Source organism: Ruegeria sp. YKSD163 (assembly GCF_059612905.1).
The window spans coordinates 54,783-111,125 of sequence record NZ_JBXWRM010000013.1; the positions used below are offsets into that span (position 1 = coordinate 54,783).

Genomic DNA, 56,343 nt, shown 5'->3' on the forward strand with positions numbered 1-56,343 from the left:
AACGTCCGCCACGAAAAGGGCCAAAGATCAGGTTTCCCTGAACGCCTTGGTGAAATAATCCGCCAGCGGCTTGACCAGATAGTAGATCGGCGATTGATCCGCAGTGCGGATAAAGGCCTCAACCGGCATGCCGGGGATCAGCACGGCCCCCTCGGGCAGCTTGTCGGCCTCACCTTCGTTAAGCTGGATCTCGGTGCGATAGTAAGAGGCCTGGCTGGCCTCGTCGACAAAGGCGTCTGCCGAAACCTGCGTCACGGTCCCGATCAGTTCGGGTGTCAGGCGCTGATCCAGCGCAGAAAACCGCAAGGTCACCGGCTGGCCCAGATGGATCTGGTCGATATGGATGGTTTCGACCCGTGCCGCGATGACCAGAGGTCGGTCCTGCGGCACCAGAAACAGAACCGGATCGGCAGGGCGGATGACCGAGCGCGGCGTATGCACCTGCAAGCCATAGACGATGCCCGAGACCGGGGCCTTGATATCCAGCCGCGACAGCTGTTCCCGCATCGAGCGGCGCTGCTCGGCCACTTCCAGCTCGCGATATTGCAAATCGCGTAGCTGTGTGATCGCCTCCTCGCGCTGGGTCGTGCCCAGCTTCAGAATCTCGATGTCGATCTCGGTGATGCGCCCCTCTTGCTGCGCCTGCGAGGCAATCAACTCGCCCAGCTCCCCTTCAAGCTCGGCCTTGGTCCGTTCGAGACTCAGAACCCTCCCTGCCTGTGCCAGCCCCTTGTCCAGCAGCGATTGCTGGCTGATCAACTCCTGCTCGATCAGTTCCAGCTGCGACCGGCGCGAGCGTTGTTGCGCCACGATCCCCTCGATCTGATTGCCGATCTGGCCGCGCCGCTTTTCAAGCTGTTCGGTTTCCTTGGTGACCGATTCCTGCCGCGCCCGGAACAGACGTTCCTGACCATCGATCAGTTCGGCCACTTCGGCGCGACCGCGCGCCGCCTCCAGCAGTTCCTCGTCGAACACGATCTGTGTGTTGCCATCGCGCTCGGCCTCGAGCCGGCCACGCCGGGCCATCAGTTCGAACAGCTGGCCCTCGGTGATCAGCAATTGCGAGGTCAGCAGATTGGCGTCGAGCCGAATCAGCGTTTGCCCCTCGGCGACGGTGTCGCCCTCGTCCACAAGAATCTCGGCCACCACACCACCATCGAGATGCTGCACTACCTGTCGGTTACGATCCACTTCGATACGGCCACTTGCAACCACCGCGCCCGCGATCTGGCTGAGCACCGCCCAAGTACCAAACCCGCCAACCAACACCAGAAGTCCGATCAGGCCCAGAATGATGGGTTTGCGGGCCGAGAAGTCTTGCGCGCTCATCGGACGCCCCCCATGGTCTTGTTCTGCTGAATAACCTGATGGTTGGTCACCATCTCACGCAGCACCTTGTCCTTCGGACCAAAGGCCACGCGCGTCCCATGATCGAGAACCAAAAGCATGTCGCATTCCGCAATAGCGGCGGGACGGTGGGCCATGATCAGCACGGACTTGCCAGCCTCCTTGAGAGATTTGATCGCCTTGTTCAGCGCAACCGAACCTTCGTTGTCGAGGTTCGAATTCGGCTCGTCCAGTATGACGATCACCGGATCATCATAGAGCGCACGAGCCAGGCCGACCCGTTGCATCTGGCCGCCCGACAGACGCCCGCCTCCGGCGGTGATATGCGTGTCATAGCCATTCGGCAGTTGCAGGATCATTTCATGCACGGCAGCTTTGGTCGCGGCGGCGACCACCTTTTCGGGGTCCGGCGTGCCACTGAGCCGCGCTATGTTCTCGGCGATCGTTCCCTCGAACAGTTGCACCCGTTGCGGCAGATATCCGATATGCTGGCCCAGAACATCGGCGTCGTACTGGTCGAGCGCGGCACCATCGAGCCGCACCGTACCACCCGCGGGCCGCCAAACGCCGGTCAGCGCACGCGCAAGCGTCGACTTGCCCGAGCCCGATGGGCCGATCACCCCGACCGCCTGTCCCGGCTGTACCGTGAAACTGACCGTCTTCAACTGCGCCCGCGTGTCCCCCGGCGGCACCACGGTCAGCGACTGCACGTCCAGTTTCGCCTTGGGCTTCGGCAGGTCCATGCGCTTGTTCTCTGGCGGAACCTTCTCAAGCAACTCGCTCAGGCCCGACCAACCCTTGAGCGCGCGCTGAACCACCTGCCACTGGTTCACCATCATCTCGACCGGTGCCAGCGCTCGCCCCATCAGGATCGAGGCGGCGATCATCGCACCCGGTGTCACCTCTCCCTGCAACACGAGATAGGCCCCAAGACCCAGCATCGCGGATTGCAGAAACAGGCGCAGCGTCTTGGTCAGGGTCGAAAACCGCCCCATGACATCGCCAGCAGTGAGCCCGTCGTTCAGCGATGCCAAGCGGGCCTTGCGCCACCTGCCAAACGCCGCACCGCGCATGCCCATGGATTGGATCGTCTCGGCCTCGGTGCGAATCTCGTCGCCCATCTTGCTGGCACGGTTGCTCGCAATGGCGGCGTGCAGGGCAGGTTTGCGCGAGAACAGCTGGTTGAATCCCGTAATCGCGATCAGCAACGCTCCGCCGACGACGGCCAACAGGCCAAGCCAGGGATGAAAAATCGCGATCGCGAACAAAAAGATCGGTGTCCATGGCATGTCGAATATCGCCATCGCGACCGGCGAGGCGATGAAGCGCTGCACCGATTCGAGATCGGCCAGTCCGGTTTGCGCCACCGGATCCTGTGCCACCGCTGACCGCCGCACCATGGCATCGAACACGCGCTGGTCCAGCGCCTCCTGAAACCGGGCGCCGGCGCGCGACATCACCCGGCCCCGCGTGTAATCCAGTATGCCCATGACGCCATAGAGAAATACCACCAGCAGCGACAGCGCCACCAGTGTCTGTTCCGACCGACTGCCCAGCACGCGGTCGTAGACCTGCAACATGTAGAGCGGCCCAGTCAGCATCAGAAGGTTGGCAAAGAAGCTGAACAAGGCAACGAACCAATAGAGTCCTCGGCTTTGCCGGCGCGCGGCGCGCAGCTCCTCGGCACCGTGCAGATATGATTTTGGTTTCATGTCACCCTGGTTCCAACTTTGCGCATCCTAGACTGGGACACATTTACGATATCCACAGGGCGGGATAGAACCGACCCTGTTTCAAATCCCGGGAAGATAAACTATGTGTCTCCAATGCATCCGTAGAAACACATCCTAGCCACGCTCATTTCAAGCCCGAATCGAATATCAGCTCGCAGGTTACGCACTGAGACCGCCATGCCCAAACTCTCAATCTCCATCTTTCGGTTCAGCCTTGTCCCTTTGCTTGCGGTCCTGACTGCCTGTGCCGGGCCGGCCCCGGATTCGAACGGCGGCGGGCGGGTCCATGACCCTTATGAAAACACAAACCGAGCGATACACAACTTCAACCGGGGGGTCGACAAGGCGTTTTTCCGCCCAGCGGCCAAAGGCTATGTGACGGTAGTGCCCCGTCCGATGGTGAATTCATTCAACATGTTCGCGGAAAACCTGTCGCTGCCCGGACAGGCGGTGGACTATCTGTTGCAGGGAAAGCCCAAGGAAATGGGCACCACGCTGTTCCGCTTCGCGGTGAACTCGACGGTCGGCTTTGCCGGACTGGCCGATCCGGCCAGCGATTTCGAGATCCCGCGCGCCGATACCGATTTCGGCGAAACCCTGCATGCCTGGGGCTTTGCCGAAGGCCCCTATCTGGAACTGCCGCTCTATGGCCCGTCCACCACACGCGATGCAGTCGGCGTTTTTGTCAATCTGTTCACCAATCCCGTGGACTTTGCCCCGACACGCCCGATCAACAACCTTGGTCTTTATGCGGAAATCGTCCGGCGGCTGGGTGATCGCGGTCTCTACTCCGATACAGTCGATTCGATTCTCTATGGCAGCTCCGACAGTTACGCCCAGCTTCGTTTGATCTATCTGCAAAACCGCCGATTTGAACTGGCAGGCGATGACGAGGATGCCTATCTGGGTCTCTACACCGACCCCTATGCGGATCCCGGCTCTACCGAAGTGACCGACCCCTACGAGGACCCTTATGCCGAGTAAGCTCTTTTCCCGCCGCTCTTTCGTTTCCACCGTCTGTGTCGGCCTTACCACGCTGGCGCTGCCGCTGCCGGCCTTGGCCCTTACCGAGGCACGCGCGGCCTCGCTGGTCAACGAAGTGGTGAAAGAGATCAACCGTGTCATCGCCTCGGGAAAGTCCGAAAGCGCGATGATCCGCGATTTCGAGAAACTGTTTGTGCGCTACGGCGATGTGCCGATCATGGCGCGCTATGCGTTGGGGCCAGACGCACGCACCGCCTCTCCTGCGCAGCTGCGGTCCTTTACCCAAGCGTTTCAGGGTTACATCTCGCGCAAATATGGCAAACGGTTCCGCGAGTTCATCGGCGGTGAGGTGACCGTCAAGACCGCGCGCAAGATCAAGGCAGGTTACGAGGTCAAGACCTCGGTCAAGCTGCAAGGTCAGGCCCCGTTTGACGTGACCTTTCTGGTTTCGGACAAATCCGGCAAGGACAAGTTCTTCAACATGTTCATCGAAGGGGTGAACCTGTTGTTGACCGAGCGCACCGAGATCGGCTCGATGCTGGATCGACGCAAGGGCGACCTGAACGCGCTGATCCGCGATCTGGCCAGCGCGGGGTAACCCCGCGCCCGGCCCGGACCGGTCAGTTCCCGAACAGATCCCGCAGCAACTGATCAACCGCTTGGCCGAACCCACCCTTGGGTTCTTGTGGTTTGGATTGGGCAATCGGTTTGGGCTGGCGTGGCGCCTGCAACGGCAACGGATTCACAGGGGTGCCCTCGTGTACACGGATCATGGTCTCGTGCCAGATCTCGGCGGGCAATCCGCCACCGGTCACCCCCTTGAGCGGCGTGTTGTCGTCGTATCCCATCCAAACACCAGCCACATAGTCGGCAGTGAAACCGATGAACCAGGCGTCGCGCGCAGCCTGAGTGGTGCCGGTCTTGCCCGCTGCGGGGCGCCCCGGCAACGCGGCGCGACGGCCCGAGCCTTCGGAGATCACCTTTTCCATCATCCAGATCAGCTGCGCGGCGGCGTCCTTGTTGATCACCCGTTCGCCGATGCCGGTTCCCGTCGCCATCAACACCTCGTTCTCGCCCTGCAGCCGCAGTTCGGTCAGACCGTAAGGTTCGACCGAAGAACCGCCGTTCAGGATACCGGCATAGGCGCCGGTCATCTCGATCAGCGAGCTTTCCGAGGCGCCCAGTGCCAGCGCCGGACCCGCAGCCAGATCGCTTTCTATACCGAAATCGCTGGCCACCTTGCGCACATTGTCCAGCCCCATCGCCTCGGCCACCTTGACCGCGGGCACGTTCAGCGAGTCCTTCAGCGCATCGACCAGCGTGACTCGGCCATAATGCTTGTTGGTATAGTTCTTGGGGCACCATTGCCCCGATCCCGGAATGTTGATGCAATAGGGTTCGTCCACAACGGTATCGAGCGGTGAATGCCCAAGTTCCAGCGCCGTCGCATAGACGAACGGCTTGAACGAAGAACCGGTCTGCCGTGCAGCCTGGGTGGCGCGGTTGAACGCACCCGTTACCCTGGTATCGCGCCCACCGACCATGGCACGCACAGCACCATCGGCGGACATCACCACGATTGCAGCCTGCGCCTTGGACCCATCGCGCACCTTTTCCTGAAACACGAAGCGCATCGCCTCTTCGGCCGAGGTCTGGATGCGCTGGTCAAGCGTGGTGCGGATGATCACGTCTTCGGTTGTTTTGCCGCCGAAATAGTCGGGCAGCTCGCTCATCACCCAGTCGGCGAAATAGCCCCCCGCCTGGGCAGCGGCGGCCTCGGACAATCGAGCGGGGTTGTTGCGGGCGTCATCGGCCTGAGCCGCGGTCAGGTATCCCTGCTCTTCCATCAGCGCCACCACGACGCGCGCGCGCTCCTGCGAACGCGTCAGGCTGTTGGTGGGCGCATAGCGGGTCGGCGCCACAAGAAGCCCGGCCAGCATCGCCGCTTCGGCCGGGTCCACCTGCGCTGAGGACTTGCCAAAATAGCGCTGGCTGGCGGCCTCAAAACCACGCGCACCAGCACCCAGGAAGGCACGGTTCAGATAGATGTTGAGGATCTCGTCCTTGCTGTACTTGGCCTCCATCGCGAGGGCATAGACCGCCTCCTTGGCCTTGCGCCACAGCGAACCGCGACGGCAGTCGGATTCGTACTCCGCTTCGGATTTCCATTCGTCGGGATCAAACGGTACCCCCAGGCACAGAAGTTTCGCGGTCTGCTGGGTGATGGTCGAGCCGCCGTGGCCTGACAGCGGTCCGCGCCCCTCGCGCAGGTTGATGCGCACGGCGCTGGCCACCCCGCGGGGGCTGATGCCGACGTGGTAGTAGAACCGCTTGTCCTCGGTCGCGACGACCGCGTTCTTGAGATGTGGCGAAACGGTATCAGTGGTGATCACCCCGCCGAACTGATCGCCGCGCCAGGCAAAGACATCTCCCTCGCGGTCGAGAAGTGTGACCGACCCGCGCGCGCGCCCGTCCAGCAATGCGGTCACGTCAGGCAGGGTCGAATAAACCAGCGCCACGGCCAGACCGATCAGCAGCATCACGATCATCCCGATCCGCCAGGCAAAACCCCAGATCAGGCCGAAGATCCAGCCAAAGAACCGCCCGATCCAGCCCAGCGGGCCGCTGCGACCGGGGCGTTTAGGAGGTGGCGCCTTGCGCTTGGGCGCGGGCTTTCTCTTGGGCCCGGTCTTGGCGGCCGGTTTGCCCTTGGTCTGGTATCGCTTGTCCGCGACAAGCTGCGATTTGCGACGCTTGGAATCCGTCATGCCCATTCTGCCCGGTCTTTGCCTGTGCCGCACCATAGCGCGGGCGAGCATGGCTGTTGAGGTGTGTTTTTCCCGATCTTCCCCTTTAATCACCGATGATTTTTTGTGCATTCGCGCGCTGATGTGCAAAAAATGTGCAACTTTCCACGATTCCGACCCCAATTTCGCCGAGATTTCGTTCCGAAAACACTTCTGACGCTGTCTTTCTGCAAGTGCAAACACGCCGGATGCGCCGGCTGAACGAAGGGGAAAGACGTGAAACTGATCATTGCAACGATCAAACCGTTCAAGCTGGACGAGGTGCGCGAAGCGCTGACCGAGGCCGGCATACGCGGCATGATGGTCACCGAGATCAAGGGCTTCGGCACCCAGTCGGGCCATACCGAGATTTATCGCGGCGCGGAATACACCGTGAACTTCGTGCCCAAGATCAAGCTGGAACTGGTCGTCGCCGACCAGATGGCCGAGCAGATCGCCGAAACCATCGCCCGCACCGCCCGCACCGGCAAGATCGGTGACGGCAAGATTTTCGTCCTCGACGTCGAGCAGGCCCTGCGCGTGCGCACCGGGGAAACCGACGACGACGCGCTGTAAGCCGACCGTCAGAACCATCCAGGGGAACCAAAGCCATGACGCTTTTCAAGACACTACTTCCGGCGGCAGCGGTGATCGCGCTGCCCACGCTGGGCCTGGCCCAGGAGGCCGCGGCGGACACGACACCGCCGAACGAGGAAATCGGTTATATCTTCACCACTTTCATGTTCCTGGTCTCGGGCTTTCTGGTCATGTGGATGGCCGCGGGCTTTACCATGCTCGAGGCCGGGCTGGTCCGGCAAAAGAACGTGACCATGCAGCTGACCAAGAATATCGCGCTGTTTTCGCTGGCGGCGCTGATGTATTACCTGATCGGCTATAACCTGATGTATCCGGGCGACGGCTGGTCGATCGACGGTGTTCTGGGCGCCTTCTCGCCCGCCGCGATGGAACCGGTGGGCCTGGCCGATACCGAGACCGACCTGACCTATGCCTCGGTCGGTTCCGATTTCTACTTTCAGCTGATGTTCTGTGCCACCACCGCCTCGATCGTGTCCGGCACGCTGGCCGAGCGGATCAAGCTGTGGCCCTTCCTGGTCTTCGTGCTGGTTCTGACCGGGCTGATCTATCCGATCCAGGCTTCGTGGAAATGGGGCGGCGGTTTCCTTGACGGTGCGGGCTTTCTCGACTTTGCCGGCTCGACCGTGGTGCATTCGGTCGGTGGCTGGGCGGCGCTTGCCGGTGCTCTGATCCTGGGTCCGCGTCTGGGCAAGTACAAGGACGGTCGCGTGATCCCCTTCATGGGTTCGAACCTGCCGCTGGCCACGCTGGGCACGTTCATCCTGTGGCTCGGCTGGTTCGGCTTCAACGGCGGCTCGCAGCTGTACATGGATACCGCCGGGAACGTCGCCGATATCAGCCGCATCTTTGCCAACACCAACACCGCCGCTGCCGGTGGGGCCATTGCGGCGCTGCTGCTGACGCAACTGCTCTACAAGAAGGTCGACCTGACCATGGTGCTGAACGGCGCACTTGCCGGTCTGGTGTCGATCACCGCCGAACCGCTGACCCCAGGACTGGGCTCGGCCACGCTGATCGGTGCCGTGGGTGGCGTGATCGTGGTCTTTGCCGTGCCCTTCCTTGACCGGCTCAAAATCGACGATGTGGTCGGCGCCATTCCGGTGCACCTGATGGCCGGTATCTGGGGCACGCTCGCGGTCTGCCTGACCAATGGCGACGCAAGCCTGGGCACCCAGCTTTATGCCATCATCGTGGTCGGTGTGTTCACCTTTGTCGTATCGGGTGTGGTCTGGTTCATCCTCAAAGCGGTCATGGGCATCCGTGTCAGCGAAGAGGAAGAGATCAACGGGCTCGACATGGCGGAACTGGGCATGGAGGCCTATCCCGAATTCTCGAAAAGCTGACCTTCCTTCCTCACCATTGGTGAGACCTTGCCCGGGCCATCGTGCCCGGGTCTTTTTTGCCCGTCACTTGACGAATCAATTGCGGATATTCTTTATCCGTATTTATGAAACACACCGAAGGACTGGAATGGGCGGCGCATGCCTGTAGCCTGCTGGCCGCCCTGCCCCCCGATACATCCCTGCCCGCGCGGTTGCTGGCCGAATTCTTTGACCTGCCCGAGCCGTATCTGGCCAAGCAGATGCAGAAACTGTCGGCGGCGGGCATTGTCGAAACCCGCCGCGGGCCGCGCGGCGGTTATGCCTTGGCCCGCGCCCCGGCCGAGATCACGCTGTTGCAGATGGTGCAGGCCATCGACGGCGAGACGCGGCATTTCACCTGTACAGAACTGCGCCGCTGCGGGCCCAGCGGGGTCGACGATTCGCAATACCTGCGCCCCTGCGGCATCGCCCGCTCGATGTGGCGGGCCGAGGCGGCGTGGCGGCGCGAACTGGCCGGTGTGACGCTGGCCGATATCCTGAAGATGGGGATGCAGGACACCCCACCGGAACAGGCCGCCAAGGCGCTGGCCTGGTTCCAAGACAAACTTTCGCAAGACAATCCCGCCAAGGAGTAGGCGCCATGATCGCCCGCAAGATTCACCGCTGGAACGGGGCGCTTTTCGCCGCTTTCCTGCTGCTGCATTTCATCACCCACCTGTCGGGGCTATGGGGGGTGGACGCCTACAATGCCACCCAGGACGCGCTGCGCCTGATCTATCGCAACCCGGTGGTCGAGCCGCTGGTTCTGGCCTCGGCGCTGGTGCAGATGGGTCTGGGCTTGAAACTGCTGATCGCCCGTGTCCGGCGCGGGTTACGCGAGCCTTGGGCACGGGCACAGGTCATTTCGGGTGGAATGGTGTTCTATTTCATGACCGAGCACCTGATCGCGCTGGTATTGGCGCGCTGGGTCGATGGGCTGGACACCAATTTCTACTGGCCCGCCTCGGTGATGAGCGGCGCGCCCTTCACCTGGTATTTCATCCCCTATTACAGCCTGGGCGTGATTGCCCTGTTCGTGCATCTGGGCTGCGCCTTGCGGCTGACCCTGCTGCGCCGGGGCGCGCGGGGACAGGCCCGCGCGGCGTTCTGGGGCATCGTGCTGGCAGGGATCACCATCGCCTGGCTGATCGTGGCGATGCTGCTGGGGGCGTTCTACGACATCACGCTGCCGCCCGAATGGCTGGCCTATCTTCGCCAGTTCGTGCCCGGCTTTACCCCCTGAAACGACAAAAGGCCGCCCGTCGGGGCGGCCTTTGCCATTGGGCGCTGGTGCTCAGATCCCGGCGTCGATGATCGCCTTGGCCAGGATCGGTACCGTCTTGGCGTTCAGCCCGGCGATGTTCATCCGGCTGTCGCCCACCATGTAGATACCGAATTCGGTCCGCAGCTTCTCGACCAACTCGGGCGCCGCGCCAATACGCGAGAACATGCCGCGATGCTGCGCGATAAAACCGAACCGGTCCGAGCCGGACAGCCGCTGCAACTCGTCGGCCAATTGCTGGCGCAAGCCCAGCATCGACAGGCGGATTTCCTCAAGCTCGGCCATCCAGTCGGCGCGCAGCGCGTCATCGTTCAGGATGGTGGTCACCACCCGCGCGCCGTGATCGGGCGGGAAGGAGTAGTTCTGACGGTTCAGAAACGCCAGGGTCGCCTGGTTCAGCGCGGTCTGGCCGCTGTCCTGGCTCACCGCCATCAACAGGCCGGTGCGCTCGCGGTAGACACCGAAGTTCTTCGAGCACGACGCCGCGATCAGGCATTCCTTGACCGACGAGGCCACCAACCGGGTACCTTGCGCATCTTCCTCCAGCCCGTCGCCAAAGCCCTGATAAGCAATGTCGATCATCGCCACGAGACCCTTGGCGTTGATCAGCTTCACCACCTCTTGCCACTGGCTCAAGTTCAGGTTGGCGCCGGTCGGGTTGTGGCAGCAGCCATGCAGCAACACCACGTCGCCCGCGCGCGCCTGACCCAGATCGGCCAGCATACCCTCGAAATCGACCCCACGGCTTTCGGCATCGAAATAGCGATAGGGCACCATGGTCATGCCCAGATAATTCAGGATCGAGATATGGTTGGGCCAGGTCGGGTCAGACACGAAAACCCGCGCCTCGGGGCTGGCCATCTTGATCAGCTCGAACGCCTGCCGACAGGCACCGGTGCCACCCGGCGTGGCCGCAGCGCCGACATTGGCGCGCGGCACGGCGTCGCCCAGGATCAGCTTGATCATCGCATCCGAATAGGCCGGATCGCCGATCAGCCCGGTATAGGATTTGCTCTCCTGTTGTTCCCACACGATCTTTTCGGCGGCCTTGACGGCGCGCATCACCGGGGTCACGCCCTCGGCGTTCTTGTAGACGCCAACGCCCAGGTCGATCTTGTCGGTGCGCGGATCGTCCTTGTACATCTGCATCAATGCAAGGATCTTGTCCGCAGGCTGCGCCTTGAGGTTTTCGAACATCAGTTCTCTCCAGTTGCGACGGGCAGGGTCGGGAAGGCACCCCATTCAGCCCAGGAGCCGTCATAAAGCGAGTGATCGGTCTTGCCCATGCGCTGAAGCGCCAGGCTGAGAATCGCCGCCGTCACGCCCGAGCCGCAGGTGGTGATCACCGGCTTGGACAGATCGACACCCGCGGCCTCGAACACGACGCGGCAGTCGGCGGGCGATTTCATCGTACCGTTCTTGGTCAAGAGCGTGGCAAAGGGCACGTTCTTCGACCCCGGGATATGGCCGCCGCGCAGACCCGGGCGCGGTTCGGGATCGGTTCCGGCAAAGCGCCCGGCCGAGCGGGCATCGACGATCTCGTGATCATTGAGCTTGGCCGCCGCCGACACTTGCGTGACATCCCGCAACAGGTGGTTCTGGACGCGAACAGTCATGTGCCGGTCACGGATCACCGGTGGCAGGTCCTCGATCGGATGCCCCTCGGCCTGCCATTTCGGCAAGCCACCATCGAGCACGGCGATATTGTCCTGCCCCATCAGCTTGAACAGCCACCAGACGCGCGCCGCCGATTGCAGACCCAGCGAGTCGTAAACCACCACCTGGTGGCCATCGCCAACGCCCATCGCCCGCAGTCGCGACATGAATTTCTCGACCGGCGGCACCATATGCGGCAGGTCCGAGCGGTGGTCCGAGATATCGTCGATGTCAAAAAACCGCGCGCCGGGGATATGGGCGGCATCATATTCGGCCTTGGCGTCACGTCCCAGATGCGGCAGGTGCCAGGACCCGTCGAGAATCCGCAAGTCGGGATCCTTCAGATGGGCGGCGAGCCAGTCGGTGGAAACCAGTGTTTTCGGATCGTCCTGCATAAATGCCTCCCGATTGCGCGCATTCTGTCCCTACCGAACCCGAGACACGGGTTCAAGCGGGGATGGCGGGCCTGCGATGCGCTGTCACTGGCCCTTCGCCCTGCGCGATGATACGCGCGATTGCCGCGGCGGTCGGCTCATAAGCAACCGCCATGTCATTGGCATTGGCGTGCAGGATGCGTTCGGCATCCGCGACCAGCGCCACGTGACCGCTCCAGAACAGCAGATCGCCGCGCCCGGGTTGGGTGCCGGGCGGCATCAGGGTGCCCACAGCGCGTGATTGCGGACCACTGTCACCCGGGCAGGGATGGCCGCAGGCCAGCAGCGCCGCCTGCACCAGCCCCGAACAGTCGATACCCCAGCGGCTGTCGCCACCCCAAAGATAGGGTGTGCCCAGAAACAGCTCGGCCACTGCCACAGGGTCGGTCATCCTCTCTCCAACCGGCATCAGGTGCTGCACCGGGATATGGCCATGCGCCGTTTCAGCGAACCGGCCCGACACCGCGTGCACCGCAACCCGCGACCCGAAGCTGAGCGCCATCAGGTCTGGGCTTTTCAGATCGGCGCGGGCATAGGCGTTGGTCGAGGGCGCGCTGACCCAATGGGTGGGCGCCACATCCGCGCCCAGCGCATCGGCGGGCAGCCAACCCTCGTAGCCGTCCTTGTCGGCGCGGATTCGGGCCCAGATTTCCTGCCGCTCCAGAAGCTCGACCCGCGCGCCCAGCAGAACCTGACGGTCGCGCGGCCCCTCCGGGCTGCGCAACAGGTCAACGACCGGGCGCAGGATGGCATGCGCGCTCACAGGTCCAGCATCCTAGGCAGCGCCGCCAGCAGGGCGCGCGGACCCTGGCCCACGCCGCCCTTGGGACGGCCTGGCGCCTTGGTTGGTTGCCAGCCATAGATGTCGAAATGCATGTAGCGCGCGTCGACAAAGCGGCGCAGGAACAGCGCGGCGGTGATCGACCCGGCGAAACCGCCGCCGGGTGCGTTGTCCAGATCTGCGATGCCCGGCTCGATCATCTCTTCATACGGGGGGTGGAACGGCATTCGCCAGACCGGATCCGCCGCGCCCAGCGCTGCCTCGGCCAAGGCCTGCGCGGCGTTGTCGTCATCGCTGTAGAAGGGCGCCAGATCGGGGCCGACCGCGACCCGCGCGGCACCGGTCAGCGTTGCCATCGAAATAACCAGATCGGGCGCGCCCTCGTCCGCCAGTGCAAGCGCGTCAGCCAGCACCAGCCGCCCCTCGGCATCGGTATTGTTGATCTCGACCGTCAGCCCCTTGCGCGAGGTCAGAATATCGCCGGGTCGCAACGCATTGCCCGACACCGCGTTTTCCACCGCAGGGATCAGCACCCTGAGTTGCACGGAGAGATCAAGCGCCATGATCATCCGCGCCAGGCCCAGCACGTTGGCCGCCCCGCCCATGTCCTTTTTCATAAGGGCCATGCTGTTGCCCGGCTTGAGGTTCAGACCACCGGTATCGAAACAGACCCCCTTGCCCACCAGCGTCAGCTTCGGACCGCTCTCGCCCCGGCGAAGCTCGATCAATCGCGGCGCGCGGGCGGCGGCACGTCCGACCGCATGGATCATCGGGAAATCGTGGCTGAGCAGGTCGTCGCCGACGATCGCGGTGCAGGTCGCGCCAAATTCATCCGCAAGCGCCTCGACCGCCGCTTGCAACCCGTCCGGACCCATATCCTGGGCCGGAGTGTTGATCAGGTCGCGGGTCAGCACCTCGGCAGCAGCCATCGCCTCAATGCGGGCGGCGTCGACCCCGGCGGGGGCCACCAGACGGGCCTTGGCCGGCGACTGACCCTTGTAGCGGTCAAACGCATATCCGGTCATCAGCCAGCCGAAACATTCAGCCTCGGCCTGCGCCTCGGGCAAACCCGACGCGATGCACCAGATGCCTTCTGGCAGCTTCTCGGCCGCAGCTGCCAGAACAAAGCGTTTGCGGGCGCGGGTCTGGGCACTGCCATAGCCTGCTAGCGCCATGACGGGCGCACCGGCCTCGCCCGGAATCGGTAGCGCCTGGCCGATGGCGCCGGTAAACCCGCTCGCCTTGACCCAGGCCGCGACGGGCGCCGGTTGATCTTGCAGCCAGCCCTCCAGAGCAGCCTGTTCGATGACATGAAGCGGCAGCGCATCCGCATCGGCGGGGGCGAAACTGAGGGGCATCTGCGACCTTTCCAACATGGTGACAGGTCCAGACTATCGGGCCTGCAGCGACCTGCAAGCCCTCAGATCACAGGGCTAGATCGACAGGTCCTGCTGGTCCCAGACCTCGGTCAGGGATTTCTCGCCCACGCGGATCAGCCGGTAGAGCACAGCGCTGGTGGCGACATAGTCGCCATTGTCAATCGCATCGGTGACCTGACGCGCGACACGAGCGAGCGCCACCATGCCGATCTGTTCGGAAATCGCGATCAGCGACCGGGCGCATTTGCGCAACGCTATCCAATCGTGGTCCCGCCACAGCCTTTCGCAATTGGTCAACCTCACGGCCAATTCCTCGATCGCACGACACACGACATCCTCGGCACCGGCATCTCCCAATTGCCGATACAGCCCGCCCAGCCGATCCGGGTCCAGCCGCACGGATTCGCTTTGCACAAGCGTGATTACTTCAACCACCACATCTCACCCCAAAGTCTTGTGCCCCCACGACACGTTCGACATCCTGTTCCCCGAGAGGTTTTCAAAAGGTTTCTGCTGCGACGGGAAATACCTCGAATTTTCTTTCAAACTGGCCTAAAGGAGGCTGTCACGACAGGTCAGCGACAGGAAAGACAAGAATGAAACTCGCCCGCCCTCTGCCCAACTATCTGGTCCAGCGCTACCACGGCTGGAAGGCGACAACCTATGCCGAGAACCAGGTTTGGTACCGACGCCTCGCGACCGAGGGCCAGCGGCCGCGTGCCATGGTGATCTCATGCTGTGACAGCCGGGTGCATGTGACGTCGATCTTCGGGGCCGATCAGGGAGAGTTCTTTATCCACCGCAATGTCGCCAATCTGGTGCCGCCCTATCTGCCCGATGGCGACCATCACGGCACCAGTGCCGCAGTCGAATATGCCGTAACGGTGCTGAAGGTCGCGCACCTGATCGTGCTGGGCCATTCGCAATGCGGTGGCGTGCGCGGGTGCCTCGACATGTGCAAGGGCCACGCCCCGCAACTGGAAGCAAAAGAGAGCTTTGTCGGGCGCTGGATGGATATCCTCAAGCCAAAATACGATCATGTGGCCAAGATCGAGGACGAGGACGAGCAGGTCCGGCAACTGGAAAAACACGCCGTTGTCGCCTCGTTGGAAAACCTGATGACCTTCCCCTTCATCGCCTCGGCGGTCGACGAAGGCAGCCTGAGTCTGCACGGGCTCTGGACCGATATCGGCGAAGGTGGCTTGCAATGCTACGAACCGGCAGAGGAACGTTTCGTACCCGTCTGAGGCGGCCCGCACACAACTGTTTCGAATGAGCAACCAGTCGCCAACTGGGCCTTTCCGCTCGACACTTTGAAAAGAAAAGGCGCCCGACGGGCGCCTTTTGCTTGTCCATCCGAATTTGGTCTCAGGCGGCGATCCGCTCCTCCTCGACCCGGGACCGCACCGAACTGAAGATCGGTTTGGCCATTTGCCGCGCGCGGTGCGCAAACAGATTGATCACCTCGCTCTCCGTCTCGGCGCCCTGACGGGTCAAGCGCAGATGTTGCAGCGCTGCGATACGGTTCTGGCGGGCTTTCTGGGCAAGATTGGGGGTCATTTCTGTCACTCCTGAAGAATTTGTTGAAAGGTCGGGGTCAGGCGGCGTCGCCGGAGCTGCCCCAGGGGCTCGAAACGAAGAAAACGCCGTTTGCGGTGCGCAGCGCCCGGCCCCGTGCCCGCCAGTCGGCAAGTGACAAGACGTTGTCGGCGTTAGGTTCGACGCCCAAAGCGGGGGTTTGGATGTCGCGACGCGGGAAGGTGATGATGGTTGCCATTTTCGTTTTCCTCTTTGTCCAGAGGCGATACCGCCTTGTTATGTTCGATCCGTTGGGTGGCACCGCGGCAGGGCGGCGCTTCGGACTCTTTACGCTTGGCACAGCTTCGACGGCTCAGGGTGCGGGACACAACCCATCCGGTATCTAACCGATGATGACCAGGTGATGGCGCTTGCCGTGTCCGCCGAAGGTTCGACTTCCTTATGACTTAATGTTTGGCCGCGATTCGGTCGGGAATCGCGCAAGATTGTGTCAAAAAAGTGATAAATCACATTAAAAACAAAAGTTTGTCCGCGATCCGGCCAAAATTGGCCATGAATTAGACAGATTTTGGAGAATTCGGAAACAGGCCATTCCCGGTGCGAAAACGCGCGGTGAAACCACCTTGGGTTGTTTCAATTAACAGAGCAATAAAAAGCACCCCCGCCCGGTCGTGCGAGGGTGCCAGAAATTGGTCGCCTTGCGCGTTGTCAGCCCTTCTTCAGGACCTCGCGGCCCAGCAATTCGGCGATCTGAACCGCGTTCAGCGCCGCGCCCTTGCGCAGGTTATCCGAGACGCACCACAGGTTGAGACCGTTTTCGACGGTCGAGTCCTGCCGGATACGACTGATGAAAGTGGCGAAATCGCCGACGCATTCCTTGGGCGTGACGTAGCCACCGGGCTCGCGCTTGTCGATCACCATGATGCCGGGCGCCTCGCGCAGGATGTCGCGGGCCTCATCCTCGTCCAGGAATTCCTCGAACTCGATATTGATCGCCTCGGAATGGCCGACGAAGACCGGCACCCGAACGCAGGTCGCGGTGACCTTGATCGACGGATCGACGATCTTCTTGGTCTCGGCGACCATCTTCCACTCTTCCTTGGTCGAGCCGTCTTCCATGAAGACATCGATATGGGGAATGACGTTGAAGGCGATTTCCTTCTGGAACTTCTTCGGCGGCACGTCCGAGGTCGGGTTATAGACCGCCTTGGTCTGTTCCCAGAGCTCGTCCATGCCATCCTTGCCCGCGCCCGACACCGACTGATAGGTCGAGACAACAACGCGCTTGATCTTGGCGCGGTCGTGCAGCGGCTTCAGCGCCACCACCATCTGCGCGGTCGAGCAGTTGGGGTTGGCGATGATGTTCTTCTTGGCATAGCCGTGGATGGTATGCGGGTTCACCTCGGGCACGATCAGCGGAATGTCGGGGTCGTAGCGGTAGAGCGAGCTGTTGTCGATCACCACGCAACCGGCAGCCGCCGCCTTGGGCGCATAGACCTTGGTCGCGTCCGAGCCGATGGCGAACAGCGCCATGTCCCAGCCGGTGAAATCAAAGGTATCCAGATCCTGGGTCTTGATCGTCTTGTCGCCAAAGCTGACTTCGGTGCCCAGGGATTTACGGCTTGCCAGTGCGGCAATCTCATCCACGGGGAACTGGCGCTCGGCCAGGATGTTCAGCATTTCGCGGCCCACATTGCCCGTGGCGCCAGCGACGACGACGCGATAACCCATTTTCTTGTTTCTCCAGATATACCCGGTCGCCTTGACCGGCGGCGGTTCCATACAGGGAAAGTGGCGGCGAGGAAAGGCCTCTGTCAGGCCAGACTGTCGCGGCTGAACAGATAGATCACCAGACCAACCGCCATCGAGACCGCGAAAAAGGTCACGATCGCCGCATAGGGCGCGGCCGGGCCGGCGGCGGCATAGCTTTCGTGCAGGCGCCCGGTGACGAATTGCATCAACCCGACACCGCCGATGCCAAAGAGGTTGAGAAGCGTCACACCCCGCCCAACCAGATGTGCGGGGATAAAGGCGCGGCCATGCGCCATGATCACCGGGAACGAGGCGCCAAGAAAGCCGATTGCCGCCATCAGCGCGACCGAGGACCAGACCCCAAGGTCGATCCATAGAACCAGCAGAACCAGCGCCAGCGCGCCGCCCAGATTGCCTCCGAACACCACCCATTTCCGAGAGCCGAGAACCCGATCGAGCGGACCATAGGCAAAGGTACCGGCAATCATCGCCGCACCCATGATCAACGTCGCCTGCCCGATCTGGCCGGTGTCCAGGTCAAACACGTCGCGCAGGTAGGGTCCTGCCCAAAGCCCGCGCAGCGCCGCCGAGGGCGCATAGGCCACAAGCATCAGCGGCAGGATGGTCCACAAGAGCGGCTGTTTGAGCAGATCGAGCAGCGAGCCTTTGGTGTCGTGCTGCACGATCTCGGGGTCGCGCACCGAGACCCAGATGCCCACTGCCACCGCGGCCGAAATCGCCGCCAGCCCGGCCAGCGTCGCGCGCCAGCCCATCAACTCGACCGCCAGCGCGGTTGGGTAAGACGCCACCAGATTGCCCACCGACCCGACACCCAGCATCACGGCAGCCAGTGTGGCAAAGCGCGCGGGCGGGTATTCGCGCGCAAAGATGAAATACGAGGCCATCAGAACCGGTGAACAGCCCACACCAATCAGGACCATCGCCGCGCTGATATGTAGGGGAGCCGTGGCCAGGGCAAACAATGCAGCGCCACCACCGCCACCCACCATCAGCAGCGCAGCTGCCGTTCGGCGCGGGCCGATCCGGTCCAGCGCCCAGCCCACCGGGATCTGCATCGCGGCGAAGGTCAGAAACCACAGGCCCGAGGCAAAGGCCAGATCGTCGGGCTGCGCGCCAATATCACGGGCCAGATCGGCGGTCAGCACCGCCAGAAAGGCACGAAAGAACTGGCTGAGCACATAGGCCAGACACAGAATGATCAGACCGGCCTGCATGTGCTTTCCTCCGACATGAACGTGTTGGAGATGGTTGCCATGTTATCGGACCGCGCACAAGCGCGCCCAACATGCCGCAAGGCTCTGGATTTCGCCGCCAAGCTGCTATGTAGAATGGTATTGTTATGAGGGTCACATGGTTGACGATCCGGATTCGTTTTATGCTTCCCTACGCCCGGTGATGGATTTCCCCGAGCTTTCCGAGCCTTCACGGTTCACGCCCCTTCCCGATGATTGGTTTCTTGGTACCGCCGATATAGTCGACAGCACCGGAGAGATCGCGCGCGGGCGCTACAAGACCGTGAACATGGTGGGCGCGGCGGTGATCTCGGCCATGATCAACGCAATGGGCGACCTGCGCTTTCCCTATGTGTTTGGCGGCGACGGCGCCGGTTTCGCGGTGCCAGGTGACAAGGCCGAGCAAGTGCGCGCGGTACTGGCTGATCTGCGCCGCTGGGCGGAAGAGGAGTTCGGTATCGCCTTGCGGGCTGCCCTGATTCCGGTGGCCGAGATTCGCATGGCCCGACGCGATGTGCGAGTAGCACGCTACGCAGCCTCGCCGGGGGTCGATTACGCCATGTTCTCGGGCCGCGGGCTGGCCTGGGCCGAGGCGAGAATGAAAGCCGGGGAGTTCGCTGTCGATCCGGCCCCACCCGGCGCACAGCCTGATCTGACCGGCCTTTCCTGTCGCTGGTCCAATATGCGCGCCCAGAACGGACAGATCGTCTCTCTTGTGGTACATCCGACCGACAGGGCAAGCGAGCGCGACTTTGCCGATCTGGCCCGGCGTGTCGTCATCACCGCCGATGGGCTGGAGAGAGGTGGCCACCCGGTCCCTCCGGGTGGTCCGGGCGTGACCTGGCCGCCGCCGGGCCTGTCGCTCGATGCACATGTTTCGCGCGAGGGCCGCAATCTGGGCCTGCACAAGCTGAAGCTCCTGGGCCAGAACCTGCTGATCTGGCTGTTGTTCCGTACTGGTCTGCGGCTGGGCGACTTCCAGCCCGATCACTATGCGCGCATGGTCAGCCGCAACGCCGATTTCCGCAAGTTCGATGACGGGCTGAAGATGACCCTCGACTGCGACAACGAGACCCGCGCGCGGATAGAGACGATCCTGGAAGAGGCCCGCCAACGCGGCAAGATCCGCTATGGTGTGTTTGCCCAGGACGAGGCGATGATGACCTGTTTCGTGCCCTCGGCCATGCGCGACGACCATGTGCATTTCATCGACGGGGCGGCGGGCGGATATGCCGCCGCCGCCGAGCGCATCCGCCGCGCCTAACTGCGCCGCAGCCGGCCCACCACTCCAGTGGGAAAGAAATAGACGCTGAGGATGAACAGGACGCCCAGCCACAAGAGCCAACGGTCGGCATCCAAGAGCTGCGGCAGGACCGGAACCCCTTCGACCAGAGACCCGGCAACGCCCATCAGGTTTTGCAGATAGTTCTGCGCCAAGACCAGCAGCGTTGCCCCGATCACCGCGCCATACATGGTGCCCATGCCACCGATCACCACCATCAGCAGGATGTCGATCATGATCTCCATGCTCAGCGTGGTATCCGGCCCCACATAGCGCAGCCAGATCGCATAGAGGCTGCCCGCCAGCGCCGCCACCGCCGCCGAAAGGCAGGTCGCCGCGACCCGGTAATAGACCACGCGATAGCCGATCGCCTCGGCGCGAAAATCATTCTCGCGGATGGCCTGCAACACCCGCCCAAAGGGTGAGTTCACCACCCGCAGCATCAGCAGGAACAGGATCAGACTGCCAATGAACACGACGTAATAGGACAACAGCTTGCCGTTCAGCTTCACCCCGAACAGTTCGTCCCCGAACTTGAAGGCAGGACCCAGCGCGCGCGGCGTCTTGAAAGTCAGCCCATCCTCGCCCCCGGTCAGGCCCGACAGCTGGCTGACCAGCACCGCCACCGCCGAGGCCACCGCCAGCGTGATCATGGCAAAGAAGATTGCCCGCACCCGCAGGCTGAAGAGACCAATAACAAAGGCAAGCGCCGCCGCGAGCAATGCACCCGCGCCCGCGCCGACAAGGATCGCATCGAAGCCCCGCCCCATATGGGTCAGGGCCAGCGCGACCCCATAGGCACCGATGCCAAAGAACATGGTATGGGCGAAACTGACGATGCCGCCATAGCCCAAGAGCAGATCGTAGCTGGCCACCAGCACGATGAACACGCAGATCCGCGCCGCCGTATCGACGGTGCGCACGCCGGGAAACAGGAACGGCGCCAGCGCCAGACAAACGAGAATCAACCCCAGAATCAGGGCCAGCACCGATGAGCGGGGCATGTCGCCCGAAAGAACCGCTTTGATCATTTTGCCTTCACCACCGGGATCATGCCCATCGGGCGCCACATCAGGATCGCAACCATCAGGCCGATATTGGAAATCAGCGCCACCTTGGGTTCCAGGAACGCGACATAGTTCTGCATCAGCCCCACCAGCAGGGCACCGATGAAACAGCCCTCGACACTGCCCAGCCCGCCGATGATGACGACGATAAAGATCAGGATCATCGCCTGATTGCCCATATGTGCACTCACGACCTCCTGATAGAGGCCCCACATGACGCCCCCCAGCCCGGCCAGCGCGGATCCGGCAATGAAGACGCCGACAAAGACCAGCCGCAGCCGATAGCCCAGCGCCTGCACCATCTCGCCATTCTCGACGCCCGCGCGCACGATCAGCCCGATCTTGGTGCGCCTCAGCGTCCAGCGCATGGCAGCAAAGACCACAAGGCCCAGACCCACCGCCACCAACCGGTATTTTTCCAGCGCGGCGCCGGCAAACGTGATCGCGCCTTTCAGCGCCTCGGGGCGCGAGATGTAAATCTCCTCGGGCCCCCACAGAACGATGATCAGCTGCTCGACCACGATCAGCCCGCCCATTGTGACCAGGATCTGCTTCAGGTGATGACCATAGACCGGCTCGACGATGACCTTTTCAAAGGCCCAGCCCATGGCGCCTGTGGCCAGCATCGCGCCGATCACCGCCAGCCCCATGGCTGCAAGGTTCAGCGTCAGAGAGGGCGCGCCGGTCATGCCGCCCAAGAGCAAGAGGACTGATACACCGACAAAGGCGCCCACCGAGACAAAGGCGCCATGGCCGAAGTTGATAACGTCCATCAGGCCAAACACCAGTGTCAGACCCGAGGCCATGAGAAAGATCATCATCCCCATAGCCAACCCCGACACCGTCAGCGTCAGCCAGGACGAAGTGTTCGGGATCGCCAGCAAACCGGCCACGACCAGCAGCGGCACCAGCAGCACCGGCATCCAGGGCGCCAGCCGCTGCGCCAGCGATAGCCGCGCCATTGTTGGCGCGTGTTCGGGGGCCATGCTCATGACGGAGCTCCTGCTTCTTTCTGGTCAAAAATACTCATCTCCAACCTCTTCCCGCGCATCTCAATGGGCTTCCATGCTCAGACCCATCAACCGCTCTTGCAGGGCGGCATCGGTGGCCAGTTCGCGCATTTCGCCAGACCAGATGATGCGCCCGTCATCCATCACGCAGGCGCTGTCGCCAAGCGCCCGCGCGACCGAGAAATTCTGTTCCACCAGCAGGATCGAGGCGCCCTGCGCCTTTAGCTCACGCAGCGCGCGGGCCATGGTCGACACGATGGCGGGCGCCAACCCCTTGGTGGGCTCGTCGATCAGGTAGAGCCTGCGCTCCTCGACCATCGCGCGCGCGATCGACAGCATCTGTTTCTGCCCACCCGACAGGTTGCCCGCCTCGGACCTCCAGAAGGTTTTCAGCGGCGGAAAGGCCTGGAACACCCAGTCGAGCCGCGCGCTGTCGATGGGGCCGGACACGGCGGCCAGCACCATGTTTTCCTCGACCGTGAGATTGGCAAAGATACCCATATCCTCGGGCACAAACCCGACACCGGCCCGCGCGATGGCGGGTGTCGGCATCCGGGTGATATCCTGCCCGTCCAGCAAGATCCGGCCCTGATGCGCGCGCCAGTGGCCGATGATGGATCGCAGCGTGGTAGTCTTGCCCACCCCGTTGCGCCCCAGGAGCATGGTCACCGCGCCACGCGGCACCTCAAGGTCAACACCTTGCAGGATATGATACTGGGCAATGTTGGTATAGACGCCCTCCAGCCGCAGGATCGGATCAGACATCTTCCAGCTCCCGGCCCATATAGGCCTCTTGCACCACGTCCGAGGCCATCACCGTGGCCGGGTCGCCATCTGCGGCCAGCGCGCCGTTGTGCAACACGATGATGCGATCAGCCAGCGTGCGGATCACGTCCATCTTGTGTTCGACCAGCAGGATGGTCCGGTCGCGCTGCTCTTTCAACTCGGCAATCAGGTCCAGCACCACGGGCGCCTCGTCGACGCTCATGCCCGCCGTGGGTTCGTCGAACATGTAGACGGCGGGGTCGAGCGCGATCAGCAGCGCGACCTCCAGTTTGCGCTGGTTGCCGTGGCTCAGCTCCGAAACCACCTGATCGCGGTTCGCGATCAGCCGCACCCGCGTAAGGATCGCCTCGGCAGCCTCGGTCAGCTCCGCGTGTCGGCTGGCCATTGACCACAGGTTCATGCCTTGCCCCGCCTTGGACTGGACCACCAGGCGCACGTTTTCCAGCACGCTGAGATTTGGAAACAGGTTGGTCAGCTGAAACGCGCGCCCGATCCCGGCGCGGGTGCGTTGGGACACCGACTGCCCCGAGATATCGCGCCCGCGCAGCAGGACGCGGCCCGCGCTGGCAGGGATCTGGCCCGAGATCAGGTTGAAATAAGTGGTCTTGCCGGCACCGTTCGGACCCACGATCGCGGTGAGCTCCCCGGTGTGAAAGGCGCAGGAAACCGCGTCCACGGCCACATGGCCGCCGAACCGCACGGTCAGCCCCTCGGTCGCAAGGATGGGGGATGTCATGGCTTTGTCTTCCGCTTGCAAAAAGGCCGGTCCCGGCGCGTCATGCGCCACGGGACCGGCCAGGTCGGGGAGTTAGTTGTTGCGGATCGGGATCGGCAGATCGTCGATCGTCAGTTCACGCACCAGTTCCGGGATGGCCCATTCGACATTCGGGTCCACCTTGATCTTGAAGTGATACATGGATTGCAGCGCCTGGTGATCCTCGGGGCGGAACATCATCTTGCCCTTGGGTGTCTCCCATTCCATGCCTTCCATGGCCGAGATCAGCGCCTCGGTATCGGTGCCACCGGCCTTCTTGATGGCCTCGACCACGGCGATACCTGCCGCCATGCCGCCCGCGGTGAAGAAGTCAGGCGGGGTGCCGAAACGGTCCTGATGGGTCTTGACCAGCCAGTCGTTCACAGGGTTCTGCGGTATCTCGTAGTAGTAATAGGTCGCGCCCTGCATGCCCGGGAAATCCTTGTAGGCCGCCATTGCCGCCAGGATGTTGCCGCCGGTCGCGATCTCGATGCCGAAACGGCTGGGGTCCATCGCCTGGATCTTGCCCATCGGATTGCCGCCACCGGCCCAGATGATGAACAGGCGCTTTTCGCCTTCCAGATCCTTCATCGCGTTAAAGATACGCTCGGCTGCGGCGGTAAAGTCGGTGGTATCGGTCGGCACGTATTCCTCGTGCACGATGCCGGAGCCTGCACCTTCCAGCGCCTCCTTGAACGCGGCGATACCATCACGGCCAAAGGCATAGTCCTGCGCCAGCGTTGCGATATGCACGTTCTCGCCCGCCAGCGCGATGGCGTTCGACACCGCGTCCTGACTGCTGTTGCGCCCAGTGCGGAAGATATAGCGGTTCCAGTTGGCCCCGGTGATCGAATCCGCCACCGCCGGTTCGACGATCAGCACCTTTTCGTATTCCTCGGCCACCGGCAGCATCGCCAGCGCCACGCCCGAGCTGACCGGGCCCACGGCCAGATCAACCTCATCATCGCCATAGGCCTCTTCCAACAGGGCCTTGCCGTTTTCAGGCTTCAGCTGGGTGTCCTTCTCGATCACGACGATTTTCTCTCCGTCGATCTCCATGGTGCCGCCAGTGGCATATTCCAGCCCCAACATCAGCCCGTCATGGGACTGTTTTGCATAGGCCTCGAAAGGGCCTGTCTTGCCATAGACATGGGCGATCTTGATGTCGGCGGCCGCGGCGGATGCCAGCGCCAGAATCGACACCGTTCCTGCGCAAAGAATGCGTTTCACGTCTCTCCTCCCCGATATGCGCCATGGGTTGCGGCGCGTCTTAGTCTGAACCGCCTCAGGCTAAGGTCGCAACGCTACAACGGTCAATTATGAGGAAATACGTATCCCGCACCGCCCCGTCCTCTTGCTGAAAAAAATCCCCGCCGGAGGCCAAGATTTTTCGACGAAAAATCTTGGGGCGCGTGGCGCTCGGTCAGTTCAGATAACCGCGCTCGCGCACGAGGCGGGTGAGTTGGACCAGCGAGGCCTCGACGCTCTGCCCTGAGGTGTCGATCTGCGCCTCTGCCTTGCCGTAAAGCGCCTCACGGCTGGTCAGGATCGAGCGTAACTCTTCCATCGCCTCTGGATTGCCCGCCATCGGCCGTTCGTCCCCCTGGGCGCGAACCCGTTCCATATGCTCCACCGGCGAAGCGCGCAGCCAGATCGTGTGAAAATGCGCCAGCAGGGTCTTGTAGGTCTCAGGCTCGGCCACGATACCGCCCGCCACCGCCAGCACCAACGCGTCATGGGTGGCCACGATCCGTGCCACCGCCTGCGCCTCTAGCTTGCGGTATCCTTCTTGCCCGTAAAGCGCCATGACCTCGGCGACCGGCATCCCTGCCTGATCCTCGATCTCGCCGTTGAGTTCCACAAAAGGCAGGCCCAGCGCCGCACCCAACCGCTGACCCAAGGTCGATTTGCCAGCCCCACGCAACCCCACCAGGCAGATACGCCCAGCCCTCGCCTCAAGCGAGGGTGCGGGGCTCAGCAACCGCAGAACCTCGGCCTGGGTTTCCATCCCCGCAACCCGATAGAGATCGGCCACTCGCATCGCGTCCGAGGACCAGGGATCATCCTCGCCCACCAGCCATTCGATACGGTGATCGAGCGCAGTTGCCACCCGCTGCAACAGCCCGATCGAGATATTGCCCTCGCCCGCTTCGAGCTGTGCCAGATAGCGCGGCGACACGCCCGAGATCTCGGACAGCACCCGGCGCGGAATACCGCGCCGTTGCCGCGCCGCGCGCACCCGCTCGCCCACCCGCGCGATCAGGGCCGCCACCTCGGCCTCGGCCTGGTCACGCGCGCTGTTGGGCGTGGTTTCGCCCCGGAAATTGGTGATCTCGGTCATGCGGCCCGCAGGGTTTGTGCAAAATAGTGCGCAATCTTAGGACAGCCCAGTCCTTGGTGCAATCCGCTCTCTGCTCGGGACCGGATCAATAGGTTTCGACGTGATAGCGCCCTTCATCGCGCATCCGGTCGCGCAGGCCGGTCCAGTCGATGCCCCGTGCGCGGGCGATATCCTTGAACGCCTCCTCCACACCCTGTTCCATCGCCTTGAGACCGCAGACATAGACATGGGTCAGGGGATCGGCCAGCAACTCTCCCATCCGGTCCGCCTCGGCCCGCAACCGGTCCTGAACATAGTGCTTGGGCGCGCCATCCTGGCGGGAAAAGGCGAAATGCTTGGCCATGAACTGTTCGGGCACCTTGGCGAGCGGCCCGAAATACGGCAACTCCTGCGGTCTGCGCGCCCCAAAGACCAGAGTCAGGCTGTTGCTCAGCTTGGGATTTTCCCGCTGCCGCCGCATGGTAAAGGCCCGGAAGGGCGCCGAGCCGGTGCCGGTGCAGATCATCAGCAGATGCGCCGCCGGATCCGACGGCATCAGGAAAGTGGCGCCAAAGGGTCCGGTGACCCGCACGGTGTCGCCGGGCTTCAGATCGCACACATGGTTCGAGCAGATCCCGTGCGGTTCGCGCTTCACCGTCAGCGACAGGTTGTTGAAATTCGGCCGCTCGCCGTCGCGCGGGCTGGAGACCGAGTACAGCCGGGGCAGATGCGGGTTGCCCGCCTCATCGGTGCCTGGCGGAATGATACCGATGCTCTGCCCTTCGAGCACCGGAAAGGGCTGGCCGCCAAAATCCAGGATGATGTGGCGCACATCGCTGTCACTGCTTTCGGCGGTCAGGCGGTAATTGCCGGTCACCCGCGCCTCGGCCGGTTTGCCCAGCGTATAGAGGTTAATCGTCGGTTTCGAGGCCGTCGCAGGGGCGCGCGATTTGCCGCCCGCCCCCTTGTGCGCCTCGGCCAGAAGGGCCGCCATGGCATCGTCCAGCGCCTCAAGCCCCGCCTCGTCGCCCGCCACGTCCTCCTGAGGCGGCAGGTCCATCCAGCCGTATTGCTCCTCCAGCGAATAGGGCGTGTCCACCACCCGCCAGTTGTCGATCGACCCGGTCGGACAGACCGGGATGCAGTCCATGCAGAATTTGCACTTCTCGACGTCGACCACGACATTCATGTCGTCATGTTCGATGGCCTGCTCGGGGCAGGTCATTTCGCAAGTGTAGCAACGGATACAGATTTCGGGGTCGATCAGGTGCTGCTTGAGCGGTTGGTTCATGAGGTCTCGCGTTTCCTGGTCAGGACGAGGTCGGGCACCACAAGCGTGTCGATCAGCGCCTTGCACAGGCCTACGCAATCGGAACAGCCGACGCAGGGTCCATGCAAGGTGGATATCTGCCCCGAGAGAGCGTGCAGCCGCGGCGTTTCGGGTTTCGAACGGTCGATCTGCATGGTCGGTTCCTCGTGTTGTCCGATCAGGCCGGTTTAAGCCAACAGGAGAGTCACCCCTTCCGTCAATCCGTGGGCGGGTCACAAAATGTTACCGCCCACCGGGCCCGGCCCCTGTCCGGCATTAAGCCATGTGAAGTTTCACATATTCGAAGTCGCCCGGACGGTTGTCGATTCCCACCTTGGGTGGGGCGATCCAGCGGGCGTATTGACCCGGCTCATAGCAGGGCTTCATCAGCGACTGGATGAAATCGCCATCCGCGTGCGTAGGCAACCATTTCGGCAGGCCAGCGTCGTATTCGGCCCCCGAGACGGGCTGCCCCGACGGGTCGAAATGTTTGTCGGCAAAGACGCCGATCTTGCGATGGAATGCCTCGTGCGGCAGCGAGAGTTCGAAATCGACGCCGTGTTTCTCGATGATCTTGTTCCAGCGTCCAACGCCGCCTGCGGCGTCCTTGGTATAGTCGTCGCGCAAGCGCATGTTGATCGCGGTCAGCGCCGGTACCTGCTTCTGTACTGCCTTGCCATCCTCGAAATCCCACACGGTATAGGTATCCTGCTGCAACTGGTGGTCATCGCTCAGCCGGCTTTCCATGTAACGACCCTTGATGCCCGCATTGAACGCATTAGCGGCATTGGTCGACACTTCCTGCCCGAACAGGTCCAGCGACAGCGTGTAATGCAGGTTCAGCTTCTTCTGGATCAGCGGCAGGTCGATCACCCCCAGGTCGCGGATGCGGCCGGTGTCATAAGGGTCGTCGATGCCGTTTTCCTTCATCACCTGACAGGTGCGCTCGATGGTGCGGCCCACGCCGGTTTCTCCCACGAACATGTGGTGCGCCTCTTCGGTCAGCATGAAGCGGCAGGTGCGGCTGAGCGGATCGAAGCCGGATTGCGCCAGACTTTCCAGCTGCATCTTGCCGTCGCGGTCGGTGAAATAGGTGAACATGAAGAAGGACAGCCAATCCGGCGTCTCCTCGTTGAAGGCACCCAGCATACGGGGGGCTTCCTCACTCCCCGACTGGCGGCGCAACAGGTCATCGGCCTCTTCGCGCCCGTCACGGCCGAAATACTTGTGCAGCAGATAGACCATCGCCCAGAGATGGCGGCCCTCTTCCACGTTCACCTGGAACAGGTTGCGCATGTCGTAGAGCGAGGGTGCGGTCAATGCCAGCAGGCGCTGCTGTTCGACCGAGGCCGGTTCGGTATCGCCCTGAATGACGATCAGGCGCTTGAGCAGGTTGCGGTACTCACCGGGCACCTCTTGCCAGGCGGGTTGCCCGTAATGCTCGCCACACGGGATGGTGCGGTTCTCGACCTGCGGTGCCAGCAGCACGCCCCAGCGGTATTCCGGCATCTTCACATAGTCGAACTTGGCCCAGCCCTTGGGGTCGACGCTGACTGCGGTGCGCAGATAGACCAGCGATTCCTGGAAATTCTGAGGGATCAGGTCATTCCACCAGTTGATGTAGCCGGGGTGCCATTTCTCCAGCGCCTTCAGCACCTTCTTGTCCTGGCTCAGACCCACGTTATTCGGGATCTGGGTGTCGTAACTTACGTTGATCAGATCAAGCATCGCTTTCCTCCTTGGCGGGGAAAAATCTTGCACAAGATTTTTCTACAGATTTTCTGCGAAAATCTGCACCCCCTCTACACACGTTCCATGTCGTAATCGCCGCGCACCCCGGTGCCATAGCGTTGCAGTGCCCCGTCGGGGCCCACCGCGTTGGGGCGCTGGAAGATCCAGTTCTGCCACGCGGTAAGTCGGCCGAATATGCGGGTTTCCATTGTTTCGGGACCGGCAAAGCGCAGGTTCGCCTCCATCCCGGTCATAGCATCGGGCGAGAAACTGGCGCGCTCTTCGAGGAAGACGCGGACCTCGTCCTCCCAGTCGATATCATCCAGCACATAGGTCACCAGCCCGAGTTCCTCGGCTTCGTCGGCCTCAATCGGTTCGCCAATCCGCGCGCGCACCGCTTCGACCGCCTCCGGTGTGCCCAGGAAGCGGGTCTCGAGCCGGGTCAGCTCATTACCCATCGGATAGGTTCCGAAGTTGCCGGGGCTGAGCGTGATCGCGGCCAGCGGGCGGTTATCGCCTTCGAACTCTTCGAGCATCATGTAGGACCGGTCCACCGCCCAAAGCAGTTCCGCCAGCGGCCCGGCGAAACAGGACCCATGCTCGACAATCGCAACGAGACTCCGCGAGGTCATGTCGACCCGCTTTAGCACCCGCTTCCAGTATTGCAGGATCTCGTTGGCCAGCCAGTGGTCGCGATTGTTGAGAAGCAATGCCTCATGCGCCAGAACTGCGGCGCCGTCGCCCTGGGTCTGGATCACCAGCGTACCGATCTGACGTTCGTTCAGCCGCAGGTGCAGGATGGCATCGTCCAGCTCACGCGCCGCGCGCAGGATCCAGGCATTCGCCCCCTGCGCCTGCAACGCGTCGACCGTATCGGGAGCGGCGTCCGTCGGACCGGAGATCGTCAGCGTCGCCCGCCCCGCCTCGCGCTCCACGACAACCTCAACGGTCGAATAGGTGACCGAGCCATCCTCGGCAAAGCGGCGGTCAAGCGGGGTGAGCGAGATCCCGGTCAGGCCCGAAGGTTTGGCGCTGGCGCTCGCAAATTCCCGCGCGCGCTCCTGCACCACCTCATCGAATTTCGAATTCGGGGCGATCTCATCCACCAGCCGCCAGTCGACAGCGCGTTGGCCGCGTACACCTTCTTCGACCGAGCAGAACACATCGGCCAGATCGCGGCGCACCTTACGCTTGTCGGTGACCCGGGTCAGCCCGCCAGTTCCCGGCAGCACCGCCAACAACGGAACCTCGGGCAATGCCACCGAAGAGGAACTGTCGTTGGTCAGCATGATATAGTTGCAGGCCAGCGCCAGTTCGTACCCCCCGCCCGCGCAGGCACCTTTGACTGCGGCAATGTATTTCTGGCCGCTGTCGGCCTCGGCCGCCTCAAACGTGTTGCGGGTCTCGTTAGTGAATTTACAGAAATTGACCTTGTGCGCGTGGCTGGCGCCGCCCAGCATCCGGATATTCGCACCGGCACAGAAAACGCGGTCCTTTCCGGATTGCATCACCACCACCTTGACCTCCGGATGCTCGAACCGCATCCGCTGGACGATATCGGCCAGTTCGATATCGACGCCAAGATCATAGGAATTTAGCTTCAGCTCATAGCCCGGGAACAGGCCGCCCTGTTCATCCACATCCATGTAGAGATTGGCGATCTCTCCATCATACACGACCCGCCAATGACGATAGCGGGACGGGTCGGTCTGAAAGTCGATACGCTGGGTCATGCCTCGCTCCAAGAGTTATGATATTATGCATTTTAGTGCGCATCAGTCAATTTGCAAGCAATTTACGGCACAATAGTGCATGTTTGAATTCCTTATATATCAATAGACTACCTACCATCCCGCAATATATCTCTGATACTTTCTGCAATGATGCGTTATATTGCATCACTTGCGAATCGCGCCTCAACCTTGGCGACGCGGTCGCAGAACGAAACCTCCCATTTCTCGGGCGTCCCTGCTCCGCCGGCCCGCGCCGCGGCCTCGCGAGCCAAGACACAAAGACGCCGGGCCGCGCCCCTCCGACCCATGCGCAGTTTCAACGCCGCATTGGCCAACTGTATCGCCGCCTGCACCCGGTAGCGAGCACCGCTATTCGGGGGCAAGGCCATCCAGACCGGCTCCCATACCTCATGCGCCTCCCAGAAGTATCCCAGATCGAACAATGTCCAGCCGTCGGTCCAGGCAGGGCAAGCGGTCAAATCCTCAGGTGGCATCCGGCGGGGAACGCACTGGTGCAGGGCCTCGAACAGATCTTCGGGTGGCCGCGCCGTCTGACCGGGAACATAGGGATCCGAGAGAGGTGGCAGCGACATGCTCAGGCCGGGATGACCTCGGCGGCCTCGATGCGAAGCAGCCTTGCGCAAAAGTCGGCGATCTCGTCCAACACCCGATCAGCGCACTCCCGATGCGGTTCGTGGCGACAGTCAAGTATCAGCGTATCCACCGGACAATAGGCGCGGCTCTCGATCTCTTCGATCTGGGCAAGCGTGCCGTATTGGTCCTGCCGCCCCTGAATGGCCAGGATCGGCACCCGGATATAGTCGATCACCTCGGCCACGTTCCAGGTGGCGAAACCGGGGTCGAGCCAGGCATCGTTCCAGCCCAGAAAAGCACCATCGGGATCGGCGTGATAGCGCGCCAGTTTCTGTTTCAGATCGCCACTTTCATAGGCCGCGCGCGCCTCTGTGATCGAGGCCAGCCCGCCCGGTTCGGTAAAGAAATGCGGCGCCTCGAGGATCACGCCGCGTATCCGGTGACCAGCCACACTGCCGGCATGAATCGCGGCGATGGTGGCGCCGTCGGAATGGCCAAGCAGGATCGCCTGCCGGACACCGGCAGCATCCAGCAGGGCGGGCAGCACCTCCAGCGCCTCGCGTGTCTGGAAATCCAGCGGCCGGGGCCGGGTAACCGGGTCCGATCCGCCATAGCCCTGCCGGGAATAGACCAGCACGCCCAACCCAGTGCGCGCAGCAAGCTGAGCGGGAAAATCGCGCCACATCGCAACACAGCCCAACCCTTCATGCAACAGCACAAGGGTCGGGGCGCCCCCAGGCGCCGGGCCGTGGCAGGCATATTCCAATGCCACGCCATCAATGCGCAGCTTTTCGGCGGGATTTGTACTCCACTCCATCGCTCAGCCTCCCTCGCGCAGTTTGAACCGCTGGATCTTGCCGGTGGCGGTCTTGGGCAAATCCTCGACGAATTCGATCCAGCGGGGATATTTCCACTTGCCCACCTTCTCCTTGACGAAATCGCGCAGGGTATCGGCCAGCCCTTCGGTCTCTGCCGTCTTGAGCACAATGAAGGCCTTGGGTTTCTCCAACCCGTCAGCGTCGCGCGCCGCCACCACCGCCGCTTCGAGGACGGCGGGATGCGCGACCAGCGCCTGCTCCACCTCGAACGGCGACAGCCAGATGCCCGAGACCTTGAACATGTCGTCAGTGCGCCCGCAATAGACATAGCGGCCATCAGGCGTCAGCTCATATTTGTCGCCCGTGCGGGTCCATTCTCCCTCGAAGGTGGCGCGACTCTTGTCGCGCTTGTTCCAATAGCCATCCGCCGCCGAAGCGCCGCGCACCAGAAGCTCTCCCAACCCGCCGGGTCCGACATCGGCGCCGCTTTCGTCCACCAGCCGCACCTCGTATCCCGGCACCGGTCGGCCCGAGGTGCCATAGACCACGTCGCCCGGCGCGTTCGACAGAAAGATATGCAGCATCTCGGTCGAGCCGACGCCGTCCAGAATGTCGACCCCCCATTGCCGGTGCCAAGACCGGCCAATCTCTTCCGGCAGTGCTTCGCCTGCCGAGATGCAACGACGCAGCGTTACGTCCGGCACGCCCTCGCGGTCGAGCATGGCGACCATTGCCGCATACAGCGTCGGCACCCCGCAGAACACGGTTGGCCGCTCGGCGGCGATGATATCGCGCACGCCATCCGGCGTCGGACGCCCGTTGAACAGGATCGTCTCGGCCCCGACCGACATCGGAAAGGTCATGCCATTGCCCAACCCATAGGCAAAGAACAGCTTGGCCGCCGAAAACACCAGGTCATCCGGTTCGATTCCCAGCACCTGCGCACCATAGCTGTCGGCGGTGGCCTTGAGGCTGGCATGCACGTGCCGCACACCCTTGGGCTGTCCGGTCGACCCCGAGGAATAGAGCCAAAAGGCCACATCGTCGGGCGACACCTCGACCGCAGGCGGGATATCGGCACCCTGCACGAAATCCGCATGGCTTTGGGTGCCGTCGGGCGCGGTGCCGATCACCACGATCCGGGTCAGATGCGGCGAGGCCAGCGCGGCGGACTGCACCACCGGCCAGAGCTCTTCCGAGACAAACAGGATCGAGGCGCGGCTGTCGTTCAGGATCACATCATAAACCGAAGTGGCCAGCAGCGTGTTCAGCGGCACCGGCACCACGCCCGCCTTGAGGCAGCCCCAGAACAGGGTGGGAAACTCCAGCTGGTCCAGCACCAGCATCGCCGCGCGCGCCTCGCGCGGGATGCCCGCACGGGCGAGCGCACCCGCAACCGCACCGCTGTCGCGGGCCAGCTCGCCATAGCTCTGCCTGCGCCGCGCGCCGGCGGCTTCGCGAAAGGCGGGTCGCGCGCCGCGCCCCTCTTCGACATGGCGGTCCACAAAGTAATGCGCGGCGTTTGCGCTCATTCTGCCTCCTTCCCGGTGATGGCCGGGGCAGCGAGCGGGCGGGCCTCCTCTCCCACTCCCGCGCGCGCCTCTCTCCGGCGGCACCATCATGCATCCCAAACCTGTTTATGCAAGATATTGCTAAATCGGGCCGCAAATTTATGCAGCTTAATGCACAATAATTCTTTCATCTTTATCGCCCCCATACAGGCGCGACACGATTTCTTCCCTTCTTTCCAGTACCTTGCGGAAGTTGAGATTACCCTTGGCTGTGACTTCGCCCTCTGCCATCGACGGCGGGTCTGAAAGAATCACCGCCCGCGCGATGCGGGCAGAACTGCCGCGATCGACATTCAGCCGTGACAGGCGCGCGGCGATTTCGTCGCGCATCGGGCCGGGATGCAGAACGCCCTCCCGTACCTCCAGCCCTTGGACAAGGGTGGGCGCGGGCAGGATCAGAAGGCCGATCTCGGCCTCACCTTCGCCGGTCAGAACCACATCGGCAGCCAGCGGCGCCAGCGCGGCCAGAACCTCAAGCCGGAGCGCTGAGGCGCGCACCCAGATGCCGGTTGCCAGCTTGTAATCCTCGGCCAGACGACCCTCGAACCGTAACCCTTGCGACAGGTCATCCGCATCAACCATCGCCACCGCATCGCCGGTGCAGAAATACCCCTCGTCATCAAAGGCGGCGGCGGTCTTTTCTGGGTCGCGAAAATAACCGGCAAAGACATTGGGGCCAGCGACACGCAGTTCGTACCGGCCACCGTCCGCCGGCACCAGTTTGGCGGTCACCCCGGTCAACGGCACGCCAATAATGCCGGGCAGATTGGCAGGCACGTGCTGGAATATGCAGGCGGGCGCGGTCTCGGTCATACCCCAGCAGGTGGTGATCAGCGGTTGGGTATCACGCACCTCGGCGGCCATCTCGCTGAGGTCGCGCCAGACATCCGCCGACAGAGAGGCACCGGCATAGAACAGCATGTCCAAATCGGCGAAGAAATGACGCTTCAACTCGGGATCGCGATGCATCTCGTCACGAAGCTGGGCGAAGCCCACCGGAACGTTATAGGCGATGGTGCCGTTCATCAGGCGATTGTTCTCGAATGTCTTGCCGATCAGCGCGGGCGCGGGCTTGCCCCCGTCGATATAGAGCGCGCCGCCAAAGGCCAGCATCTGGTTGAAGTTGTTGGACCCGCCAAAGACATGGTTCCATGGCAGCCAATCCACCAGCCGGGGCGGGCGTTCGGTCAGGAACGGCAGGGCGCGGGCATATTGTGCCTGGTTGGCGCAGAGCATCTGTTGGGTGGTCAGCACCCCCTTGGGGTGCGAGGTCGAACCCGAGGTCATCAGGATCTTGGCCACCGTGTCAGGGCCGACTGCAGCGGCAGCGCCCGAGATATCGCCACTCTCCCGCTCCAGGTCGGTCAGCAGGGTCATGCCCGGCGCGGGATTGCGCCCGACGACGATGCGGCGGCCGGCCATCTCCTCCATCGCCAGGGCGGCAGCGAATTGCGCGCCGTCTTCGGCATAGACCATGGCCGGGTCGATCAGGCCAAGAATATAGTGCAGCTGCTTCAGCGCGCCGGGGATCAGGGCGTATTGCTCGGCAACTGGTACGATCACCAGCCCCACATATTGCGCCGCCAGCGCCAGTGTACCGTGATCGACGCTGTTGCCCGAGACGACAAGGATACGGTCACCCGGCACCAGCCCACGCGCCAGCAGCCCGGTGGCCAGCGCCCGGACCCTGCCCAGGGTTTCGGCGTAGGATTGCGTGCGCCAGGCGCCACCACTGCGTTCCGCCAGAAACACCGCGTCTGGGGTCTCTGCCGCCCAGCGGTGCAGCCAGTCGGTGGTACGGGCAACCGGTGTCACCGGCGCATGGGCCGAGCGCAGTAAGATGGTGCCGTCCGCGCGCTGCTCGGCCTCTACCTCATGGTCCAGATATCGCGTCATGCGCGCCTCCCAAAGCCGCCCCGCCCGGCGGCAGCCGGGGTCGGGGTCATCGGACCGGGCGGCGGTGGCGCCTATCCCGGCAGCAGAAACAGCGTGATCGCGGGGAACGCGACCAGAATGATCACGCGCACGATGTCCGAGCCGACAAAGAACATCACCGCCTTGTAGGTGTCGGCCATGCGGGTGCTCCGATCCATCGCGTTGATGATGAACAGGTTCATGCCCACCGGCGGCGTGATCAGCCCGACCTCGACCACGATCAGCACAAGTATGCCGAACCAGATCGCCACATGTTCGGCCTCGGCCCGGTTGGCCATGCCGCGCGTCACGCGGATACCCAGCTCTTTCATCTGCTCGCGGGTCAGTTCGGCCCCACTGGCAATGGCGTCCTTGATGCCCGCCAGCGTCTCGGCGCTCATCGCTTCGGGCACGCCCGCCTTCAGAACTTCCATTGCCGCATCGGCCTGCATCGCGGCCAGCGAGACCAGATCGAAATCCATCGCCGAGATCACCGGAAAGAAGATCGGGATCGTCAAAAGGATCATGCTGAGGCTGTCCATCAGGCAGCCGAACACAAGGTAGAAGGCGAGGATCAGCGCCAGCACCACCCAGGGGCTGTAGCCTTGGGCAACCACGAAATTCGACAACTCCTGCGGCACCTGGGTCAGGGCAAGGAAGCCGTTGTAAAAGGCCGCGCCCAGCACGATGAAGAAGATCATCGCGGTGGACCGTGCGGTGACCAGAAAGCTTTCGGAGAGGCTGGCGCGGGTCAGCCCGCCATTCAGCCAGGCAATCACGCCCGTGCCCAGCGCACCTACGGCGGCGCCTTCGGTCGGGGTGAACCAACCCAGATAGATGCCGCCCACAACCAGACCAAAGACCAGAAGCACCGGCCAGACCTGCAACAGAGCTGCGAACCGTTCGGCATAGGGGACCGGCGGGCGCGTACCGGCGCTGTCGGGGTAAAGCCGCACATAGACCGAGATGGCGATGACATAGCCCAGCGCCGCCATGATGCCGGGGATGAAGGCGGCCAGGAACAGCTTGGCGATATTCTGTTCGGTCAGGATCGCATAGATCACCAGCACCACCGATGGCGGGATCAGGATACCCAGCGTACCGCCCGCCGCCAGCGTCGCGGTGGAAAACCCGCCCGCATAGCCGTATTGGCGCAGCTCCGGCAGGGCGACGCGGCCCATGGTGGCCGCCGTCGCCAGAGACGAACCGCAGATAGCGCCAAACCCGGCGCAGGCCCCGATCGAGGCCATGGCGATACCGCCCTTGCGATGGCCCAGCCAGCCCTCGGCAGCCTTGAACAGCGCAGTGGACATGCCGCCCAGCGTGGCGAAATGGCCCATCAGCAGGAACATCGGCACGATGGTCAGCGAATAGCTGGAAAAGGTCGTATAGGTCTCGTTCTTGAGCCGCGCAAAGGCGACCTGAGTGCCGTCGGTGACCAGCACCAGCCCGACAAGCCCGACCAGGAACATGGCCAGCCCGATGGGCACCCTGAGAAAGATCAGCACCATGAGGGCGGGAAACGAGGCGATACCGATCTCAAGCGCGCTCACTGTGTCGCCTCCACCCCATCCCAGACCAGGATACGGCCGGTAAAGCATTCATAGGTTCGAACTGCGCCCATATAGACCCCCACCAGCGCCGCCGCGAAGGCCGCGACAAAACTGAGCGCATAGGCCCACCAAATGGGAAATTGCAGCAGAAAGGTTGTCTCGGCATAGGCTCGTTTGCTCATCATGCCGTCGAACAATTTCCACGCGATCAGGACGAGTACGGCGGCAAAGGTCAGTTCAGTCAACATCCGCAGGATGCGGTTCGCCCGGTGACTGAACGCGTTGGCCAGAATATCGACCGACGCATGCCCGGCAGTGATCTGGCAGAGCGGCAGAAAGCAGAAGATGGCAAAGGCCACTCCTGCCTCGACCAGTTCGAAATCGCCATTGACCGGGCCGATACCGATTCCGATGGCCCAATCGGCCAGACCGGGGGCAACAGATTGCATGATGTCACCGTGGAAAAAGCCGTTCAGCAAACGGCCCAGGATTGAGGCGCAGGTCAGCAGGATCAGAAGGCTCAGAACGATCCCACCGACGATGGCCAACGATCTGGCCAGCCCCGTCATCAGTTTATGCATCGGTCCTCGGTCGGTTGCAGGCCGCGTGGCGGGTACGGCGCCGTTTGCGCCGTACCCGGTTGCAGTTGCCGGATCAGTTGGAATATTGCGGCGTATACTTCTCGATCAGCATCTGCGCCTCTTCGAGAAGCGCCTTACCGTCCTTCCCCTTGGATTCCATGTCGGCGATCCATTCGTCATAGATCGGCTGGGCCAAAGCACGCCATTCCTCGACCCCTGCGGCGTCGATGGTGATGATGTTGTTACCCAGATCCTCGGCCACTTGACGCGCCGGACCATCGGAATCGGCCTGTGTCCCACCGGCAAAGACCGAGAATTCAAGACCCGAGTTCTTGTCGACCGCCGCCTTCAGATCGTCGGGCAGGCTGTCATACTTGGCCTTGTTCATCGCCAGCACGAAGGTCAGCGTATAAAGCGCGCGGCCCTCGAACTCGGTATGGTTCTCTACCAGTTCCGGGACCTTGAGCGCAGTGGTCACCTCCCACGGGATGGTGGTGCCGTCGATCACGCCCTTGCTCAGCCCCTCGGGCACCGCAGGTACCGGCATACCGACAGGGGTTGCACCCAGCTTGGTCAGCAGCGAGTTGACCGACCGCGAACCGCCGCGGATCTTCATCCCCTGGAGGTCCTCCGGAGTTTCGACGGGATCGGCAGTGTGGATCATGCCAGGGCCATGCACCCAGGTGCCAAGAATATGCACATCCTTGAACTCGTCATCCTTCATGTGCTTTTCGAACATTTCCCAGTAAGCATGGCTGACCGCACGCGCGTTGGTCATCATGAAGGGCAGTTCGAAAACCTCGGTCGAGGGGAAGCGGCCCGGCGTATAGCCGACCACGGTCCAGACCACATCGGCCACGCCGTCGATGGCCTGATCCATAAGCTCGGGCGGCTTGCCGCCCAGCTGCATCGAGGGATAGCGATCGACCTTGATACGGCCGCCCGAGTCCTTTTCGACGCCGTCGGCCCAGACGTCCAGGACCAGTTTCGGCACATTGGCCTGCGCCGGCAGGAACTGGTGCAGTTTCAGAGTAACCTCTTGCGCCAGTGCTGTGCCGGCGCTGAACCCGGTGGCCAGAGCCGCAACTGCAGCGCCGCCGATCAGGCCCAGAATCTTTCTGCGATAGGTCATGATATCCTCCCTTTGACCCTCTCTAAGCAATATAATGCGCAAAGCACGTCATTTTGCAATATATTGCTTACATCTCCCCTCGGGCGGTACCGGCCAGATCGGAACCGCCGTAACACCACTTCGTCGAATTGTAGCACTCTTCCGCCGCCATGGCGCTCATCATTCTAATGCGCAGCTCGGCATTGGCGCCAATCGGGTGATGGCAATCATCATCTCTAAAAGACTGAAGTGCCTCCACCCGCTCCGTCGAAGATAGGCCAGGTTCCGCGGCCAGCCCACCGCTGCCAAAGCCATTGGTCAGAATGGTTTCGACAGTCATGGGTTATTCCGCCGGGCCAAGCGTCAGCGCGATGGGGTCCAGCCCGTCGATACCGCCGGCGATCACATCCCCGGCGACGACCGGACCGACCCCGGCAGGTGTGCCCGTCATCACCAGATCACCCGGGCGCAGATGGTAATAGCCCGACAGATGACTGACGATCTCGTCGATCTTCCAGATCAACTCGGACAGGGTGGCATCCTGTTTGACCGCACCATTCACCTCAAGATGAATGCGCGTGTTGTCCTGCGGCGACCAGTCGGCCACCCGGGTCAGGGGCGCAAAGACCGCTGCGTTCTCGACATCCTTGCCCAGGTCCCAGGGGCGTTTCTTGTCCCGCTCGCGGATCTGCTGGTCGCGCCGGGTCATGTCAAGCGCGCAGCCATAGGCATAGACCGCGTCCCAGGCCTCGGCCGTGCTGGCGCGGAACACCGGTTTGCCAATGGCAAAGGCCAGTTCCATCTCGTAATGGAAATTCTCGGTGCCAGGCGGATAGGGCACGGTGGCCCCTGTCAGAATCGCATTGGCAGGCGATTTGGTGAAATAGAACGGCGACTCGCGGTCCACCTCGTTGCCCATCTCGGCGGCATGGGCGGCATAGTTGCGACCAACGCAGAAAATCCGCCCGATCGGATATGTGCCGCTTTCGCCACGGACCGGAATGCCGGGGATCGGGGGAAGGGTGAACAGGCTGTCGCTCATCTGGCGCGTTCCTCGTAGTAACCAAGTTTCTCTTGCAGCGGACGGTCATGGATGCGGACCAGAAATGCCTCGCTCTCTGCCTCATGCCTGATGCGGGCAAAGACCGGGGCGGTGAAGGTGTCCTTTGGACCCCATTCGATGACTTGCCCGTCAATCTCGCTGCGCCCGGAACCAGCGATCACGTGAAAGGCCGAAGAGCAAGAGCGCAGCGGCGGCGCTTCGACCTGGCCCGCCTTGAGCATCATCGCGGTGAAGCCAAGCGCGGGCAGCACATCCTCACCCGTTTCGGGGTTGATATAGTCCAGTTCGGCAATCCCCTCGGCAAAGGCAACCATCTGACGCAGCGCCGCCTCGGTCGCCGCCCAGGGATAGCGCATCATTGGATAGCGCCGCGCACCCCGTCCTGGTCGGCGCGAGGGTGCCATCCCGGCGGCGCTGTATTCGACCTGGCTGGCATCGGGGCGGTTGCGCTGCGCCTGCAACTCACCTTCGATCGCATAAGAGCCCTCGAGCTGCACGAAAAGCGGCAGGTCCAGCGCGTCGAGCCAGATCACCGGCTCGTCCCCGTCATGGCCGTGGTCGTGCCATTCCCCGCCCGGTGTCAGCACCAGATCGCCCGGCTCCATCGGCAGGCGCTCACCATCCACGACCGTATAGCCGCCCTGCCCCTCGACCACGACCCGCACGGCTGACGGGGTGTGTCGATGCGCGGGTGCGGACTCCCCTGGCAGCAGCAGTTGCAGCCCCAGGTAAATGGTCGCGGTCGCCTGCATCGCGCCCGAACCACGCCCTGGATCAGAGAGGACAAGCACCCGGCGCTCTGCCTTCTCCACAGGAGTCAGTTCACCGGCACGCAGCAGAAGCGGCCGCACCGCAGGAAAAGACCAATGCCCCACTCGGGTCATCGGCTGCGGCGCCCCATGGGGCAACACATTGCGCATCATGGGCCAAAGCGGCGCGACACCCGCCGCCACCATCTGATCGCGATAATCCTGCGGTAGCTCTTCAAGTGTCCCGAGCCGTTCGCTCATCAATGTCCCCCTCGATGCCCTTGGCCATCTTAGGTGATGCGACCGTTCTGGCAACTCCCGCATCTAACCGCCCCGCAAGGCCCCGGTACGCGATATTTCGCCCGCAACTTCGGATTGCATCGGCATAAACTTGCGCAATCCTTGCGATTGACGCACAACGCGCTACAATTCATATTGCACCACCAGAGATTGCAGGACTTTCTGGGAACGAAGAGAAATTTACTTATAGGCTTCAAGCCTTCGGAACGCGTCGCTGTCGGGCTGAACCCCCTAGTCTCGCACAGCATTGCAATGAGTTGCCCCTACCAACTCGCGCGCGTTCCGGTGACCAGCGCTACGGACGGTAACCAAACACGTCTGGGGCTGCTGGAAGGGTCAGGCGGCGCAGCTACACCTGGCCTGGCCACCCTGCCGGAGAGAACCCCCTCCTCTCCGGCAGGGACCCTCTTGGGTCTATGACTTTGCAATCAATCGGTTTTGTCGAGATGCAGTTCGTTCAACAGATCGAGCAGCATCTCGTATCTGTCTGCCCCCATATGCGCCTGGATGGCTTCGAACACGGCTTGGCTGGCGCCGAGATTGTCGCGAATGATCTGGGTACCGGCCTGCGTAATACTGACGACCTGCTTGCGCCCGTCATCCGGATCGGGCTGCCGCGAGATCAGTTGCTTTTCTTCCAGCTTCTGCAGAATCCGAGTCAGGCTGGGCAGCAGCAGACAGGCACCGTCGGCGATTCGGGTCGGATCCTGTGGCCCCTCTTCTTCGAGGACACGAAGGACACGCCATTGCTGTTCGGTGATACCCACGTCCATCAGAATGGCCCGTACCGGGCGCATAACCCGTTCACGTGCACGCAACAGGGCGATGGGTAAGGATCTGGATGTTTTGGGCAAATCGGAACTCATAGGCTAATTTCGCCGAAATCGTTCCTTCCCGCAACGAAGGATTGCCCGCGCCCACAAGAGAGGCAGGTTTGACAAATCCAGATTAATTTCACATGTTAATAAAAAGCCAGTCGCCACCCTTGCCGACAATCAGGAGAAAGAAATGCCCGTCCCCGCGCCAAATCTCTACCCGCCCTTCAACATCGTGCGGCTCAGCCATGTGGAATACCGGGTGCGGGACCTGGCGGCCAGCCGAGCGTTCTACGTCGACATCCTGGGCCTTCAGGTCACCCAAGAGGAAGAGGGGCGGCTCTATCTGCGCGCGATGGAAGAACGCGGGCATCACTGCATCGTTCTGGTTCAGGCCGATACGGCGGATGTTGGCGTGCTGGGCTTCAAGCTTTATGACGAACCCGATCTGGAGCGAGCCGAAAGATTTTTCACCGAAAAATCTTTGCCCACCGCCTGGGTCGAGCGCCCGCATATGGGCCGCACTTTGCGCACCCGCGACCCCTGGGGAATTCCGCTGGAATTCTATGTGCGGATGGACCGGCTGCCGCCGATCCACCAGAAATACCGGCTCTATAACGGGGTAAAGCCGCTCAGGATCGACCATTTCAACATGTTCTCGGCGGATGTGGATGCCAGCGTGGCCTTTTACGGCGAGATGGGGTTTCGCGTCACCGAGTACACAGAAGATGACGAAAGCGACCGTCTCTGGGCCGCCTGGATGCATCGCAAGGGCGGCGTGCATGACGTGGCCTTTACCAACGGACTGGGTCCGCGCCTGCATCACACCGCCTTCTGGGTACCGACCCCTCTCAACATCATCGATCTGCTCGATCTGATGAGCACCACCGGATATGTCGCCAATATCGAGCGCGGGCCGGGGCGGCACGGGATCTCGAACGCCTTCTTTCTGTATGTCCGCGACCCCGACGGGCACCGGATCGAGATCTATTGCTCGGACTATCAGACCGTCGATCCGGATCTGGAACCGATCCGCTGGTCGCTGACCGACCCGCAGCGTCAGACCCTGTGGGGGGCACCCGCCCCGAAAAGCTGGTTCGAGGAAGGGTCAACCTTCGAAGGCACTGAGCCGGTACCGAGCGCTCTCAAGGCGCAACCGATCATCGCCCCCTGACGGCAGACGAGGATACGACAGATGAAATGGGAAGAATTCGCCGATTGGGGCCGCCGGGTTGCCGACTGGACGCAGGATTATCACCTGACCGTGGGCGACCGCCCCGTGCGCGCCCGGACCGAACCGGGCGCGGTGCTGAGCGCCCTGCCCGCCACACCACCCGAGACGCCCGAAGCGATGGAGGACATCTTTCGCGATTTCGAGGATATCGTGATGCCCGGTATCACCCATTGGCAGCATCCGCGCTTTTTCGCCTATTTCAACTCGAACGCGTCCGCCCCCTCGGTGCTCGCCGAATTCCTGGCCTCGGCCATCGCGCCGCAATGTATGTTGTGGCAGACCTCGCCCGCCGCAACCGAGATGGAAACGCGGATGATGGACTGGCTGCGGCAAGCGCTGGATCTGCCTGAGGGATTTGCCGGTGTGATCCAGGACAGCGCCTCGTCGGCGACGCTGGCGGCGGTGTTGACACTGAGGGAAAAGGCGCTCGACTGGCAGGGGAACCAGCAGGGCCTGTTCGGTCAGAAGCCATTGCGGGTCTATTGCTCGTCCGAGGTTCACACCTCGGTCGATCGTGCCATCTGGGTGGCCGGGATCGGGCAGGACAATCTGGTGCGGGTGCCGATCAAGGGCGACTGGCGCGGCATGGACCCCGACGCGCTGGAGGCCGCGATCAAGGCCGACTTGGCGGCGGGGCTGCACCCCGCTGGACTGATCCTGTGTGTCGGCGGCACCGGCACGGGCGCCACCGATCCCGTAGATCGCTGTCTGGACGTGGCCGAGAGATACGGTCTCTATACCCATGTGGACGCGGCCTGGGCCGGGTCGGCGATGATCTGCCCCGAATTCCGGCATTATTGGCCCGGCATCACGCGCGCGGACAGTATCGTGTTCAACCCGCATAAATGGCTGGGCGTACAGTTTGATTGTTCGGCGCATTTCCTGAAAAACCCCGACGATCTGGTGCGCACGCTGGCGATCCAGCCCGAGTATCTCAAGACCCACGGGCGCGACGGCATCATCAACTATTCGGAATGGTCGGTGCCGCTGGGCCGCCGGTTCCGGGCGCTGAAACTGTGGTTCCTGATGCGCAGCTATGGGATGGAGGGGCTGCGCCAGAGGCTTCGCAACCATATCGCCTGGTCGGGCGCATTGCATGACCGGCTTGCCGCCGAGCCGGATTTCGAAATCGTAACGCCGCCAATGTGGTCGCTCTGGACCTTTCGCTATTTGCGGGACGGGGTCGATCCGGACGAATTGAACCAGCGGCTGGTCAACGCGATCAACGATGACGGGCGCATCTATCTGACCCAGACGCGTGTCGATGGCGCGCTTGTGATCCGGTTCCAGGCCGGACAGTTCGAAACGACCGAGGCCGATGTGATGATGGCCTTTGACGTGATCACCGAAATCGCCCGCGCGCTGCCCTGAGTGCTGGACAGGGCCTGCGCGCTGACGCAGGCTCTCCACCGAAAACCCGACGATAGGAGATCCGCCATGCCCGCGCCAAAGAACCCGTTCAAACAGGCCCTTGCCGAAGGCAAGCGCCAGATCGGTTGCTGGATGAGCTTTGCCGAACCCAGCGTGGCCGAAATCATGGGGACATGCGGGTTTGACTGGCTGGTGGTGGATGGTGAGCATGCGCCCAATGACATCCGCTCGATCCGGGATCAGCTGACCGCTTTGGCGGCCAGCGCCTCACACCCGGTGGTTCGGGTGCCGGTGGGTGAGGACTGGATCATCAAGCAAGTACTGGATGCGGGCGCACAGACGGTGTTGGTTCCGATCGTCGAAAGCGCCGATCAGGCCCGCCAGCTGGTGCGCGCCTGCCGCTATCCACCGACCGGTGTGCGCGGGGTCGGGGCCACCGCTGCCCGCGCCACCCGGTTCGGCGGCGTCAGCGAGTATATCCAGACCGCCGATCAGGAGATCTGCCTGCTGGTACAGGTCGAGAACCGCGCCGGGATGGCGGCACTGGACGAGATCCTGACGGTCGAGGGTGTGGATGGCGTGTTCATCGGCCCCGCCGATCTGTCAACCGATATGGGGTTCCAGGGGAACAGCGCCGCCCCCGAGGTGCGGGCGGTCATCGCCGACGCAATGACGCGGATCCGCGCCGCAGGCAGGGCACCGGGGATTCTGGGCACCAATGAGGAGGCGACCCAGGCCTATCTGGAGATGGGCGCCCAGTTCCTGGCAGTGGGTCTGGATGTCATGCTGCTGACGCAGACCGCACGCTCCTTGTCGGCGCGCTGGAAACCTGCCTGAGTTCTCCTCTGACCTTTCCTGTACGCCGCGCTGTCGGACGCCTCCGGCGGGAGTATTTCTGACCAGAAAGAAGCAGCGGCGAGGTATTGGTCAGAGAGGGTCGCGCAGCCAGTCCTTGGCAAAGATGACCTGCTCGACCCCGGCCAGGCGGCGGATGCGGTCCAATTCGGCCTCCAGCCGCCGGGTGCGAGCGGGTGACCAGCGCAGCCCGCGTTCGGGCCAGAGCGCGCGCACCCTAAGCTCTCCACACTCACGATGCGCCTTCATGTCGATGCGCCCGATCAGCCGGTCACCTTCGAGCAACGGGAAGACATAGTAGCCATAGACCCGTTTCGGTTCGGGCACGAACACCTCAATCCGGTAGTGAAAGCCAAAGAGCCGCTCGGCCCGTTTGCGGTCGCGCAGCGCCGGGTCAAACGGGCTGAGCACGCGGATACGGCCCGGCGCAGGTGGTACGGCGGTGGCTTTGTCCAATGCATCGGGCCGGGCGAGTACCTTGCGCAGGCTGCCATCGGCACAGGTGATCTCGATGGCTTCAACCTCGCCCCGCGCCTCGGCCGCTGCGGCCCAGTCGCGGGCCTCGGCCGGGCTGGCGCTGTCCCAGAAGGCCGCCAGTTCGCCGGTGGTGGCAAAGCCCAGCCGATCAAGGGCGGCGTTGCAGAGCCAATCCACCGTTGTCTTGGGATCATGATCCAGCGCACCGGGGCGCAAATGGCCTTCGATCACGCGCTCGGTCAGGTCATAGCGTTTCTGAAATCCCTCGCGCCCGATCACCGTCAGCGCGCCCGAGCGCCACAGATATTCCAGCGCAGTCTTGGAGGGATGCCAGTCCCACCAACCGCCCGATTTCTTTTCCTCGTCCTTGCCGACATCAGACGAACTGACCGGCCCATGCTCGCGGATATGGTCAAGCACGGCGGCGAACTTGCCTTCGAACCCGTCGCGGCGCCAGTTCTTCCACCTATTACGCAGCATCTCTGCATCGCGCTCAAACCGCATGTGCCATTGCGGGTAGAACGCCATCGGGATGACAGCGGCGTCATGGGTCCAATGTTCGAACAGCGCCCGGTCCCGCTCGTATAGCCGTTTCAGATCGGGCGGGCGATAGGCGGGGCGGCGCGAGAACAGGATCAGGTCATGCGCCCGCGCCACGGTGTTGATGCTGTCGAGTTGCACAAAGCCGAGCCGGGTGATCAGATCGAGCAGATCTGCCCCGCGCGCCGGACCGCTGGGCTGTTCCGCCAGCCCGTGCCGATCTAGGAACAGCGCCCGCGCCGCGCGGTTGTCGAGCCGTTGCAGCGCCACGCCTCAGCGCCGTTTCAGCGTGTCGCCATAGCTGATCTTGGGCTCCAGCGTGATCCGGGTTTCGATCTCGGCCTCAGGATCCTCCAGCCGCTTGGCGATGATCTCGGCGGCCTTGCGCCCAATCTCCAGCCGGCAGGCATCCATCGTGGCCAGTTTGCGCGGCAAGCCCTGAAGAAGCTCCACATTGTTGAACCCCGCCAGGCCGATCTGGCCGGGAATGTCGATCCCCTGTTCGAGCAGATAGAGCAGACCGCCCGCCGCGATCATGTCATTGGAGTAATAGAGGAAATCGAGGTCCGGCGAACGTTCCAGCATGGCTTGCGTCATCTCGCGCCCCTTGGCCAGCGCCGAGCCGCCGGAGTAGAATTCGCGATCCTCGATCTCGACCCCGTTCTTGCCCAGCACCTCGGTAAACCCTTCAAATCGTTTGCGGGCGCGATAGTCGAGCGGCATCTTGGTGCCCATGAAGCCGATCCGGCGATAGCCTGCCTTCAGGATCGCCTGTGCCATCTCGCGCCCGGCGCGGCGGTGCGAAATGCCCACCATCGCATCCACCGGCTTGCCGTCGCTATCCATGATTTCGACCACCGGGATCCCGGCGGCATCCAGCATGGCGCGTGCCGCCTCGGAATGCTCCAGCCCTGCGATGATCACGCCCGAGGGGCGCCACGAGAGCATCTCGTACAGCACCTTTTCCTCTTTTTCGGGCAGGTAATCGGTGACCCCGACCACCGGCTGCAATTCGGTATCCTCAAGTACCTGGTTGATGCCGGTCAGCACCTCGGGGAACACCATGTTCGACAGGGAGGGGATGATCACCGCCACGAGGTTGACCCGGTTTGAGGCCAGTGCGCCAGCTATCTTGTTGGGGACATAGCCCAACTCCTTGGCCGCCGCGAGAACCCGGGCGCGGGTCGCGTCTGACACATCCCCGCGGTTGCGCAATACCCGGCTGACGGTCATTTCCGATACCCCCGAAGCTTCGGAGACATCGCGAAGGGTGAGCGGGCGTTTGGTATCTGCTGTCAAGGGGGCACCTGCTTCAATGGGTTTTGCGATGATGCTAGCGCGAACAGCGGGCAAGGTTCAACTGCTACCGATAGACCGATGACAAGCCTGTCAAACCTCGGTAGAGAGGGGGCGGCGGCCCCGTGGCTCAATTGGATAGAGCAGCCCCCTCCTAAGGGGCAGGTTACAGGTTCGAATCCTGTCGGGGTCACCAAAAACGCCTGAAAAATATAGATTATTTTCAGGACTTTGTGTAGGATCTTGCAGAAAGTCCCGTGAGCTTTCGCGCCGAATTTTCCGAGAACGACCGAAATCTCGTACAATACCTGTACAAAATTCACACGTCCGTGCGGCTTTCCCGCCTGCTAAGCTCAAAGACAAGGCCGAGAAGCTGGAAGCGAGGAAGGCGGAGTTGACCGAGCTTCTGGACAATGCCGATGAGCCGCCGCCATTGCTGCACCCGAACATGGCACGGATGTATCAGGATCGGATCGCGAAGCTCTGCGAGAACCTTCAATCCGAGGAAGATCGTGGCGCCGCCGTCGACGTGCTTAGATCACTTGTGGATGAAATCAGCCTCGTGCCCGAGAACGGCGAACTCTCCATCGTCCTTCGGGGCGACCTGGGGACGATCCTGCGCTTTGCAGCCGGAAAGCAAAACCCCGACTTCCTTTCGGAGGCCGAGGCTTTGGACAGCCTGCTTTCGCAGAAATCGTTGGTTGCGGGAGGGCGCAACCGCCGTTCCAGAACCGAATTGCGGTGCCTAATTTGACAATTTCGGCCCAGAGCCGACCTTCAGCAGCAAAGCTCGATACTGCGGTTGCAGCCCGCATTTCCGACTTTCGCTGCAGTCGCAAAATCTAAAGGTTTTACAACTCGTTGATTGCGGACCTTGCCAACCTTAGCCTTTTCCATCGTTACAGCGTCTGCTCGGGAGCCCGCGCGCTGGGTTAGCGGAGATCCATCCAGGATATTCCTGTACGAACTCTACTCCGATGAAGCAGCGTTTCGCTCGCATTTGGCATCCGATCACTATGCCGCTTTCGACCGCGCGATTTCCGGGATGGTCTTGTCAAAAGAAGTCAAGGATTTCCAACTCGTGCCCTCTCATGCCAACCGCGCGAAATCCTGAGCTCATTCCCCTGATGGACAAGGGAAGCCGGGCTGGCTAGCGTCCGCCATCACCTGAAGGATGGAGGAGACCCAAGGATGATCGAAGCGCCGCCGGTTTTGACAGTGAAAAAGGAACTACGCCGACCAACGGACGAACAGATCGCGGCATTTCAGGGCGTGCCGACTGGGTTCGTGGTGGACGCCATGTACGGTTCTGGCGCTCTGTAAAACAACATTCAGCCCATTGGCGGCGGGCGTGATGTCTCGTGCATGGCGGCAGGCCCGGCTTTGACGGCGGATTGCGGTGCCGCCGATGTGCTCGCGGTTTTCGCCGCGCTGGAATTCACCCGGCCCTGCGATGTTGTCGTCTCGTCTTTTGCAGCTCACTCCGGCTGCGCTGCGGGCGGCGACGGCCTGGTTGGCATGCTGAAAAATTGCGGCGCCGCCGGCTTTGTAACGGATGGTCCTCTCCGCGACTACGACGGGATCATCAATGTCGGGCTGCCCGTCTGGTGTACCGGAGTATCGCCGGCGTCACCGCATATCTCGGGGCCGGGCTCCGTGGGCTTTCCTATCCAGATCGGCGCGCAGGAAGTCGAAACCGGTGACATGATCGTGGCGGACAGGGATGGCGTGGTCGTGGTCCCGTTCGAAACACTTGACGACGTGATCGCCCATCTGGAGCGTATACACGCAGCCGAGCAAGCACAGGACGACAAGGTGAAGAGCGGCATGCGTTCTCCTGACTGGGTTGGGCAATTGCTAGCCAGTGATCGCGTTGCTTTCAAAGACTGAATTTGCCAGTAGCTTGAGTATCTGTGGCTTTCCCAATCACCCTGTTTGGTCAGGTGCCCCTACGGCGAAGTCCGTTTCATGCGCAATGCCGACGTCAATGCGCGACGCAGAAAACGTCAAGGTGGGCTCGTTCCAGACCTCGAATGCGGCGCAGCATCCTGTGATATGTTGCCTCGGTCAACGTCGGGTTGTCGTTGTGGGAGGGCATGGCGGATCGGAGGATCAGTCATGGAAACAGCAAACTTACCTGCCATTCGTGTGCTTCGCCCCGCCTGGAACAAAGGACGTATTGTTGGTCAAAAGCGCCCCCTGAAGCCGAAACACGTCTGGGCGATCCGGGTTAGGCTCGAACTCGCCGAGAACCATCGCGATCTGGCACTGTTCAATATGGCGATCGACAGCAAGCTCCGCGGTTGCGATCTGGTGAAGATGAAAGTCGTTGATGTCATGGCGTCCGGTCAGATCAAGGAACGGGCGTCGGTCCTACAGAGCAAAACACAGAAACCTGTGCGATTTGAGATATCCGAAGGGACACGCGCCTCGGTCGAGAAGTGGATGGAAGACGAGGTCATGATCGGCTCCGAGTACCTTTGGCCGGGCCGCTTCCATGAGCGGCTGCACATCTCGACCCGTCAGTATGCTCGAATCGTCCGCGACTGGGTCACGTCGATTGGTCTAGAGGCAAGCGCCTATGGCACACATTCGATGCGTAGAACCAAGGTCACTCAGATCTACAAGAAGACCGGAAACCTTCGCGCGGTTCAGCTCCTTCTGGGCCACACGAAGATGGACAGTACGGTCAGATACCTCGGCGTCGAACTCGAGGATGCCTTGGCCATCGCTGAAGCCATTGAAATCTAGTGCAGTTGGGTCGCCTACGCGGGCGGCCCAGAGCCGACATCCATCAGCTCGCCTGCCGTCGCACCGCAGCTTCACCAAACCAGCCGTTCGTGCATTTTACAGCATTTCAGTGTGCGACAATGACGGCAATGCGGGACAGTCCAGTCGTTCGGCCCAGAGCGGCAAACTAGCGCTACTTGCGCAATCCCGACATTGAGGCGAACTCTTGGCTTTGCGGGTACGGCATAATCTGCTGAACCGAGATGAGCCATTCATGGTTGGTACGTTGAATGCTGGCGAATAGCCCGGAGCGAGCCTTCTGTTACGGCGCCCGGATCGGTAACCTTGCCACTCCATCTGATGCCCCTGCCACCACCCGTCTTACACCTGCGCCCATGACGCAAGAGACCGGCACAAACCGCATCAAGTTCCGGAACCGCTACTTTCCGGCGTTGTCGGCCACGAACTTTGTCTCGAATTCCTTCGCGGCTTCAAGACTGGTCGGACGATACATGCGCAGCGTCAGGGCCGCGCCGCCTTCTGGCATGTCGATGTGGTTGGGCTTTGTCTTGCAGTCCTCTGTATTGCCCACGAAGACCGAGAAGCTGCCGTCATCGTTGGCTTCCGCCTTGTACGCACTCAGGGCCGCATTGTCGGTACCGAGATAGCCTTCCATGTTATAGGCGGTCAGACTCCAGTAGCCGAGGTTCTCATAGTCGACCGGCGGTTCGTCAAAGGTGACCTCGGTGCAGTCGGCCGCTTTGATCACTGCGTTGGTGTAATAGGCGTCCTCGAGCGGCATCAGCCCCCACCCGAGCAGCGAGGTGAAGATGTAGTTGTACTTCTCCAGATCACTGCCGTCTTTCATCAGCACGGTGCCGGGAATCAGTTCATCAGCATATGCAGTCTGGTTCTTCACCAGCACGATACCCCCGGCCAGGATCCGCTTGGCTTCTTCCAGCTGCGCCTGGTCGTAACCAGGGCCAGCGTAGTCGTTCGCCGCCTTCGGTTCCATCACCACCGCGTCCTGTGCCGCGTTCGCTGCCTCCAAGCCCTTATCGGTGCTTGTACGCATCATGGCATAGATATGCTTGTCCTCCGTGCTGACCTGATCGGCGGTCAGCTCCCGGCTTTCGCCACAGTATACCACGCCGAGCTGGCCATGGTTGGCGTCAAACAGGAGCACCGACTGATAGCCGATGGTGCAGTCCGGCACCGTTACGGTCATACCCTTGGACACATCGAACACGCCTTGCGAATATAGCATGTCAGATTGAGACCGAACGATGGTCTGGGTTTCGACCGTGGCCGGTTCACGGGCGTGGGCGAAGGTGTTGATGCCGCCGGCTCGCTCGATCGTCTCGATGAAGATCTTCTCTGACTCCGCCGGGACGGCAGTCAGCAAGTCAACAGGCTTTCCATCAGCAAAGGAAGCGTGGGCCGTCAGGGTCACGACGCCCGAAAGAAGACTGATATTTCTGGCTGGAAATGGCATGGGAACTTCTCCACAAAAAGGGGCGGCGAGTTCGTCGCGCAAAAAACCGGAGCGTGTATTGGGCACAAAAACCGGCCGCCGGCTATGCTACGGCTGGCAGACGCCGTGATCTTAGCGCTTCGGGTGACCTATCGTTATCCGGATCGTGCCAATCACGTCATGCGCCGTAGCGAAACTGGGTTTAGCGTGTTGCCGTTGGGTTGGTCCTGCATCGGGATCGCGTTTGCGAAGGCATCTCCCCGAAATGCTCCCGATACGCTCCCGAGAACCTGCTTAAATGATCAATCCCATAGGGATTGGCAAGGTTTGCAATCGTGCTTCGTCGGTTAGCAGGGTCCACTAGGCCCTCGCGGACACGGTGGAGGCGGATTACATGGACGTAGACGTGCGGCGGTTGCCCGAGGACTGAGGTGAACGCCCGGTATAGCGTCCTGCGTGAGGTTCGCGCCGCCGAGACGACGTCGTCAACTGCAATCGGGCCGTCGATGTGTGCGTGGATATATTCGCGGGCGAGCCCGACGATCCGCGCATACTTTCGCTCGCGCCAGGAAGGATCGACAGGCTTCGGCTCACGCGCCAAATGCCGGAACAGAAGCCTGAAGAGTTGCGCGTCTACATTGTGCGCATTTCCGTGTTCTGAATGGGCGAGATCAAGCACGCGGACAATTCGAGATAGGTATCTCGTGTCCGGCAAGACGGCATCGAGGCGGGTGCCCCCGAGTTGCCGTCGGTCAAGGACCATGCCGTCCTTCCCCGCCTCCTCCTCGAGCTTTTCAAGAGAAAGTGTCACGCCAACATAGAGCGATCCAGGATGATAAAGGGCGTCGTGAACGTCGCCAGCACAGAAAACGCCGGTTGTTCTTGAACTAACCTTACGCAGCCAATGACGCGATCCCGGCGTCAGCCGCAGGCCGACCCCGAGCGTTACCTTGTCATTGCTCAATGGGCCGGTGAGCGCAACATGACCGTCAACCCGACCGCTGCTAAATAGGATGCCGTCCCTCTCCCGAAACAGTAAGCTACCGGTTACCGGTTGCGCCGTCATCTGCACAGCGGTCAGACCGGCGCCGCGAACGCCGTCCTTGAGGTCCTCGATTCTCTGTATGCGAATTTGGGTCCAACCAGTGTCCCGCGCCAGCATCGGAGCCTCCAAGAAAAGAAAACTGAGTATGAAACTGTATATAGCATTCCATCGCTGCGGGGATAGCGGCGCTCGCAGAGGGCCGCTCTTGATCTTTTTCTGTGACAACGCCGATGGGTTTCACAGGCTTACTCGCGTTCTTTAAGGTTGATATGCCGAAGGTCACTTCCTCCGCTGACATGAACTTTACGGTTTCCTCGACGGAATTCTGGTTTTCGTTCGTCTAGTGCCGCGCAAGCTGACCGCTGCGCCTGATGCTGCAGGCGCGGAGAACGTCGCCAAAGTCGGCAATCCACCAGTTCGCGCAGACCGCAGCATCGGTCAAAGTGGGCTCGAAGCCGTCATGCGGCGATGCAACAGAGGGCACCGCCCCCGTGACCGGCGTCAAGACGGTTCGGCCCAGAGCCGACCTCCGCCGATCATCGTTGATGCTGCGGTGCGGCCCGTCAGAGGGGACATTCGCTGCAACTGCAAATATCGAACCGTAGCGAACTCACAGATCGCGGGGCGAAGGAAACGCCGACATAATTCAGACAAACATCTGCTATGCAGACTCAAGGTGAAAACAATGACACGCAGTGCTTTACTCGGGCAGCCCGGCCAACTTCAGCCCTTGCAGATATACTTGCCCTGCTTTCGTGCGCGCGTAAGGAGATGTCTTGGTGTAATTGGTCAACGTGAAATCCGGCAGCAATCGTAGTATAACCGACACCGCGTCAGCAGCATCGGCTGAGCGCCTCAGATGCCCGGCCCCGGAAGCCAGGGACATGTACAGCGATAGATAATCGTTCGACCTCTCCAAACCCAGTTTTGCAAACCGAATTGCGTCCTCATGTCGACCGACCTGCACGCTCGCATTCGCGGCACCAGCCAGACCTTGCAGCCAATAGGGGCATAGACGGCCCAATCTGCGATAGCGCGCGAAGCAATCCAGCGCCTGCTCCCCTTCTCCGATAAAGATGTAGCCCCAACCACCGAAAATGAGAACTTCAACGTTGTTCGGTGCGCGCGACACCGCTGTTTCCACTTTAATGCGGAGGTCGGCGGCAGCCCCGCCCTGCAGATAATCGACAACTCCAATGCCCAAGTCCAAAACCGGATTTTCGGGGGCCAATGGGCGCGCCGCCTTCACCCAGCGCGCCGACTGCGCCTCATAGGATTTGATCCAGGTGAACCGGCGTAACTGTGCCATAAGTAGGAATGAGAGCGACGCCGCATAGGCTTGTGTCAATAACGGCGCGCGCTTGATCGCCTCGGCACCGAACCGCAACGCTGTCCGAATGTCATCTTCGGCCAGTGACCGAAACTCCATCAACCCGCGAAACAGCAGTTGTTCGCCAGTCATATTGTCGAAGGGAATGCGGATTGACTTGGCCCTTTCGCCCTCAAGTATCTGTCCGTAAACCTGCGCTGCAATGGCCTCGCCCACCTCGTCCTGCCAATCAAAACTGTCGGCCAGATCACCATCATATTTGCCCGACCACATTGCAGTGCCGTTTGGATCGGTCAGGCGCGCCTCCAGCCGCAAGCGATCGCCGCGCGCGCGAAGCGTATGGGATAGAGTGTATCCATTGCCTGTTTCCAGCCACTGGATCGAGGCGAGATAAAGGCCAATATCTGCCGTCAGACCCTTGGCGAGGTCTTGCACATCAGCACGATCATCTGTCGCTGTAATAGGCCGTACGATCAGGCGAGGAAATCCTAAGGGTTTCGCCGACTGGGTCGTGTTCAGCGCAGCACCAAACGGCGCGCGCAACCAAACGCGGACGGGACGTTCGATGTTTTTGAGCGCTTGCTCGCCCTGATCCGCGAAACCAGGCTTCATTGTGCCGTCCAGCATCACAAACGCCGCGTCCGATAGCGTCACACCGCCTGCAGGTGCAAGCGCTTCTAACCGCGCGGCGACGTTGACGCCATCACCAAAGACATCCTCGTCCTCCCGCGTGACATCCCCGACATGGATGCCAATGCGCAGTTTGATGAGTGGATGCCCCTCAATCGTATCCTGCAGTTGGATTGCGCAACTCACCGCATCCTGAACGCTGGCGAAGGTGATCAACCATCCATCACCCATGCTTTTAACAATCTCGCCCCGATGCTGATCAGCGAAAGGATGAATGGAATTGGCACGAAAGCCACGCAAGGCGCTCAGGGTAGACGCCGCATCCTCGCTGACAAGTTTGGTGTAGCCAACGATGTCTGCGGCCAATACAGCGGCCAGTTTGCGACTCAATTCTCAAACTCCCTAACAAATTCCGTAACAGACTACTTTCTGCATCCGCCAGTGCAACAGGCGCAATGTGTGTGGTGTGCGACGTGGTTGGGTTTGGTGGCGGGACAATAGCCTTTTCTGACGGCAAACAAGCCGTCGTTCGCTGCATTGCAGTACGGTGGTAACATGAGCTCCTTGCGGACCTCGGAGACTGCGCAGCATCCACCTTCGCATAGCGCCAAAGAGCGTCAAGGACGGCCCAGTGCTGCCGTTGGCCACCTCATCTCGATGCTGCGACTGCAGCCCGCATTGCCGACTTTCGCTGCAACCGCAAAGTCTGGATGGGATCGAACTCACACTCTGCGGACCAAGCTGTCATTCAACAAACCGCAGAACATCACCAGAACCAGGGGCCAACACTTCTCTTAACCACAAATGAGTGTCAGGCAGTATCGGTTCTTGGACGAAAAAGTTCTCACCGTCTTCTAGGTGAGCCGCCAAAGCTTCTTCTTTTCGAGCTTCATCGTGGTGTCCGAGTTGCCAAAGCGATAGGATAAGCAGCTTACGAAAGCCCCGAACGCTTGGCTTGAGGTCAATCATCTCGCGCAGAGTGGATACTGCTTCTTCGTAATCCGCACCACAATACTCAGCTACAGCCATTTGTAGTCGGCGGTACGTCCAGAACGGGTCATTTCGAAGTTCGGTACCCTTACGTATTGCGGCGGCTGCTTTCTGATACTCTTGAGACAGAGTATATGCGTAACCCAGCCCTATATGCGCTTGCGGATAATTCGGACTGAGATTGTAACACGCCTTCGCGTCTGACATCACTTTAGTGGGGTCACGCTCGGTCAGGCTTCGAAACATGCATCTTGCAAAGAACGCGAAGTCGCTTTGCGGCAATAACTCGACGGCAAGATCAAGCGCACGCGCAAGCTCGTCAAAAGTTTCGCCTTCAACAGCTTCGAACCGCACTTTGTATTGCTGGAGCACTCCAATGGCCCACATACATTGGCTCATACCGTCCCTAGGGCTCAGGCGTCTGGC

Annotated in this window: 55 protein-coding genes and 1 tRNA gene (1 of these 56 cut by a window edge); 17 read left to right on the top strand and 39 right to left on the bottom strand. The window is 61.9% G+C overall.

The genetic code is table 11. The features are described from left to right. Positions 1-27: 27 nt before the first annotated feature. Positions 28-1,329 (bottom strand): HlyD family type I secretion periplasmic adaptor subunit, encoded by a 1,302-nt coding sequence (locus AC2FNA_RS16835; protein ID WP_496828486.1) that lies wholly within the window; start codon positions 1,327-1,329, stop codon positions 28-30. After that, a complete protein-coding gene (locus AC2FNA_RS16840; RefSeq protein WP_496828488.1) occupies positions 1,326-3,059 on the bottom strand; it encodes a type I secretion system permease/ATPase in 1,734 nt (577 codons plus the stop codon). The genes AC2FNA_RS16835 and AC2FNA_RS16840 overlap by 4 nt, the downstream gene beginning before the upstream one ends. 198 nt (positions 3,060-3,257) lie before the next feature. Here AC2FNA_RS16840 and AC2FNA_RS16845 point away from each other — a divergent pair, with 198 nt between their 5' ends. Together AC2FNA_RS16845 and AC2FNA_RS16850 are read left to right on the top strand one after the other, a co-directional pair. Continuing rightward, entirely contained in the window at positions 3,258-4,064 is an 807-nt protein-coding gene (locus AC2FNA_RS16845) for an MlaA family lipoprotein (protein ID WP_496828490.1), read from the top strand. Then, on the top strand, positions 4,054-4,662 hold the full coding sequence (locus AC2FNA_RS16850; RefSeq protein ID WP_496828492.1) for an MlaC/ttg2D family ABC transporter substrate-binding protein: 609 nt from the start codon (positions 4,054-4,056) through the stop codon (positions 4,660-4,662). The genes AC2FNA_RS16845 and AC2FNA_RS16850 overlap by 11 nt, the downstream gene beginning before the upstream one ends. A 22-nt stretch (positions 4,663-4,684) precedes the next feature. Here AC2FNA_RS16850 and AC2FNA_RS16855 read toward each other — a convergent pair whose 3' ends face one another. Next, positions 4,685-6,832 carry a transglycosylase domain-containing protein gene (locus AC2FNA_RS16855; protein ID WP_496828494.1) on the bottom strand — a complete coding sequence of 716 codons (2,148 nt, stop codon included), beginning with the start codon at positions 6,830-6,832 and terminating at the stop codon, positions 4,685-4,687. 255 nt (positions 6,833-7,087) lie between these two features. Between AC2FNA_RS16855 and AC2FNA_RS16860 the strand changes: the two genes are divergently transcribed. The 4 genes from AC2FNA_RS16860 (at position 7,088) to AC2FNA_RS16875 (ending at position 10,051) form a co-directional block, all read left to right on the top strand. Beyond that, positions 7,088-7,426, top strand: coding sequence for a P-II family nitrogen regulator (locus AC2FNA_RS16860; protein WP_496828496.1), 339 nt, complete (start codon positions 7,088-7,090; stop codon positions 7,424-7,426). 35 nt (positions 7,427-7,461) lie between these two features. After that, positions 7,462-8,790, top strand: coding sequence for an ammonium transporter (locus AC2FNA_RS16865; RefSeq protein ID WP_496828498.1), 1,329 nt, complete (start codon positions 7,462-7,464; stop codon positions 8,788-8,790). Positions 8,791-8,894: 104 nt separating this feature from the next. Beyond that, entirely contained in the window at positions 8,895-9,404 is a 510-nt protein-coding gene (locus AC2FNA_RS16870) for an RrF2 family transcriptional regulator (protein WP_496828500.1), read from the top strand. A 5-nt stretch (positions 9,405-9,409) separates the two neighbouring features. Further along, complete coding sequence (locus tag AC2FNA_RS16875; protein ID WP_496828501.1) at positions 9,410-10,051, top strand: hypothetical protein; 642 nt, start codon at positions 9,410-9,412, stop codon at positions 10,049-10,051. Positions 10,052-10,102: 51 nt separating this feature from the next. On the opposite strand, the gene AC2FNA_RS16880 is transcribed toward AC2FNA_RS16875, so the two are convergent. The 5 genes from AC2FNA_RS16880 to AC2FNA_RS16900 all read right to left on the bottom strand — a co-directional run bounded on the left by AC2FNA_RS16880 (position 10,103) and on the right by AC2FNA_RS16900 (position 14,778). Next, a complete protein-coding gene (locus AC2FNA_RS16880; protein ID WP_234216164.1) occupies positions 10,103-11,287 on the bottom strand; it encodes an amino acid aminotransferase in 1,185 nt (394 codons plus the stop codon). Next, complete coding sequence (gene sseA, locus AC2FNA_RS16885; protein ID WP_496828503.1) at positions 11,287-12,141, bottom strand: 3-mercaptopyruvate sulfurtransferase; 855 nt, start codon at positions 12,139-12,141, stop codon at positions 11,287-11,289. Before sseA ends, AC2FNA_RS16880 begins: the two co-directional genes overlap by 1 nt. A 52-nt stretch (positions 12,142-12,193) precedes the next feature. Next, positions 12,194-12,943, bottom strand: coding sequence for a C40 family peptidase (locus AC2FNA_RS16890; RefSeq protein ID WP_496828505.1), 750 nt, complete (start codon positions 12,941-12,943; stop codon positions 12,194-12,196). Further along, positions 12,940-14,319, bottom strand: a complete 1,380-nt coding sequence (locus tag AC2FNA_RS16895) for a leucyl aminopeptidase family protein (RefSeq protein ID WP_496828507.1) — start codon at positions 14,317-14,319, stop codon at positions 12,940-12,942. Before AC2FNA_RS16895 ends, AC2FNA_RS16890 begins: the two co-directional genes overlap by 4 nt. 75 nt (positions 14,320-14,394) lie before the next feature. Further along, positions 14,395-14,778, bottom strand: coding sequence for a hypothetical protein (locus tag AC2FNA_RS16900; protein ID WP_496828509.1), 384 nt, complete (start codon positions 14,776-14,778; stop codon positions 14,395-14,397). A gap of 158 nt (positions 14,779-14,936) precedes the next feature. Between AC2FNA_RS16900 and AC2FNA_RS16905 the strand changes: the two genes are divergently transcribed. Beyond that, positions 14,937-15,587 (top strand): carbonic anhydrase, encoded by a 651-nt coding sequence (locus AC2FNA_RS16905; protein ID WP_234137057.1) that lies wholly within the window; start codon positions 14,937-14,939, stop codon positions 15,585-15,587. Positions 15,588-15,708: 121 nt separating this feature from the next. Here the strand turns inward: AC2FNA_RS16905 and AC2FNA_RS16910 are convergent, their stop codons facing one another. The 4 genes from AC2FNA_RS16910 to AC2FNA_RS16925 form a co-directional block, all read right to left on the bottom strand. Beyond that, entirely contained in the window at positions 15,709-15,900 is a 192-nt protein-coding gene (locus AC2FNA_RS16910) for a hypothetical protein (protein WP_496828511.1), read from the bottom strand. A 37-nt stretch (positions 15,901-15,937) separates the two neighbouring features. Next, positions 15,938-16,117: a hypothetical protein gene (locus AC2FNA_RS16915; RefSeq protein ID WP_496828513.1), complete on the bottom strand. Its 180-nt coding sequence runs from the start codon at positions 16,115-16,117 to the stop codon at positions 15,938-15,940. 470 nt (positions 16,118-16,587) lie between these two features. Continuing rightward, entirely contained in the window at positions 16,588-17,610 is a 1,023-nt protein-coding gene (locus AC2FNA_RS16920) for an aspartate-semialdehyde dehydrogenase (RefSeq protein ID WP_496828651.1), read from the bottom strand. A gap of 83 nt (positions 17,611-17,693) precedes the next feature. After that, positions 17,694-18,866: an MFS transporter gene (locus AC2FNA_RS16925; protein WP_496828515.1), complete on the bottom strand. Its 1,173-nt coding sequence runs from the start codon at positions 18,864-18,866 to the stop codon at positions 17,694-17,696. 136 nt (positions 18,867-19,002) lie between these two features. On the opposite strand from AC2FNA_RS16925, the gene AC2FNA_RS16930 reads away from it, so the two are divergent. Continuing rightward, the gene (locus tag AC2FNA_RS16930; RefSeq protein WP_496828517.1) at positions 19,003-20,148 is read left to right on the top strand and encodes a DUF3095 domain-containing protein; all 1,146 of its coding nucleotides are present in this window, start codon (positions 19,003-19,005) and stop codon (positions 20,146-20,148) included. On the opposite strand, the gene AC2FNA_RS16935 is transcribed toward AC2FNA_RS16930, so the two are convergent. From AC2FNA_RS16935 to hpaR, 21 genes are all read right to left on the bottom strand, one after another. After that, the gene (locus AC2FNA_RS16935; protein WP_496828519.1) at positions 20,145-21,197 is read right to left on the bottom strand and encodes a branched-chain amino acid ABC transporter permease; all 1,053 of its coding nucleotides are present in this window, start codon (positions 21,195-21,197) and stop codon (positions 20,145-20,147) included. The genes AC2FNA_RS16930 and AC2FNA_RS16935 overlap by 4 nt on opposite strands. Then, a complete protein-coding gene (locus tag AC2FNA_RS16940) occupies positions 21,194-22,225 on the bottom strand; it encodes a branched-chain amino acid ABC transporter permease (RefSeq protein WP_496828521.1) in 1,032 nt (343 codons plus the stop codon). The genes AC2FNA_RS16935 and AC2FNA_RS16940 overlap by 4 nt, the downstream gene beginning before the upstream one ends. Before the next feature lie 60 nt (positions 22,226-22,285). Next, positions 22,286-23,008 carry an ABC transporter ATP-binding protein gene (locus AC2FNA_RS16945; protein WP_496828523.1) on the bottom strand — a complete coding sequence of 241 codons (723 nt, stop codon included), beginning with the start codon at positions 23,006-23,008 and terminating at the stop codon, positions 22,286-22,288. Beyond that, positions 23,001-23,765 (bottom strand): ABC transporter ATP-binding protein, encoded by a 765-nt coding sequence (locus AC2FNA_RS16950; RefSeq protein WP_496828525.1) that lies wholly within the window; start codon positions 23,763-23,765, stop codon positions 23,001-23,003. Before AC2FNA_RS16950 ends, AC2FNA_RS16945 begins: the two co-directional genes overlap by 8 nt. A 72-nt stretch (positions 23,766-23,837) precedes the next feature. After that, a complete protein-coding gene (locus AC2FNA_RS16955; RefSeq protein WP_496828527.1) occupies positions 23,838-25,013 on the bottom strand; it encodes a substrate-binding domain-containing protein in 1,176 nt (391 codons plus the stop codon). Between the two features lie 193 nt (positions 25,014-25,206). Beyond that, complete coding sequence (locus AC2FNA_RS16960; protein WP_496828529.1) at positions 25,207-26,124, bottom strand: helix-turn-helix transcriptional regulator; 918 nt, start codon at positions 26,122-26,124, stop codon at positions 25,207-25,209. Between the two features lie 85 nt (positions 26,125-26,209). Next, positions 26,210-27,394, bottom strand: coding sequence for a benzoyl-CoA 2,3-epoxidase subunit BoxA (gene boxA, locus AC2FNA_RS16965; protein WP_496828531.1), 1,185 nt, complete (start codon positions 27,392-27,394; stop codon positions 26,210-26,212). Then, complete coding sequence (locus tag AC2FNA_RS16970) at positions 27,391-27,567, bottom strand: hypothetical protein (protein WP_496828533.1); 177 nt, start codon at positions 27,565-27,567, stop codon at positions 27,391-27,393. The genes boxA and AC2FNA_RS16970 overlap by 4 nt, the downstream gene beginning before the upstream one ends. 121 nt (positions 27,568-27,688) lie before the next feature. Beyond that, positions 27,689-29,140 (bottom strand): benzoyl-CoA 2,3-epoxidase subunit BoxB, encoded by a 1,452-nt coding sequence (gene boxB / locus AC2FNA_RS16975; protein ID WP_234137044.1) that lies wholly within the window; start codon positions 29,138-29,140, stop codon positions 27,689-27,691. A gap of 74 nt (positions 29,141-29,214) precedes the next feature. Continuing rightward, positions 29,215-30,876: a 2,3-epoxybenzoyl-CoA dihydrolase gene (gene boxC, locus AC2FNA_RS16980; protein ID WP_496828535.1), complete on the bottom strand. Its 1,662-nt coding sequence runs from the start codon at positions 30,874-30,876 to the stop codon at positions 29,215-29,217. Positions 30,877-31,031: 155 nt separating this feature from the next. Then, entirely contained in the window at positions 31,032-31,469 is a 438-nt protein-coding gene (locus AC2FNA_RS16985) for a DUF309 domain-containing protein (RefSeq protein WP_496828536.1), read from the bottom strand. A gap of 2 nt (positions 31,470-31,471) precedes the next feature. Beyond that, positions 31,472-32,287 (bottom strand): alpha/beta fold hydrolase, encoded by an 816-nt coding sequence (locus tag AC2FNA_RS16990; protein ID WP_496828538.1) that lies wholly within the window; start codon positions 32,285-32,287, stop codon positions 31,472-31,474. Between the two features lie 3 nt (positions 32,288-32,290). Further along, positions 32,291-33,820 (bottom strand): benzoate-CoA ligase family protein, encoded by a 1,530-nt coding sequence (locus tag AC2FNA_RS16995; RefSeq protein ID WP_496828540.1) that lies wholly within the window; start codon positions 33,818-33,820, stop codon positions 32,291-32,293. Between the two features lie 147 nt (positions 33,821-33,967). Then, positions 33,968-35,755 carry a feruloyl-CoA synthase gene (locus AC2FNA_RS17000; RefSeq protein WP_496828542.1) on the bottom strand — a complete coding sequence of 596 codons (1,788 nt, stop codon included), beginning with the start codon at positions 35,753-35,755 and terminating at the stop codon, positions 33,968-33,970. Positions 35,756-35,826: 71 nt separating this feature from the next. Next, positions 35,827-37,326, bottom strand: a complete 1,500-nt coding sequence (locus tag AC2FNA_RS17005) for a TRAP transporter large permease (RefSeq protein WP_496828544.1) — start codon at positions 37,324-37,326, stop codon at positions 35,827-35,829. Then, positions 37,323-37,907 (bottom strand): TRAP transporter small permease, encoded by a 585-nt coding sequence (locus AC2FNA_RS17010; protein WP_496828546.1) that lies wholly within the window; start codon positions 37,905-37,907, stop codon positions 37,323-37,325. Before AC2FNA_RS17010 ends, AC2FNA_RS17005 begins: the two co-directional genes overlap by 4 nt. Before the next feature lie 73 nt (positions 37,908-37,980). Then, entirely contained in the window at positions 37,981-39,039 is a 1,059-nt protein-coding gene (locus AC2FNA_RS17015) for a TRAP transporter substrate-binding protein (protein WP_496828547.1), read from the bottom strand. 67 nt (positions 39,040-39,106) lie between these two features. After that, positions 39,107-39,358, bottom strand: a complete 252-nt coding sequence (locus tag AC2FNA_RS17020) for a hypothetical protein (RefSeq protein ID WP_496828549.1) — start codon at positions 39,356-39,358, stop codon at positions 39,107-39,109. 3 nt (positions 39,359-39,361) lie between these two features. Beyond that, a complete protein-coding gene (locus AC2FNA_RS17025) occupies positions 39,362-40,060 on the bottom strand; it encodes a fumarylacetoacetate hydrolase family protein (RefSeq protein WP_496828551.1) in 699 nt (232 codons plus the stop codon). Then, the gene (locus tag AC2FNA_RS17030) at positions 40,057-41,091 is read right to left on the bottom strand and encodes a cupin domain-containing protein (RefSeq protein ID WP_496828553.1); all 1,035 of its coding nucleotides are present in this window, start codon (positions 41,089-41,091) and stop codon (positions 40,057-40,059) included. The genes AC2FNA_RS17025 and AC2FNA_RS17030 overlap by 4 nt, the downstream gene beginning before the upstream one ends. A gap of 467 nt (positions 41,092-41,558) precedes the next feature. Further along, positions 41,559-41,996, bottom strand: a complete 438-nt coding sequence (gene hpaR / locus AC2FNA_RS17035) for a homoprotocatechuate degradation operon regulator HpaR (protein WP_496828555.1) — start codon at positions 41,994-41,996, stop codon at positions 41,559-41,561. Positions 41,997-42,138: 142 nt separating this feature from the next. On the opposite strand from hpaR, the gene hpaD reads away from it, so the two are divergent. The 3 genes from hpaD to AC2FNA_RS17050 all read left to right on the top strand — a co-directional run bounded on the left by hpaD (position 42,139) and on the right by AC2FNA_RS17050 (position 45,387). Continuing rightward, complete coding sequence (hpaD, locus tag AC2FNA_RS17040; protein WP_496828557.1) at positions 42,139-43,119, top strand: 3,4-dihydroxyphenylacetate 2,3-dioxygenase; 981 nt, start codon at positions 42,139-42,141, stop codon at positions 43,117-43,119. A 21-nt stretch (positions 43,120-43,140) separates the two neighbouring features. After that, positions 43,141-44,550 carry a pyridoxal phosphate-dependent decarboxylase family protein gene (locus AC2FNA_RS17045; RefSeq protein WP_496828559.1) on the top strand — a complete coding sequence of 470 codons (1,410 nt, stop codon included), beginning with the start codon at positions 43,141-43,143 and terminating at the stop codon, positions 44,548-44,550. Positions 44,551-44,616: 66 nt separating this feature from the next. Further along, complete coding sequence (locus AC2FNA_RS17050) at positions 44,617-45,387, top strand: HpcH/HpaI aldolase family protein (RefSeq protein WP_496828561.1); 771 nt, start codon at positions 44,617-44,619, stop codon at positions 45,385-45,387. 90 nt (positions 45,388-45,477) lie between these two features. Here the strand turns inward: AC2FNA_RS17050 and AC2FNA_RS17055 are convergent, their stop codons facing one another. Continuing rightward, positions 45,478-46,692 (bottom strand): winged helix-turn-helix domain-containing protein, encoded by a 1,215-nt coding sequence (locus tag AC2FNA_RS17055; RefSeq protein WP_496828563.1) that lies wholly within the window; start codon positions 46,690-46,692, stop codon positions 45,478-45,480. Between the two features lie 3 nt (positions 46,693-46,695). Next, the gene (locus AC2FNA_RS17060; protein WP_011049362.1) at positions 46,696-47,721 is read right to left on the bottom strand and encodes a LacI family DNA-binding transcriptional regulator; all 1,026 of its coding nucleotides are present in this window, start codon (positions 47,719-47,721) and stop codon (positions 46,696-46,698) included. Between the two features lie 116 nt (positions 47,722-47,837). Between AC2FNA_RS17060 and AC2FNA_RS17065 the strand changes: the two genes are divergently transcribed. The 6 genes from AC2FNA_RS17065 to AC2FNA_RS17090 all read left to right on the top strand — a co-directional run bounded on the left by AC2FNA_RS17065 (position 47,838) and on the right by AC2FNA_RS17090 (position 50,469). Beyond that, positions 47,838-47,914: transfer RNA gene (locus tag AC2FNA_RS17065), tRNA-Arg, on the top strand. A 198-nt stretch (positions 47,915-48,112) separates the two neighbouring features. After that, a complete protein-coding gene (locus tag AC2FNA_RS17070; protein ID WP_496828565.1) occupies positions 48,113-48,472 on the top strand; it encodes a hypothetical protein in 360 nt (119 codons plus the stop codon). Between the two features lie 120 nt (positions 48,473-48,592). Then, a complete protein-coding gene (locus AC2FNA_RS17075) occupies positions 48,593-48,832 on the top strand; it encodes a putative quinol monooxygenase (RefSeq protein ID WP_496828653.1) in 240 nt (79 codons plus the stop codon). Positions 48,833-48,909: 77 nt separating this feature from the next. Next, complete coding sequence (locus AC2FNA_RS17080; RefSeq protein WP_496828567.1) at positions 48,910-49,041, top strand: hypothetical protein; 132 nt, start codon at positions 48,910-48,912, stop codon at positions 49,039-49,041. Between the two features lie 42 nt (positions 49,042-49,083). Next, positions 49,084-49,608 (top strand): RraA family protein, encoded by a 525-nt coding sequence (locus tag AC2FNA_RS17085; RefSeq protein WP_496828569.1) that lies wholly within the window; start codon positions 49,084-49,086, stop codon positions 49,606-49,608. Between the two features lie 228 nt (positions 49,609-49,836). Further along, on the top strand, positions 49,837-50,469 hold the full coding sequence (locus AC2FNA_RS17090; RefSeq protein ID WP_496828571.1) for a tyrosine-type recombinase/integrase: 633 nt from the start codon (positions 49,837-49,839) through the stop codon (positions 50,467-50,469). Positions 50,470-50,887: 418 nt separating this feature from the next. On the opposite strand, the gene AC2FNA_RS17095 is transcribed toward AC2FNA_RS17090, so the two are convergent. The 4 genes from AC2FNA_RS17095 to AC2FNA_RS17110 all read right to left on the bottom strand — a co-directional run. Beyond that, a complete protein-coding gene (locus AC2FNA_RS17095) occupies positions 50,888-51,943 on the bottom strand; it encodes a DUF1254 domain-containing protein (protein WP_496828573.1) in 1,056 nt (351 codons plus the stop codon). A 181-nt stretch (positions 51,944-52,124) separates the two neighbouring features. Continuing rightward, complete coding sequence (locus AC2FNA_RS17100) at positions 52,125-53,084, bottom strand: helix-turn-helix domain-containing protein (RefSeq protein WP_496828575.1); 960 nt, start codon at positions 53,082-53,084, stop codon at positions 52,125-52,127. Between the two features lie 583 nt (positions 53,085-53,667). Further along, complete coding sequence (locus AC2FNA_RS17105) at positions 53,668-55,317, bottom strand: adenylate/guanylate cyclase domain-containing protein (RefSeq protein ID WP_496828577.1); 1,650 nt, start codon at positions 55,315-55,317, stop codon at positions 53,668-53,670. A 354-nt stretch (positions 55,318-55,671) separates the two neighbouring features. Then, on the bottom strand, positions 55,672-56,343 hold the final stretch of the coding sequence (locus AC2FNA_RS17110; protein ID WP_496828579.1) for an adenylate/guanylate cyclase domain-containing protein. Its footprint extends 999 nt past the window's final position; the window shows 672 of its 1,671 coding nt (coding positions 1,000-1,671); its start codon lies off the right edge, out of view; its stop codon occupies positions 55,672-55,674.

What these genes read in the sequence shown, in the direction of transcription:
- AC2FNA_RS16835 (WP_496828486.1), bottom strand. Translation starts at nt 1,329, where the DNA reads ATGAGCGCGCAAGACTTCTCGGCCCGCAAACCCATCATTCTGGGCCTG.
- AC2FNA_RS16840 (WP_496828488.1), bottom strand. Translation starts at nt 3,059, where the DNA reads ATGAAACCAAAATCATATCTGCACGGTGCCGAGGAGCTGCGCGCCGCG.
- AC2FNA_RS16845 (WP_496828490.1), top strand. Translation starts at nt 3,258, where the DNA reads ATGCCCAAACTCTCAATCTCCATCTTTCGGTTCAGCCTTGTCCCTTTG.
- AC2FNA_RS16850 (WP_496828492.1), top strand. Translation starts at nt 4,054, where the DNA reads ATGCCGAGTAAGCTCTTTTCCCGCCGCTCTTTCGTTTCCACCGTCTGT.
- AC2FNA_RS16855 (WP_496828494.1), bottom strand. Translation starts at nt 6,832, where the DNA reads ATGACGGATTCCAAGCGTCGCAAATCGCAGCTTGTCGCGGACAAGCGA.
- AC2FNA_RS16865 (WP_496828498.1), top strand. Translation starts at nt 7,462, where the DNA reads ATGACGCTTTTCAAGACACTACTTCCGGCGGCAGCGGTGATCGCGCTG.
- AC2FNA_RS16870 (WP_496828500.1), top strand. Translation starts at nt 8,895, where the DNA reads ATGAAACACACCGAAGGACTGGAATGGGCGGCGCATGCCTGTAGCCTG.
- AC2FNA_RS16875 (WP_496828501.1), top strand. Translation starts at nt 9,410, where the DNA reads ATGATCGCCCGCAAGATTCACCGCTGGAACGGGGCGCTTTTCGCCGCT.
- AC2FNA_RS16880 (WP_234216164.1), bottom strand. Translation starts at nt 11,287, where the DNA reads ATGTTCGAAAACCTCAAGGCGCAGCCTGCGGACAAGATCCTTGCATTG.
- sseA (WP_496828503.1), bottom strand. Translation starts at nt 12,141, where the DNA reads ATGCAGGACGATCCGAAAACACTGGTTTCCACCGACTGGCTCGCCGCC.
- AC2FNA_RS16895 (WP_496828507.1), bottom strand. Translation starts at nt 14,319, where the DNA reads ATGCCCCTCAGTTTCGCCCCCGCCGATGCGGATGCGCTGCCGCTTCAT.
- AC2FNA_RS16905 (WP_234137057.1), top strand. Translation starts at nt 14,937, where the DNA reads ATGAAACTCGCCCGCCCTCTGCCCAACTATCTGGTCCAGCGCTACCAC.
- AC2FNA_RS16910 (WP_496828511.1), bottom strand. Translation starts at nt 15,900, where the DNA reads ATGACCCCCAATCTTGCCCAGAAAGCCCGCCAGAACCGTATCGCAGCG.
- AC2FNA_RS16915 (WP_496828513.1), bottom strand. Translation starts at nt 16,117, where the DNA reads ATGGCAACCATCATCACCTTCCCGCGTCGCGACATCCAAACCCCCGCT.
- AC2FNA_RS16920 (WP_496828651.1), bottom strand. Translation starts at nt 17,610, where the DNA reads ATGGGTTATCGCGTCGTCGTCGCTGGCGCCACGGGCAATGTGGGCCGC.
- AC2FNA_RS16925 (WP_496828515.1), bottom strand. Translation starts at nt 18,866, where the DNA reads ATGCAGGCCGGTCTGATCATTCTGTGTCTGGCCTATGTGCTCAGCCAG.
- AC2FNA_RS16930 (WP_496828517.1), top strand. Translation starts at nt 19,003, where the DNA reads ATGGTTGACGATCCGGATTCGTTTTATGCTTCCCTACGCCCGGTGATG.
- AC2FNA_RS16935 (WP_496828519.1), bottom strand. Translation starts at nt 21,197, where the DNA reads ATGATCAAAGCGGTTCTTTCGGGCGACATGCCCCGCTCATCGGTGCTG.
- AC2FNA_RS16940 (WP_496828521.1), bottom strand. Translation starts at nt 22,225, where the DNA reads ATGAGCATGGCCCCCGAACACGCGCCAACAATGGCGCGGCTATCGCTG.
- AC2FNA_RS16945 (WP_496828523.1), bottom strand. Translation starts at nt 23,008, where the DNA reads ATGTCTGATCCGATCCTGCGGCTGGAGGGCGTCTATACCAACATTGCC.
- AC2FNA_RS16950 (WP_496828525.1), bottom strand. Translation starts at nt 23,765, where the DNA reads ATGACATCCCCCATCCTTGCGACCGAGGGGCTGACCGTGCGGTTCGGC.
- AC2FNA_RS16960 (WP_496828529.1), bottom strand. Translation starts at nt 26,124, where the DNA reads ATGACCGAGATCACCAATTTCCGGGGCGAAACCACGCCCAACAGCGCG.
- boxA (WP_496828531.1), bottom strand. Translation starts at nt 27,394, where the DNA reads ATGAACCAACCGCTCAAGCAGCACCTGATCGACCCCGAAATCTGTATC.
- AC2FNA_RS16970 (WP_496828533.1), bottom strand. Translation starts at nt 27,567, where the DNA reads ATGCAGATCGACCGTTCGAAACCCGAAACGCCGCGGCTGCACGCTCTC.
- boxB (WP_234137044.1), bottom strand. Translation starts at nt 29,140, where the DNA reads ATGCTTGATCTGATCAACGTAAGTTACGACACCCAGATCCCGAATAAC.
- boxC (WP_496828535.1), bottom strand. Translation starts at nt 30,876, where the DNA reads ATGACCCAGCGTATCGACTTTCAGACCGACCCGTCCCGCTATCGTCAT.
- AC2FNA_RS16985 (WP_496828536.1), bottom strand. Translation starts at nt 31,469, where the DNA reads ATGTCGCTGCCACCTCTCTCGGATCCCTATGTTCCCGGTCAGACGGCG.
- AC2FNA_RS16990 (WP_496828538.1), bottom strand. Translation starts at nt 32,287, where the DNA reads ATGGAGTGGAGTACAAATCCCGCCGAAAAGCTGCGCATTGATGGCGTG.
- AC2FNA_RS16995 (WP_496828540.1), bottom strand. Translation starts at nt 33,820, where the DNA reads ATGAGCGCAAACGCCGCGCATTACTTTGTGGACCGCCATGTCGAAGAG.
- AC2FNA_RS17000 (WP_496828542.1), bottom strand. Translation starts at nt 35,755, where the DNA reads ATGACGCGATATCTGGACCATGAGGTAGAGGCCGAGCAGCGCGCGGAC.
- AC2FNA_RS17010 (WP_496828546.1), bottom strand. Translation starts at nt 37,907, where the DNA reads ATGCATAAACTGATGACGGGGCTGGCCAGATCGTTGGCCATCGTCGGT.
- AC2FNA_RS17015 (WP_496828547.1), bottom strand. Translation starts at nt 39,039, where the DNA reads ATGACCTATCGCAGAAAGATTCTGGGCCTGATCGGCGGCGCTGCAGTT.
- AC2FNA_RS17020 (WP_496828549.1), bottom strand. Translation starts at nt 39,358, where the DNA reads ATGACTGTCGAAACCATTCTGACCAATGGCTTTGGCAGCGGTGGGCTG.
- AC2FNA_RS17025 (WP_496828551.1), bottom strand. Translation starts at nt 40,060, where the DNA reads ATGAGCGACAGCCTGTTCACCCTTCCCCCGATCCCCGGCATTCCGGTC.
- AC2FNA_RS17030 (WP_496828553.1), bottom strand. Translation starts at nt 41,091, where the DNA reads ATGAGCGAACGGCTCGGGACACTTGAAGAGCTACCGCAGGATTATCGC.
- hpaR (WP_496828555.1), bottom strand. Translation starts at nt 41,996, where the DNA reads ATGAGTTCCGATTTGCCCAAAACATCCAGATCCTTACCCATCGCCCTG.
- hpaD (WP_496828557.1), top strand. Translation starts at nt 42,139, where the DNA reads ATGCCCGTCCCCGCGCCAAATCTCTACCCGCCCTTCAACATCGTGCGG.
- AC2FNA_RS17045 (WP_496828559.1), top strand. Translation starts at nt 43,141, where the DNA reads ATGAAATGGGAAGAATTCGCCGATTGGGGCCGCCGGGTTGCCGACTGG.
- AC2FNA_RS17050 (WP_496828561.1), top strand. Translation starts at nt 44,617, where the DNA reads ATGCCCGCGCCAAAGAACCCGTTCAAACAGGCCCTTGCCGAAGGCAAG.
- AC2FNA_RS17080 (WP_496828567.1), top strand. Translation starts at nt 48,910, where the DNA reads ATGATCGAAGCGCCGCCGGTTTTGACAGTGAAAAAGGAACTACGCCGA.
- AC2FNA_RS17085 (WP_496828569.1), top strand. Translation starts at nt 49,084, where the DNA reads ATGGCGGCAGGCCCGGCTTTGACGGCGGATTGCGGTGCCGCCGATGTG.
- AC2FNA_RS17090 (WP_496828571.1), top strand. Translation starts at nt 49,837, where the DNA reads ATGGAAACAGCAAACTTACCTGCCATTCGTGTGCTTCGCCCCGCCTGG.
- AC2FNA_RS17095 (WP_496828573.1), bottom strand. Translation starts at nt 51,943, where the DNA reads ATGCCATTTCCAGCCAGAAATATCAGTCTTCTTTCGGGCGTCGTGACC.
- AC2FNA_RS17100 (WP_496828575.1), bottom strand. Translation starts at nt 53,084, where the DNA reads ATGCTGGCGCGGGACACTGGTTGGACCCAAATTCGCATACAGAGAATC.